This window comes from Pseudomonas sp. RP-B7, assembly GCF_059803535.1.
This window is the reverse complement of record NZ_JAPFHC010000008.1, coordinates 113,578-170,463: the sequence shown is the minus strand read 5'-3', so window position 1 is coordinate 170,463 and position 56,886 is coordinate 113,578. Positions and strand designations below refer to the sequence as shown.

51 protein-coding genes (2 of these 51 cut by a window edge) are annotated in these 56,886 nt (G+C 61.6%); 16 read left to right on the top strand and 35 right to left on the bottom strand.

Annotation, left to right across the window (positions count from 1 at the left end):
* From OPU96_RS10525 to betI, 9 genes are all read right to left on the bottom strand, one after another.
* Positions 1-522, bottom strand: the start of a protein-coding gene (locus tag OPU96_RS10525) for a BaiN/RdsA family NAD(P)/FAD-dependent oxidoreductase (RefSeq protein WP_192299905.1). The gene continues 657 nt to the left of window position 1, outside the view; only the first 522 of its 1,179 coding nucleotides appear in the window; the start codon lies at positions 520-522; its stop codon lies off the left edge, out of view.
* A gap of 159 nt (positions 523-681) precedes the next feature.
* A complete protein-coding gene (gene dbpA, locus OPU96_RS10520) occupies positions 682-2,019 on the bottom strand; it encodes an ATP-dependent RNA helicase DbpA (protein WP_230412671.1) in 1,338 nt (445 codons plus the stop codon).
* A 130-nt stretch (positions 2,020-2,149) separates the two neighbouring features.
* The gene (gene mdtD / locus OPU96_RS10515; RefSeq protein WP_226454525.1) at positions 2,150-3,577 is read right to left on the bottom strand and encodes a multidrug transporter subunit MdtD; all 1,428 of its coding nucleotides are present in this window, start codon (positions 3,575-3,577) and stop codon (positions 2,150-2,152) included.
* A gap of 37 nt (positions 3,578-3,614) precedes the next feature.
* A complete protein-coding gene (locus OPU96_RS10510) occupies positions 3,615-4,463 on the bottom strand; it encodes an alpha/beta fold hydrolase (RefSeq protein WP_192299902.1) in 849 nt (282 codons plus the stop codon).
* 290 nt (positions 4,464-4,753) lie between these two features.
* The gene (locus tag OPU96_RS10505) at positions 4,754-6,070 is read right to left on the bottom strand and encodes a TldD/PmbA family protein (RefSeq protein WP_498559060.1); all 1,317 of its coding nucleotides are present in this window, start codon (positions 6,068-6,070) and stop codon (positions 4,754-4,756) included.
* A complete protein-coding gene (locus tag OPU96_RS10500; RefSeq protein ID WP_498559059.1) occupies positions 6,070-7,512 on the bottom strand; it encodes a TldD/PmbA family protein in 1,443 nt (480 codons plus the stop codon). Before OPU96_RS10500 ends, OPU96_RS10505 begins: the two co-directional genes overlap by 1 nt.
* A 215-nt stretch (positions 7,513-7,727) precedes the next feature.
* The gene (betA, locus tag OPU96_RS10495; RefSeq protein WP_226454522.1) at positions 7,728-9,431 is read right to left on the bottom strand and encodes a choline dehydrogenase; all 1,704 of its coding nucleotides are present in this window, start codon (positions 9,429-9,431) and stop codon (positions 7,728-7,730) included.
* A 134-nt stretch (positions 9,432-9,565) separates the two neighbouring features.
* Entirely contained in the window at positions 9,566-11,038 is a 1,473-nt protein-coding gene (gene betB / locus OPU96_RS10490; RefSeq protein WP_226454521.1) for a betaine-aldehyde dehydrogenase, read from the bottom strand.
* Positions 11,039-11,129: 91 nt separating this feature from the next.
* The gene (betI, locus tag OPU96_RS10485; protein WP_015886274.1) at positions 11,130-11,723 is read right to left on the bottom strand and encodes a transcriptional regulator BetI; all 594 of its coding nucleotides are present in this window, start codon (positions 11,721-11,723) and stop codon (positions 11,130-11,132) included.
* A 380-nt stretch (positions 11,724-12,103) separates the two neighbouring features.
* Between betI and OPU96_RS10480 the strand changes: the two genes are divergently transcribed.
* Entirely contained in the window at positions 12,104-14,038 is a 1,935-nt protein-coding gene (locus OPU96_RS10480; RefSeq protein WP_226454820.1) for a BCCT family transporter, read from the top strand.
* 171 nt (positions 14,039-14,209) lie between these two features.
* Here the strand turns inward: OPU96_RS10480 and choV are convergent, their stop codons facing one another.
* The 3 genes from choV to OPU96_RS10465 all read right to left on the bottom strand — a co-directional run bounded on the left by choV (position 14,210) and on the right by OPU96_RS10465 (position 17,249).
* Positions 14,210-15,388, bottom strand: a complete 1,179-nt coding sequence (choV, locus tag OPU96_RS10475) for a choline ABC transporter ATP-binding protein (protein WP_192299896.1) — start codon at positions 15,386-15,388, stop codon at positions 14,210-14,212.
* Positions 15,385-16,230: a choline ABC transporter permease subunit gene (gene choW, locus OPU96_RS10470; protein ID WP_010207125.1), complete on the bottom strand. Its 846-nt coding sequence runs from the start codon at positions 16,228-16,230 to the stop codon at positions 15,385-15,387. Before choW ends, choV begins: the two co-directional genes overlap by 4 nt.
* A gap of 71 nt (positions 16,231-16,301) precedes the next feature.
* Complete coding sequence (locus OPU96_RS10465; RefSeq protein WP_498559058.1) at positions 16,302-17,249, bottom strand: choline ABC transporter substrate-binding protein; 948 nt, start codon at positions 17,247-17,249, stop codon at positions 16,302-16,304.
* A 415-nt stretch (positions 17,250-17,664) separates the two neighbouring features.
* On the opposite strand from OPU96_RS10465, the gene OPU96_RS10460 reads away from it, so the two are divergent.
* Positions 17,665-19,041, top strand: coding sequence for an L-serine ammonia-lyase (locus OPU96_RS10460; protein ID WP_305391667.1), 1,377 nt, complete (start codon positions 17,665-17,667; stop codon positions 19,039-19,041).
* 518 nt (positions 19,042-19,559) lie between these two features.
* Positions 19,560-20,663: a choline metabolism transcriptional regulator GbdR gene (gbdR, locus tag OPU96_RS10455; protein ID WP_498559057.1), complete on the top strand. Its 1,104-nt coding sequence runs from the start codon at positions 19,560-19,562 to the stop codon at positions 20,661-20,663.
* Between the two features lie 106 nt (positions 20,664-20,769).
* Here gbdR and OPU96_RS10450 read toward each other — a convergent pair whose 3' ends face one another.
* From OPU96_RS10450 to OPU96_RS10430, 5 genes are all read right to left on the bottom strand, one after another.
* Entirely contained in the window at positions 20,770-21,033 is a 264-nt protein-coding gene (locus OPU96_RS10450; RefSeq protein WP_192299892.1) for a hypothetical protein, read from the bottom strand.
* A gap of 223 nt (positions 21,034-21,256) precedes the next feature.
* Entirely contained in the window at positions 21,257-21,742 is a 486-nt protein-coding gene (locus OPU96_RS10445; protein ID WP_226454517.1) for a thioesterase family protein, read from the bottom strand.
* Between the two features lie 113 nt (positions 21,743-21,855).
* On the bottom strand, positions 21,856-22,821 hold the full coding sequence (locus OPU96_RS10440) for an L-carnitine dehydrogenase (RefSeq protein WP_498559056.1): 966 nt from the start codon (positions 22,819-22,821) through the stop codon (positions 21,856-21,858).
* A gap of 147 nt (positions 22,822-22,968) precedes the next feature.
* Positions 22,969-23,856 (bottom strand): 3-dehydrocarnitine:acetyl-CoA trimethylamine transferase CdhC, encoded by an 888-nt coding sequence (cdhC, locus tag OPU96_RS10435; RefSeq protein WP_192299889.1) that lies wholly within the window; start codon positions 23,854-23,856, stop codon positions 22,969-22,971.
* 73 nt (positions 23,857-23,929) lie between these two features.
* A complete protein-coding gene (locus OPU96_RS10430) occupies positions 23,930-24,862 on the bottom strand; it encodes a choline ABC transporter substrate-binding protein (protein ID WP_498559055.1) in 933 nt (310 codons plus the stop codon).
* Positions 24,863-25,055: 193 nt separating this feature from the next.
* Here OPU96_RS10430 and OPU96_RS10425 point away from each other — a divergent pair, with 193 nt between their 5' ends.
* Positions 25,056-26,000, top strand: coding sequence for a GlxA family transcriptional regulator (locus OPU96_RS10425; protein ID WP_192299887.1), 945 nt, complete (start codon positions 25,056-25,058; stop codon positions 25,998-26,000).
* A gap of 99 nt (positions 26,001-26,099) precedes the next feature.
* Here the strand turns inward: OPU96_RS10425 and OPU96_RS10420 are convergent, their stop codons facing one another.
* Both OPU96_RS10420 and OPU96_RS10415 read right to left on the bottom strand, forming a co-directional pair.
* The gene (locus OPU96_RS10420; RefSeq protein WP_226454514.1) at positions 26,100-26,516 is read right to left on the bottom strand and encodes a DUF3010 family protein; all 417 of its coding nucleotides are present in this window, start codon (positions 26,514-26,516) and stop codon (positions 26,100-26,102) included.
* A gap of 41 nt (positions 26,517-26,557) precedes the next feature.
* Positions 26,558-26,959 carry a lysozyme inhibitor LprI family protein gene (locus tag OPU96_RS10415; RefSeq protein WP_498559054.1) on the bottom strand — a complete coding sequence of 134 codons (402 nt, stop codon included), beginning with the start codon at positions 26,957-26,959 and terminating at the stop codon, positions 26,558-26,560.
* 218 nt (positions 26,960-27,177) lie between these two features.
* Here OPU96_RS10415 and OPU96_RS10410 point away from each other — a divergent pair, with 218 nt between their 5' ends.
* From OPU96_RS10410 to etfB, 6 genes are all read left to right on the top strand, one after another.
* Positions 27,178-28,155, top strand: a complete 978-nt coding sequence (locus tag OPU96_RS10410) for a dipeptidase (RefSeq protein ID WP_005792153.1) — start codon at positions 27,178-27,180, stop codon at positions 28,153-28,155.
* Between the two features lie 78 nt (positions 28,156-28,233).
* Entirely contained in the window at positions 28,234-28,764 is a 531-nt protein-coding gene (locus OPU96_RS10405) for a DUF5943 domain-containing protein (RefSeq protein ID WP_192299884.1), read from the top strand.
* Positions 28,765-28,779: 15 nt separating this feature from the next.
* Positions 28,780-30,840: a dimethylglycine demethylation protein DgcA gene (gene dgcA / locus OPU96_RS10400; RefSeq protein ID WP_192299883.1), complete on the top strand. Its 2,061-nt coding sequence runs from the start codon at positions 28,780-28,782 to the stop codon at positions 30,838-30,840.
* A 173-nt stretch (positions 30,841-31,013) separates the two neighbouring features.
* Positions 31,014-32,957, top strand: coding sequence for a dimethylglycine demethylation protein DgcB (gene dgcB / locus OPU96_RS10395; protein ID WP_498559053.1), 1,944 nt, complete (start codon positions 31,014-31,016; stop codon positions 32,955-32,957).
* Positions 32,957-34,177, top strand: a complete 1,221-nt coding sequence (gene etfA / locus OPU96_RS10390; protein ID WP_192299881.1) for an electron transfer flavoprotein subunit alpha — start codon at positions 32,957-32,959, stop codon at positions 34,175-34,177. Before dgcB ends, etfA begins: the two co-directional genes overlap by 1 nt.
* 10 nt (positions 34,178-34,187) lie before the next feature.
* Positions 34,188-34,958 carry an electron transfer flavoprotein subunit beta gene (etfB, locus tag OPU96_RS10385; RefSeq protein WP_498559052.1) on the top strand — a complete coding sequence of 257 codons (771 nt, stop codon included), beginning with the start codon at positions 34,188-34,190 and terminating at the stop codon, positions 34,956-34,958.
* A gap of 118 nt (positions 34,959-35,076) precedes the next feature.
* Here the strand turns inward: etfB and OPU96_RS10380 are convergent, their stop codons facing one another.
* From OPU96_RS10380 to gbca, 14 genes are all read right to left on the bottom strand, one after another.
* Positions 35,077-37,017 carry a secretin GspD/PilQ domain-containing protein gene (locus tag OPU96_RS10380; protein ID WP_498559051.1) on the bottom strand — a complete coding sequence of 647 codons (1,941 nt, stop codon included), beginning with the start codon at positions 37,015-37,017 and terminating at the stop codon, positions 35,077-35,079.
* Between the two features lie 15 nt (positions 37,018-37,032).
* Positions 37,033-37,521: a hypothetical protein gene (locus OPU96_RS10375; RefSeq protein WP_226454511.1), complete on the bottom strand. Its 489-nt coding sequence runs from the start codon at positions 37,519-37,521 to the stop codon at positions 37,033-37,035.
* Complete coding sequence (locus OPU96_RS10370) at positions 37,518-38,054, bottom strand: hypothetical protein (RefSeq protein WP_226454510.1); 537 nt, start codon at positions 38,052-38,054, stop codon at positions 37,518-37,520. Before OPU96_RS10370 ends, OPU96_RS10375 begins: the two co-directional genes overlap by 4 nt.
* Positions 38,055-38,060: 6 nt before the next feature.
* Positions 38,061-38,615, bottom strand: a complete 555-nt coding sequence (locus OPU96_RS10365; RefSeq protein WP_498559050.1) for a hypothetical protein — start codon at positions 38,613-38,615, stop codon at positions 38,061-38,063.
* Positions 38,612-39,337, bottom strand: a complete 726-nt coding sequence (locus OPU96_RS10360; protein WP_498559049.1) for a hypothetical protein — start codon at positions 39,335-39,337, stop codon at positions 38,612-38,614. The genes OPU96_RS10365 and OPU96_RS10360 overlap by 4 nt, the downstream gene beginning before the upstream one ends.
* Positions 39,318-40,958, bottom strand: a complete 1,641-nt coding sequence (locus OPU96_RS10355; protein ID WP_498559048.1) for a GspE/PulE family protein — start codon at positions 40,956-40,958, stop codon at positions 39,318-39,320. Before OPU96_RS10355 ends, OPU96_RS10360 begins: the two co-directional genes overlap by 20 nt.
* A 4-nt stretch (positions 40,959-40,962) precedes the next feature.
* Entirely contained in the window at positions 40,963-42,147 is a 1,185-nt protein-coding gene (locus OPU96_RS10350) for a type II secretion system F family protein (protein WP_498559047.1), read from the bottom strand.
* Positions 42,144-42,608 carry a transglycosylase SLT domain-containing protein gene (locus OPU96_RS10345; RefSeq protein WP_226454505.1) on the bottom strand — a complete coding sequence of 155 codons (465 nt, stop codon included), beginning with the start codon at positions 42,606-42,608 and terminating at the stop codon, positions 42,144-42,146. The genes OPU96_RS10350 and OPU96_RS10345 overlap by 4 nt, the downstream gene beginning before the upstream one ends.
* A gap of 1 nt (position 42,609) precedes the next feature.
* On the bottom strand, positions 42,610-43,041 hold the full coding sequence (gene gspG / locus OPU96_RS10340; RefSeq protein ID WP_226454504.1) for a type II secretion system major pseudopilin GspG: 432 nt from the start codon (positions 43,039-43,041) through the stop codon (positions 42,610-42,612).
* Between the two features lie 266 nt (positions 43,042-43,307).
* Positions 43,308-44,840: a lytic polysaccharide monooxygenase gene (locus OPU96_RS10335; protein ID WP_498559046.1), complete on the bottom strand. Its 1,533-nt coding sequence runs from the start codon at positions 44,838-44,840 to the stop codon at positions 43,308-43,310.
* 74 nt (positions 44,841-44,914) lie between these two features.
* Positions 44,915-45,421 carry a type II secretion system protein gene (locus OPU96_RS10330; protein ID WP_226454502.1) on the bottom strand — a complete coding sequence of 169 codons (507 nt, stop codon included), beginning with the start codon at positions 45,419-45,421 and terminating at the stop codon, positions 44,915-44,917.
* The gene (locus tag OPU96_RS10325; RefSeq protein ID WP_498559045.1) at positions 45,408-45,788 is read right to left on the bottom strand and encodes a type II secretion system protein; all 381 of its coding nucleotides are present in this window, start codon (positions 45,786-45,788) and stop codon (positions 45,408-45,410) included. The genes OPU96_RS10330 and OPU96_RS10325 overlap by 14 nt, the downstream gene beginning before the upstream one ends.
* Complete coding sequence (locus tag OPU96_RS10320; protein ID WP_305392804.1) at positions 45,763-46,257, bottom strand: prepilin-type N-terminal cleavage/methylation domain-containing protein; 495 nt, start codon at positions 46,255-46,257, stop codon at positions 45,763-45,765. The genes OPU96_RS10325 and OPU96_RS10320 overlap by 26 nt, the downstream gene beginning before the upstream one ends.
* A 906-nt stretch (positions 46,258-47,163) precedes the next feature.
* Positions 47,164-48,459, bottom strand: a complete 1,296-nt coding sequence (gene gbca / locus OPU96_RS10315) for a glycine betaine monooxygenase oxygenase subunit (RefSeq protein ID WP_192299868.1) — start codon at positions 48,457-48,459, stop codon at positions 47,164-47,166.
* Between the two features lie 284 nt (positions 48,460-48,743).
* On the opposite strand from gbca, the gene gbcB reads away from it, so the two are divergent.
* On the top strand, positions 48,744-49,844 hold the full coding sequence (gbcB, locus tag OPU96_RS10310) for a glycine betaine monooxygenase reductase subunit (RefSeq protein ID WP_192299867.1): 1,101 nt from the start codon (positions 48,744-48,746) through the stop codon (positions 49,842-49,844).
* Between the two features lie 146 nt (positions 49,845-49,990).
* On the opposite strand, the gene OPU96_RS10305 is transcribed toward gbcB, so the two are convergent.
* A complete protein-coding gene (locus OPU96_RS10305) occupies positions 49,991-50,191 on the bottom strand; it encodes a hypothetical protein (protein WP_226454500.1) in 201 nt (66 codons plus the stop codon).
* Between the two features lie 183 nt (positions 50,192-50,374).
* Positions 50,375-51,415: a threonine aldolase family protein gene (locus OPU96_RS10300; RefSeq protein WP_226454499.1), complete on the bottom strand. Its 1,041-nt coding sequence runs from the start codon at positions 51,413-51,415 to the stop codon at positions 50,375-50,377.
* A 90-nt stretch (positions 51,416-51,505) separates the two neighbouring features.
* Here OPU96_RS10300 and OPU96_RS10295 point away from each other — a divergent pair, with 90 nt between their 5' ends.
* The 5 genes from OPU96_RS10295 to OPU96_RS10275 all read left to right on the top strand — a co-directional run.
* On the top strand, positions 51,506-52,228 hold the full coding sequence (locus OPU96_RS10295; protein ID WP_498559044.1) for a TraX family protein: 723 nt from the start codon (positions 51,506-51,508) through the stop codon (positions 52,226-52,228).
* A 238-nt stretch (positions 52,229-52,466) separates the two neighbouring features.
* The gene (gene glyA / locus OPU96_RS10290; RefSeq protein ID WP_226454497.1) at positions 52,467-53,720 is read left to right on the top strand and encodes a serine hydroxymethyltransferase; all 1,254 of its coding nucleotides are present in this window, start codon (positions 52,467-52,469) and stop codon (positions 53,718-53,720) included.
* Positions 53,721-53,742: 22 nt separating this feature from the next.
* Positions 53,743-54,993, top strand: coding sequence for a sarcosine oxidase subunit beta (locus tag OPU96_RS10285; protein WP_034115307.1), 1,251 nt, complete (start codon positions 53,743-53,745; stop codon positions 54,991-54,993).
* Between the two features lie 14 nt (positions 54,994-55,007).
* Positions 55,008-55,310 (top strand): sarcosine oxidase subunit delta, encoded by a 303-nt coding sequence (locus OPU96_RS10280; protein WP_073525868.1) that lies wholly within the window; start codon positions 55,008-55,010, stop codon positions 55,308-55,310.
* Positions 55,307-56,886: the 5' portion of a sarcosine oxidase subunit alpha gene (locus OPU96_RS10275; protein ID WP_192299862.1), read on the top strand. 1,438 nt of this gene lie beyond the right edge of the window; 1,580 of the gene's 3,018 nt are visible here — the first part of the coding sequence; the start codon lies at positions 55,307-55,309; the stop codon falls past the right edge of the window. Before OPU96_RS10280 ends, OPU96_RS10275 begins: the two co-directional genes overlap by 4 nt.

The following is a 56,886-nucleotide window of genomic DNA, read 5'->3' as shown; positions in this document are numbered from 1 at the left end:
GTAGCCAAAGCCGGTGGCGCCCAAGGTTGGAATCGACAGGCCGCCGGTGGCGATCACCAGGGACTCGCAGCGCAGTTCGCCGAGGGTGGTCTGCAATTGGTAGCCGCTGTCGACTTTGGCGATCTCCTGGATGGAGGTGTCCAGGTGCAGGCTGACGCCGGTCTGGATGCATTCGTCGAGCAGCATGCCGAGGATGTCGCTGGACTTGTTATCGCAGAACAGCTGGCCGAGTTTTTTCTCGTGGTACGGCACGCCGTGCTTGGCCACCAGCCCGATGAAATCCCATTGGGTGTAGCGCGCCAGGGCGGATTTGCAGAAGTGCGCATTGTGCGAGAGGAAGTTGGCCGGCTCGGTGTACAGGTTGGTGAAATTGCAGCGGCCACCGCCGGACATCAGGATCTTCTTGCCGGCCTTGTTGGCATGGTCGATCAGCATCACCTTGCGCCCGCGCCCGGCGGCGGTCAGTGCGCACATCAAGCCTGCGGCGCCGGCGCCAATGATCACAACTTCGGTCGAGCGCAAAACGGTGTCCTCATACAAGTGCTGATTTGAAATACAGTCCAATGTGGGAGCGGGCTTGCTCGCGAATGCGGTGTGTCAGCCACTGAATAAGTTGACTGGTCCACCGCATTCGCGAGCAAGCCCGCTCCCACATTTTGATCTCTGTATGGCGTGAAAGCTTTACAGGATGCGCACGCGCAACGAACGGCCCTTGATCTTGCCGTCATTCAAACGCTGCAACGCCTGCTTGGCGATGCCGCGTTCCACGGCCACAAAGGCCTGGAAGTCGAAAATCGCGATCTTGCCGACCTGGGCCCCCGGAATCCCGGCTTCACCCGTCAGTGCACCGAGGATGTCACCCGGACGCACTTTGTCTTTACGGCCAGCGGCGATGCACAGGGTGCTCATGACTGGCAGCAACGGCCCACCACTTTGCGGCTTGAGGTTGTCCAGTTGGTCCCAGTTCAACGGCGACTTCTGCAACTGCTCGATAGCCTGGGCGCGGTGCGCTTCGGACGGCGCCACCAGGCTGATCGCAATCCCGGTCTCACCGGCACGGCCGGTACGGCCGACGCGGTGGATGTGGATTTCCGAGTCACGGGCCAGTTCGACGTTGATCACCATGTCCAGCGAGTCGATGTCCAGGCCACGGGCGGCGACGTCGGTCGCTACCAGCACCGAGGTGCTGCGGTTGGCGAACATCGCCAATACCTGGTCGCGGTCGCGCTGTTCCAGGTCGCCATGCAGGCCAACGGCGGAAATGCCCTTGGACGTCAGGTGATCCACGGTTTCCTGCACTTGCTGCTTGGTAAAGCAGAACGCCACGCACGAAGCCGGGCGGAAGTGCGCCAGGACTTTGGTCACCGCGTCCATGCGTTCTTCTGGGGAGATCTCGAAGAAACGCTGTTCGATCTGATCGTCGGAGTGGAACGCTTCGGCCTTCACTTGCTGCGGCGCGCGCATGAACTTGGAGGCCAACTGCTTGATGCTTACCGGGTAGGTGGCCGAGAACAGCAGGGTCTGGCGGCGTGCCGGGGTCTTGCTGATGATGTCTTCGATGGCATCGTAGAAGCCCATGTCGAGCATGCGGTCGGCTTCGTCGAGGATCAGCGTATTCAAGCCATCCAGCACCAGCGAACCCTTGCGCAGGTGCTGCTGGATCCGGCCCGGAGTGCCGACGATAACGTGGGCGCCGTGTTCCAGGGAGGCGATCTGCGGGCCGAGGGACACGCCACCGCACAGGGTCAGGACCTTGATATTGTCTTCGGCACGGGCCAGGCGACGGATTTCCTTGGCGACCTGGTCGGCCAGCTCACGGGTCGGGCACATCACCAGCGCCTGGCAGCCGAAGTAACGCGGGTTGATCGGGTTCAACAGGCCGATGCCGAAGGCGGCAGTCTTGCCGCTGCCGGTCTTGGCCTGTGCGATCAGGTCCAGCCCCTTGAGGATCACCGGCAAGCTTTGCGCCTGGATCTGCGTCATCTCGACATAACCCAGCGAGTCGAGGTTAGCCAGCATGGCGGCGGACAGCGGCAAAGTATTAAAAGCGGTGGCGATGGTAGTCACGGGACTGGCTCTGCAAAACAAAATGTCGCGCAGTGTACCAGCCCTGTGGGATTTTCCCCGCAAGTTCTAGACGAGACGCCACTTAATGCTCGATGTGCTGCTCCGGGCTGGCCAGCCGTTTGCCGTCTTTTGGCGATAATTGCAGGAAGATCGCCGCCGCCAGCATCGCCATGATGCCTACGGTGAGGAAGGTCAGCTGGAACGCGCCGAGCACGCTTTCCACGCCATCGTTACCGGTTTCTGCGGTGAACCCGCCGAGCAATGCACCGGCGCAGGCCACGCCAAGGCTGAGGGACAATTGCGCCACGACCGACAGCAAACTGTTGCCGCTGCTGGCCTGGGCGTCGTCGAGGTCGATCAGGGTGACGGTGTTCATCGCGGTGAATTGCAGCGAGTTGATTGCCCCCAGCACCGCCAGCATGCCCAGCAACAAAGGGTAGGGCGTGTGTTCCGTGACCAGCCCCATGCTCGCCAGCATGATGCCCAGCGCCAGGGTGTTGCCGGTCAGCACGATGCGGTAGCCCACACGCTCGATCAACGGCCGCGCGATGGACTTGGCAAACATCGCCGCCGCCGCCAGCGGCAACATGCTCATCCCGGCTTCCGACGGCGAATAGCCCAGCGCCACCTGCAACAGCAGCGGCACCAGGAACGGCAGCGCGCCGCTGCCCAGGCGCGCAAACAAGTTGCCGAGGATGCCCACCGCAAAGGTGCGCGTCTTGAACAGCACCGGCGAGAACAACGGGTTATCGATATGCCCGGCGCGCAGCCAGTACGCCGCCAGGCACGCCAGCCCGCTGAACAGCAGCAACATCACCCGCAGGTGCGGCAGGTGCAGTTCGCCCAGGCCTTCCATGGCGATGGTGATCAGCACCATTGCCGCGCCAAACAGCAAGAAACCCAGGCTATCAAAGCGAGTGCGCTCGCTGCCGCGCAGGTCGGGGATGAATTTCCACACGGCGTAGCAACCGATCATGCCCACCGGCAGGTTGATCAAAAAGATCCAGTGCCACGTCAGGTATTGCACCATCCAGCCGCCCATGGTCGGGCCGAGCAGCGGGCCAAGCAGGCCGGGGATGGTGATAAAGCCCATGATCCGCACCAGTTCGGAACGCGGGTAGGCGCGCAGTACCACCAGTCGCCCGACCGGCAGCATCAACGCACCGCCCAAGCCCTGGATGACCCGCGCGCCCACCAGCATGCTCAGGCTGCTGGACAACGCGCACAGCAGCGAACCGATGCTGAACAGCATGATCGCGCCAAAGAAGATTTTCTTGGTGCCGAAGCGGTCGGCGATCCAGCCCGAGGCCGGGATCAGCAAGGCGACGGTGAGCATGTAGGCGATCACCACGCCTTGCATGCGCAGTGGGTTTTCCGCCAGGTCCCGGGCCATGGCCGGCAGTGCCGTGTTCAGAATCGTCCCGTCCAGCGATTGCATGAAGAAGGCAATCGCCACCACCCAGGGGAGCCAGCGGGCGGTCTTGGCATCGAGCGGGACGCGATTCGGCATAGAAAACCCTTTTTGTTAGCAGGCTATGTGTCGGCGATTATGCGCCATCCGTCGTGCGTTTTCCCACCAGGAAATCCAGCAGTTCACGGTGCACCGCCGCGGCGGCCTCACTGGATTCGAGGTCGAGCAAGTGCCCGGTATGTTCGGCCACGGCAAAGCTGCTGCGCCCCACATACTGCTTGAATACCTGCGCCTCGGCGGCCGGCGTGTATTCATCCAGCGCGCCGTTGATGAAGTGCACCGGCGTTTCAATCTTCTTGAGTTCCGGCAGGTAATTGCCATCGCCCAGCGCCAGCACCTGATGAATATGAAAGCGCGCCTGGCGGTATTCGGTGGTGGCCATGGTCGACAGGTGCCGATGGTTATTGCGCTTGAGCCGGGGCGACAGGTATTTGCCCACCGTCTCGTTGAGCAGATGGCCGACGGCGGACTTGTCATCCGCCTCGATCAGCACGCGCACGCGCTCCACGTAATCGAGCATCGCCCTGTTGAGGTCTGGCGCCAGGGCCATCACCACCGAGCTTTTGATCGATGGCGGGTTGTGCGCCAGGGTCAGCAGCGTGGAGATGCCGCCCCAGGAGGCCGACACCAGATGGTTGACCTCGAAACGCTCCACCAGGGCGCGCAGCATCTGGACTTCATCGTCCTTGGTCACCAGATCCAGGTCGGTGTTGTGTTCGCGGGAATAGCCCGAGAAGGGCAGGTCGAACAACAACACATTGAAATGCTCGGCCAGGCACTTGCTGGTGCGGGCGAACGAGCGGGTGGTGGACAGCGCGCCATTGACCATCAATACGGTGTCTTTCTGCGGGTCGTTGCCCAGTTGCTCAACGTGAACGTTGTAGTGCTTGAACAGCTTGTTGATGACGAAACTTCCGTGGTCCATGTCAACGCTCACTTCCTGTGGGTGGCGGTATGCCACTAACCGTTATAGCGAGGTTTTTTGCAGGGGACAACAGAGCACGGGGGAACAAGTGCGAGATGGGATTTTGCGGTAGGACGGTGCGAAGCGAGGTATCAGAAACCTGCACAGTGCAATGTGAGAGTGGGCTTGTGTGGGAGCGGGCTTGCTCGCGAAAGCAGTGTGTCAGTCACTGAATGAGTTGACTGACCCACCGTATTCGCGAGCAAGCCCGCTCCCACACAAGCCCGCACCCCACAGGGGGGGTGTTGTGTTTAGAGGGTCAAGGTCAGGCGTTTGACCAAGGCGCCCGGGAGCAGGTTGGATGAGGTATTGCGCTGGCTGTAAGTGCTCGGCGACAGCAGCAACTCCCGCTCCGCCGTCAGCGCCTCCAACTGCGAACCGAGCAAGCTGTACACACTGTCATCAAAGCGCATGGTACTCACCGGCGCCTTGATCTCGCCGTCCTCTACCCAGAACGTCGCAAAGCGCGTCATGCCGGTCAGGCGCGCCGCCGGCAGGTCGGAGTAGTTCAAGTACCACAGGTTGCTGATGTACAAACCGGTGCCCAACCTCTTGAGGATGTCGGCCTGGGCCAGGTTGCCCGCCGCCATCTGCAAGGCGCTCGGCGCTTCGTCACGGCTTGCGCCGTTGGTGCTCAGGCCGTACTCGGCGGCGCTGCGCGAGTTGATCAGCTCGCCTGCGGCCTGGCCCGCGTTGATCAGCGTGACATCGCCCCGCGGATAGCCTTCGCTGGAAAACGCTTCGCTCAGGGAGCCGCTGATGCGCTCATCCACCGTCACCAGCGGGCTCAGGGATTGTTCCCCGGCATACAGTTTTTGCAGCGAACTGCTTTTGCTGGCGATGGCCTGGGCGGAAAAACCGCCCCAAGTGATGATGCTGATGATTTCTTCCATGGCCGCCGGAGCGAGGTAGGCGCGGTACTGCCCCGGTGTCAGTTTGTGCAGTGGGCGGCCAAGGAACTCGAGTTGCTCGCGGGCCTGTTGCAAGCGTGCGGCAAACGCTTTGCTGTCCCAGGTGTGCCCGGCGTAGCTGGCTTTCACCGCTTCGCCATTGGCGTGGAACAGGCTGAAGTCGAAGTTGAAGCTATTGGCCTGGTGCCAGCCGAACGCCCCCGAAGAGCTGGCAAAACCACGGCTGATCGGGCCGGCGGCGTAGAAGCCAACCAGGTCCACGCCGTCGGCGGCGCGGCTGATGTCGTCCAGCACCTGGGCCAGCGCTGGCAATGGCTGTGCCTGTTCGTTGCGGCTTTGCCAGGCGTTGTGGTTCAGCAGCAGGTACGGGTCTGGCGGCAGCAGCGGCAGGGTTTCGCGCAACTGTTGCAAGCCATCGGCGAGGCGCTGGCGGTCCAGTTGCGGTGCACCGGCGAGGGTGATGTTCAGGTCGGCGTGGCGGTCAGCGTTGATCAGCTTGAGCGTGACGCTGGCCTGCTGCACCTGCCCGGCCTGGCGCACCTTGGCGTGGTTGAAACGTACGAACTCGGACGCTTCGGCGGCGTAGCCCAAATGAAACTGTTCGTTGTCGGTGATGGCCTGCTTGAGCCATTCCACCAGTGCCTTGAAGTCGTTCATCAGGCATCTCCCCCAAATACATCGACATCACTGAACACACAGGCCGGCGACGCATGGCCGACGCGGATCACCTGGTTGGGTTCGCCTTTGCCGCAGTTCGGCGTACCCAACACCTTGAAGGTGCTGGCATCGCCGACGGCGCTGAGGTTGCGCCAGAACTGCGCGGAAATTGCCCGGTAGTTGGGGTTTTTCACCACGCCCTTGAGCTCGCCGTTTTCGATCAGTTGGCCCCATTCGCAGCCGAACTGGAATTTGTTGCGCGCATCGTCGATGGACCATGAACGGTTGGTCGACATCAGGATGCCGTTTTCGATGCCGCCAATCATCTGCGACAGGCTCTTGTCACCCGCCTCGATATTCAGGTTGGCCATGCGGTCGATGGGCGCGCGGTTCCAGCTGCTGGCGCGGCTGTTGGCCACGCCTTGCATGCCCGCACGGAATTGCGACAACGCACCGCCCAGCGGCTTGAGCAACAACCCTTCGCGGATCAGGAATTGCTTGCTGGCGGCGGTGCCGTCGTCGTCATGGCCGTAGCTGGCGAGTTGCTCGGGGATCTGCGGGTCGAAGGTCACGTTGAGCAGCGGTGAGCCGTATTGCAGATGGCCGAAGTCGCTGGCCTTCACAAAACTGGTGCCGGCGTAATTGCGCTCGTCGCCAAGGATGCGGTCCAGTTCCAGTGGGTGGCCGATGGATTCGTGGATTTGCAAAATCATCTGGTCAGGCATCAACAGCAGGTCGCGCGGGCCATTGGGCGTATTTGGCGCGAGCAGCAGTTGCAGGGCTTCATCGGCAATGCGCGGCGCGGCGCCGACCAGGCCGAAGCGGCTGATCACGCCAAAGCCGCCTTGCTGGCCGAAGTTGCTGCCGCCCAGGGTGCGGGTCTGGCTGTCGTGGCCGTCGTAGGCGGTGACGTTGACGCCGGGGAACACGAAGCGTTGGGCCAGGCGCAGTTCGGCGCCGGCAGTGTTGAGGTAGATCTGCTCGACGTGGGTCAGGCCCAGGCTGACTTCCCAGTTCACCAGGCGCTCGTCTTTGGGCACCGCAGCGGATTCATCGCCGAGCAGTTGGTAGCAGTCGCTCAGGGACGGGAAGGCTTGCTCGAGATCGGGCGACAGGTAGTCGGCCACGTCGCTGGACACCGGCTGGTCGCGCAGGTCGAGCAGGGCGTGGGCAGCGATCTGCCGGGCTTGCTGTTCGGCGCGCTCAAGGGCGGCTTGCAGGCCGGCGAGGGAAATGTCGTTGGTCGCGGCGTAGGCTTCCACACCGTTGACGCGCACGGTGAGCATGGCGCCCTCGTCGTGGTTCAGGTGCGGCGGTTCGGCGACGTTCTTGCGCACGGCCAGGTAGTGGCCGGATTCGCGCACGTAGCGCAGGGAGAAGAATTCGGCGCAGGAGCGCAGGGCACTGAAGTGCTGTTTGAGGATGGAGTGTTTATCGAACATGGGGCCTTCCTTGTGGGCGGCTCGTCGCGGGCAGGCGGACAGAGTAGGCCTGGGCTGGGAGCTGATCAAGGAAAGTGTAGGCGGGTGGTTTTGTGGTGTCTGGTCGGGCCTCATCGCGGGCAAGCCCGGCTCCCACAGGTGATCGAGTTATTTAGACGAACTCGGTCAACTGTGGGAGCTGGCTTGCCTGCGATACAGGCGACGCGGTGTCTCAGTTACTGCGCGGTAGGGCCCACTTCACGCAGCGGCTTGCCACGCACTGGCGCATCGCCGGCCACGTAGTAGTCGGCAGTGCTGCGTGGCAGCGGCTGGCGGCCACGGATCTTGTCGGCGATTTTCTCGGCGATCATGATCGTCGGCGCGTTCAGGTTGCCAGTGGTGATGATCGGCATGATCGACGCATCCACCACACGCAGACCTTGCATGCCGTGTACACGGCCTTCGCCGTCCACGACTGCCATCTCGTCGGTGCCCATCTTGCACGAGCAGGACGGGTGGAACGCAGTCTCGGCGTGCTCGCGGATGAACTTGTCGAGCTGTTCATCGGTTTGCACGTCGATGCCCGGGCTGATTTCGCGGCCACGGTACGGGTCCAGGGCCGGCTGTTGCATGATTTCACGGGTCAGGCGAATGCCGTCGCGAAATTCCTGCCAGTCCTGTTCGGTGGCCATGTAGTTGAAGAGGATGCTCGGGTAGTCGCGCGGGTTCTTCGACTTCAGCTGGATGCGCCCACGGCTCGGCGAACGCATGGACCCCATGTGCGCCTGGAAACCGTGTTCTTTCACACCGTTGCTGCCGTTGTAGTTAATCGCCACCGGTAGGAAGTGGTACTGGATGTTCGGCCACTCGAATTCTTCACGGGTACGGATAAACCCGCCCGCTTCGAACTGGTTGCTGGCGCCGATGCCGGTGCCGTTGAACAGCCACTCGGCACCGATCGCCGGCTGGTTGTACCAGAGCAGCGACGGGTACAGCGACACGGGTTGGGTGCACGCGTATTGCAGGTACAGCTCAAGGTGGTCCTGCAGGTTCTCGCCGACGCCGGGCAGGTCGTGGACCACCGGGATGTCGAGGCTTTCCAGCAGTTTGGCCGGGCCGACACCGGAGCGTTGCAGCAGTTGCGGCGAAGCGATCGCACCGCTGCATACCAGCACTTCCTTACGGGCGCGGGCTTCGACGCGTTCTTCGGCGGCACCGATCAGGTAACGCACGCCGACCGCACGCTTGCCTTCGAACAACACTTTGTCGGTGAGGGCGTGGGTGACGATGGTCAGCGTCGAACGCTTCTTGGCGGTGTCCAGGTAACCGCGTGCGGTGCTGGCGCGACGGCCTTTAGGCGTGACGGTACGGTCCATCGGGCCGAAGCCTTCTTGCTGGTAGCCGTTCAAGTCTTCGGTACGCGGGTAACCGGCCTGCACGCCGGCTTCGACCATGGCGTGGAACAGCGGGTTGTTGCCGGCCTTTGGCGTGGTCACGCTGACCGGGCCATCGCCGCCGTGCCAGTCGTTAGGACCGATGTCGCGGGTTTCGGCCTTGCGGAAATACGGCAGGCAGTCGAGGTAGGTCCAGTCTTCCAGGCCAGGCAGCTTCGACCAATTGTCGTAGTCCATGGCATTGCCACGGATGTAGCACATGCCGTTGATCAGGGAAGAACCACCCAGGCCCTTGCCGCGACCACATTCCATGCGGCGGCCATCCATGTGTGGCTCTGGATCGGTTTCGTAGGCCCAGTTGTAGCGGCGGCCTTGCAGTGGGAACGCCAGCGCGGCTGGCATTTGCGTACGGAAATCGAAACGGTAGTCCGGGCCGCCGGCTTCCAGCAGCAGGACGGTGACGCCTTCGTCTTCGGTCAGACGGGTCGCCAGGGTGTTACCGGCGGAGCCGGCACCCACGATGATGTAGTCGTATTCTTGGGACATAAATGCACCCTCTTTGGAGATGGTCAGGTCGGGCCTCATCGCGGGCAAGCCCGCTCCCACAGGGGAACGCATTCCAAGTGTGGGAGCTGGCTTGCCTGCGACAGGGCACTCACAGGCAATACAAGGCTCGGGTGTTAGAACACCGAGGCGTAATCGCCCAGCTCGACCTGTACCGATTTGATGCGGGTGAAGTTGTTCAGCGAGCTGATGCCGTTCTCACGGCCCACACCGGATTGCTTGTAGCCGCCCACCGGCATCTTCGCGTCGGACTCGCCCCAGGCGTTGATCCAGCAGATACCCGCTTCCAGCTGATGAATCACGCGGTGGGCGCGGTTCAGGTCCTTGGTCACCAGGCCGGCGGCCAGGCCGAAGTCGGTGTCGTTGGCGCGGCGGATCACTTCTTCTTCGGTTTCGTAGGTCAGGATCGCCATGACTGGACCGAAGATTTCTTCACGCACGATGACCATGTCGTCGGTGCAGTCGGTGAACACGGTCGGGGCCACGAAGGCGCCTTTGGCGAAGTCGCCGTCGGTCAGGCGCTCGCCGCCGCACAGCAGGCGTGCGCCTTGCTCTTTGCCCTTGGCGATGTAGCCCAGCACGCTTTCCATGTGGGCAAAGCTGACCAGTGGGCCGAAGTTGGTGTTTTCGTCTTCCGGGTTGCCCACGCGAATGCGCGCGACACGCTCGACGATCTTGGCTTCGAACGCCGCTTGCAGGTGCTTGGGCACGAACACGCGGGTGCCGTTGGTGCACACCTGACCGGAGCTGTAGAAGTTGGCCATCATCGCGGTGTCGGCGGCGCGGTCGAGGTCGGCGTCGTCAAAGATGATCAGCGGGGACTTGCCGCCCAGTTCCATGGTCACGTCTTTGAGCGAGGAGCTCGACGCGCTGGCCATGACTTTCTTGCCGGTGTCGGTGCCGCCGGTGAACGAGACTTTCTCGATGCGCGGGTGCTCGGTCAGCCAGGTGCCGACTTCACGGCCGCTGCCGGTCAATACGTTGAACACGCCCGCTGGAACGCCGGCTTCGGTGTAGATCTCGGCCAGTTTCAGGGTGGTCAGCGAGGTGACTTCGCTTGGCTTGAAGATCATCGCGTTACCGGCGGCCAGGGCCGGTGCGGATTTCCACAGGGCGATCTGGATCGGGTAGTTCCACGCGCCGATACCCGCCACCACGCCCAGCGGCTCGCGGCGGGTGTAGACGAAGGAAGTGTCGCGCAGCGGGATCTGCTCGCCTTCGATGGCGGGCACCAGGCCTGCGTAGTATTCCAGCACGTCGGCGCCGGTGACGATGTCGACGTACTTGGTTTCGGAGAATGCTTTACCAGTGTCCAGGGTTTCCAGGGCGGCCAGTTCGTCGTTGCGCTCGCGCAGGATGTCGACGGCACGACGCAGGATGCGCGAACGCTCCATGGCGGTCATCGCGGCCCAGATTTTCTGGCCTTTTTCGGCGCTGACCACGGCACGTTCAACGTCGTCTTTCGTCGCGCGTTGCACTTGGGCGAGAACTTCACCGTTAGCCGGGTTGATGGCTTCGAAGGTGGCATCGCTGCCAGCGTCGCTGTAGCCGCCGTCAATGTAGAGTTTTTGCAGTTCGAAACGGGCCATAAAGTCCTCGCAAGTGCATAAGTGGTTGGCGTTGACCACCGCACCGTAGGCCGGTGCGGCAGCGTTCAGGGGTTGAGCGTCTATGTGTGCTCTAACTCACCTGCTTGGCCAATTGGAAATCCATGTATTCGTAAGCGATCCGTTGCGCCTGCGCCGTGTCGAAAGCGTCTCCCGACAGGGCGCCGCGCAACCACAAACCGTCGATCAGGGCCGCCAGGCCTCGGGCTGCTTTGCGTGCGTGCGGCAGCGGCAGCACTCGGCGGAACTGGCAGCACAGGTTGGAATACAGACGTTGATCGTTGATCCGCTGCAACCTGTGCAATGACGGGTGGTGCATGCTGGTGGCCCAGAAGGCCAACCAGGTTTTCATTGCCGGGCCGTTGACCTGGCTGGCGTCGAAGTTGCCCTCGATGATCACCTGAAGGTGTGCCCGTGGGCTGTCGTCCGTCAGCGCGAGCCTGCGTTCGTGGACGTTGTCGATCAGCGCGTTCATCAAGTAGCGCATCGTCGCTGCAATAAGGCCGTTCTTGTCCTTGAAGTAGTGACTGATGATGCCGTTCGAGACGCCGGCCAAACGGGCGATCAGCGCAATGCTGGCATCTCCCATCCCGACCTGATCGATGGCCGTCAAGGTGGCTTCGATCAATTGCTGGCGGCGTATGGGTTGCATACCGACCTTGGGCATGTAGCACCTCTCCTTAGGCCTGCCGACTGGCGATAAACGTCCGTCGGCTTGATGGCCAGTCTATTTTGTTTTGATTGAACGTTCAATCAACAAAGAATAAGATCTGCGACAAATGGTCGCTGCCTACAGAAGTTTCCTGCCTGAGAGCCGCGACAAATGACACCTGCAAAAACCCTTGAAACGCCCTGTCTACCTGTCCGGTAGGGGGCCAAGGGTTTTCGGGGTGTCTTTATAACACCCGTCCGTCGCCTGCCCATAAAGCGATGTCCCGGGATAACCGCTGCCTTGTGTTTCTCTTTCGCACTGCCCGGAGCATCTGCGCCATGAGTTCTGCCTCTCTTATAAAGACCCCGCCGGAAAAGGTGCGGGTCAACGGTTGGGTGTTCTACACCTCCACCGCGTTGATTCTGTTGTTGACTGCCATCCTGATCATCGCCCCGCAGGAGGCCGGGCGCATGCTCGGCGTCGCACAAGCCTGGCTGTCGAAAAGCTTCGGCTGGTATTACATGGTGGTCATCGCCGCCTACCTGGTGTTTGTAGTGGGCCTGGCGTTTTCTTCCTACGGCAAATTGAAACTGGGCAGCAAGGACGACACCCCGGACTTCAGCTACGGCGCCTGGGCCGGCATGCTGTTCTCGTCGGGTATCGGCATCTCGCTGCTGTACTTCGGCGCCTCGGAGCCGCTGGACCACTACTTCAACCCGCCTGAAGGCGCGGCCGCCAGCAACATGGCTGCACGCCAGGCGCTGCAACTGACCTTCCTGCACTGGGGCTTGCACGGTTGGGCGATCTACGCCTTGGTCGGCCTGGCCGTGGCGTACTTCGCGTATCGCCATAACCAGCCGCTGGCCTTGCGTTCGGCGCTGTACCCGCTGGTCGGCGAGCGTTGGGTGAAGGGCGCGGCCGGTCACGCGGTGGACGGTTTCGGCATGTTCGTGACGCTGCTGGGCCTGGTGACCAACCTGGGGATTGGTGCGATGCAAGTGTCGTCCGGGTTGGAAAACCTGTTCGGCATGGCGCACAACAACACCAACCTGCTGATCGTGATCATCGTGATGAGCACCGTGGCGACCATCGCTGCCGTGTCGGGTGTGGAGAACGGCATTCGCCGCCTGTCCAACCTCAATATCGTGCTGTTCAGTGGCTTGCTGATCTTTGTGCTGCTGTTCGGCCCGACCCTGCACCTGCTCAACGGCTTCGTGCAGAACATCGGCGACTACATGAACGGCCTGGTGCTGAAAACCTTCGACCTCTACGTCTACGAAGGCGACGCCGACAAGACCGAACGCTGGATGGGCCTGTGGACCCTGTTCTACTGGGCCTGGTGGATTTCCTGGGCGCCGTTCGTAGGCATGTTCATCGCGCGCATTTCCCGTGGTCGCTCGGTGCGTGAACTGGTGGCGGGCGTGCTGTTGATCCCGCTGGGCTTCACCCTGGCGTGGCTGTCGATCTTTGGCAACTCGGCGCTGGACCTGGTGCTGAACCACGGTGCGGTGGAGTTGGGCAAGACGGCGCTGGAACAACCGTCGATGGCCATCTATCAACTGCTGGAGCATTACCCGGCGTCGAAAATCGTCATCGGTGTGTCGATCTTTGTGGGCTTTGTGCTGTTCCTGACCCCGGCGGATTCCGGCGCGGTGATGATGGCCAACCTGTCGTGCAAAGGCGGCAATGTGGATGAAGACGCGCCGCACTGGCTGCGGATCTTCTGGTCGGCGGTGATCACCCTGGTGACCATCGGCCTGTTGTTCGCGGGTAACTTCGAAGCCATGCAAACCATGGTGGTGCTGGCGGGGCTGCCGTTCTCGGTGGTGCTGGTGTTCTTTATGTTCGGTCTGCACAAGGCCATGCGCCAGGACGTGGCCATCGAACAGGAGCAGGCGCAATTGGCCGAGCGTGGCCGTCGTGGTTTCAGCGAGCGGTTGACCGCGCTGGACCTGCAACCGAGCCAGGGCACGGTGCAGCGTTTCATGGACAAGCACGTAACGCCGGCGTTGGAAGAAGCCGCCGTGGCATTGCGTGAGCAGGGCTTGCAAGTGCAGACCTTGCTTGGCAAATCCAAGCGCTGCATTGGTGTGCGCATCGAGATGGAAGAGGGCAACCCGTTTGTCTACGAAGTGAGCCTGGATGCTTACTCGTCGGCCTCGACCGACTTGCCTGAAGAAGAGCGCACCCGCTACTACCGCGCTGAGGTGTACCTGCACAACGGGCCTCAGGAATATGACCTGATGGGCTTTGCCCAGGAACAGATCACCCGGGACGTGCTCGATCAGTTTGAAAGCCATCGGCAGCTCCTTGGCCGGGTCTATAGCTGATAGTTGAAGCCTGGCAGTGTCCTCACTGACACTGCTGGGTCTGAATGTGGGAGCGGGCTTGCTCGCGAATGCGGTGCGTCAGTGACAGGTGTGCTGACTGATACACCGCATTCGCGAGCAAGCCCGCTCCCACATTGACCCCATTTCTTCGGTGGGGTTTGTGGGATTGGCCTAGCCCAGGTTCTTGCCTAGCAGGGCGTGGTACAGCTCGCTGTCCCCCAAGATCCCCACCACCTGGTTGTTGTCATGCAACACCAGCTTGTTCCCCGTGTGATACCGAATCTGCAACGCATCACGCATGCCGATATTCGAATCCACCAGCGTTGGCAACCGACTCAAACCTTCCACCGCTTGCCCCGGTGCCCAGTTCTGCAAATTCATCACCGCGCCATTCTGGCGAGCACCCTTGATGGTGTTGCCTTCGGCCAGGTCCAGCCACGAGTCGCCGCCCGGGTCCAGGCACACCGAACCGTTGACGCGCTTGCAGTTGTCCAGGGTGCGCATCAGGCTGCGGCCGCACAGGACGTTCAGTGGGTTGGTATGCGCGACGAAGGTGCGCACATAGTCATCCGCCGGGTTCAGCACGATCTCTTCCGGCACGCTGTACTGGATGATCTTGCCGTCTTTCATGATCGCGATACGGCTGCCCAATTTGAGCGCTTCGTCGAGGTCGTGGCTCACGAACACAATGGTCTTGCTCAGCTTGCGTTGCAGTTCCAGCAACTCGTCCTGCAAGCCCTGGCGGATCAGCGGGTCGAGGGCGGAGAAGGGTTCGTCCATCAGCAGGATGTCGGCGTCCATCGCCAACGCGCGGGCCAGGCCGACGCGCTGCTGCATGCCGCCGGAGAGTTCATCCGGCTTCTTGTTGCGCCATTGGGTCAGGCCTACCAGTTCGAGCTTTTCGTCCACCAGCTTGCGCCGGTCTTTTTCCGGACGGCCCTGCATCTCCAGGCCGAAGCTGATGTTTTCGCGCACGGTCAGCCACGGCATCAGGGCGAACTTCTGGAACACCATGGCGATGCGCTTGGTACGCATCATTTTCAGCTCGGCGGGGGTGCAGGAAGCGATGTCGATCTGGCGACCCTCATGCTCCACGAACAGCTGGCCGCGGCTCACGGTGTTGAGGCCGTTGATGCAGCGCAGCAAGCTGGATTTGCCCGAGCCCGACAGGCCCATCAGCACACAGATCTCGCCTTTCTCGATGTCCAGGCTGGCTTTTTCAACGCCGACAATCTGCCCGGTCTTTTTCAGGATCTCGTTACGGCTCATGCCCTGGTCCAGCAGCTTGAGCGCTTCGCGTGGGTCTTTGGAGAAGATCACGTCGACATTGTCGAATCGGATAATGCTCATGCATCACCCCCTACTTTGGCGTCGGGTTGTTTGCAGATGCGGTCGAGCATGATGGCCAGCAATACGATTGCCAGGCCGGCTTCAAAGCCCAGGGCGATGTCAGCGGTGTTGAGTGCGTTGACCACCGGTTTGCCGAGGCCATCGGCGCCCACCAGGGCGGCGATCACCACCATCGACAACGACAGCATGATGCATTGGGTAATGCCGGCAGCGATGCTCGGCATGGCGTGGGGCAGTTCAATGCGCGAGAGCAACTGACGGCGCGAGCAGCCAAAGGCCTTGCCGGCGTCCATCAACTCTTGCGGTACATCACGGATACCCAGGTAAGTCAGGCGGATCGGCGCGGCAATCGCGAACACCACCGTGGAAATCAGCCCAGGCACCACACCCAGCCCGAAGAGGGTCAGGGTAGGGATGAGGTAGACGAAGGTCGGTACGGTCTGCATCAGATCGAGTACCGGCCGCATCATGGTGTAGAACATCGGTTTGTGCGCGGCAACAATGCCCAGCGGCACACCGATGACCACGCAGACCAGGGTGGCGAACAGCACCTGCGCCAGGGTCTCCATGGTTTCCTGCCAGTACCCCAGGTTGAGGATCAGCAGGAAGGAGGCGATCACAAATACGGTCAGGCCCCATTTGCGTTGAATAAAATGAGCCAGCAGCGCAATCAGACCGATCAATGCCAGCGGATTGAACCAGGTCAGCGCGAACGTCACGCCGTGGATCATCGTTTCCAGCGTCGATGCGATTGCGTCGAAGTAGTTGGCACCGTGTTGGGTCAACCATTCAACGAAGGCAGCGATGTACTGGCCTAGTGGGATTTTCTGTTCAGTCAGCATGGTAGTGAATGTCCACATGCGAAGAGGGAAAACATCCCGGGGCAGCGCACCGCCCCGGGGACAACGGTGAATTACTTGGCGAGATAGGCTTTCACGGCGTCCAGTCCAGGTTTGCCATCAACGGTGGTGACCCCCGCGAGCCAGGTGTCGAGCACTTGCGGGTTTTTCTGCAGCCAGGCTTTCGCCGCGGCGTCGGGCTTCATCTTGTCGTCCAGCACGTTACCCATCAGGGTGCTTTCCATGTTCAAGGTGAACGACAGGTTTTTCAGGAGCTGGCCAACGTTGCTGCATTCCTGGGTGTAGCCCTTGCGCACGTTGGTGTAGATGGTGGCCCGGCCGTAGTTGGGGCCGAAGGAATCATCCCCGCCGGTCAGGTACTTCATCTTGAAACGGGTGTTCATCGGGTGCGGTTCCCAGCCGAGGAACACGATGGCCTGGTCACGCTTGGAGGCGCGCTCAACCTGGGAGAGCATCCCGGCTTCGCTGGATTCGACCACTTTGAAACCGGCGGTTTTCAGGCCGAAGGCGTCTTTGTCGATCAGTGTCTGGATGGTGCGGTTGCCATCGTTGCCCGGCTCGATGCCGTAGATCTTGCCGCCCAGCTCGTCCTTGAATTTGGCGATGTCGGCGAAGTCCTTCAGGCCTTTGTTGTACAGCGCTTCGGGGACCGCCAGGGTGTACTTGGCGTTCTCCAGGTTGGCGCGCACGGTTTCCACGGTGCCGGCATCACGGTACTGCTTGATGTCGTTTTCCATGGTCGGCATCCAGTTGCCGAGGAAGATGTCCATGTTCTTGCCGTCGGCCAGGGACTTGTAGGTCACTGGTACGGAAATCATCGTGGTGCGCGGCTTGTAGCCCAGGCCCTTGAGGATTTCGCTGGTGGTCGCCGTGGTGACGGTGATGTCGGTCCAGCCGACATCGGAGAAGTTGACGGTCTGACATTGTGCCGGCTCTGCCGCGTGCGCCAGGACTGGCAGACTCAGCATGGCGGCCAATAACAACTGGGGTGAACCTTTCATGGGGCTAGACTCCTGTGTTTTTTCTGGCGGCCTTCGCCGCGCTTTATAAGTGTTGCGTTTAGAGCGTGTGACAACTGCTCTGGCACGGCGCCTTGCAAACGAGTCGAGACTGATCATGTACCAGTGAAAATCTGACGCCTACAGGGGGCGTCGTATCCAGTACAGGGAGGGTCGTATCCAGTGTCGGTGACGTCGCTTACAGGTTTTTCCCAAGGCAAAACTGCAGTTTTTGCCCATCTGCACCGCAAAAAACGCCCAAAACAGGTGATCACACGCCAGCGACGCTAGTGAGCATGGGTGCGTCGGTGTGAGACGCCGTGACGGCGGATAAAAGCTTGATGATGCCGCCATCTGGGCGATCTGAGCGTAGCACCTCGTTCAAGCCTGGCCGTGCTTATCGAGGAGTTCTACCGCAATGGCTATCAGTGTTTTCGACCTGTTCAAGATCGGCATCGGGCCTTCGAGTTCTCACACCGTCGGCCCCATGCGCGCCGCGGCGTTGTTCGTCCAGGGCCTGCGTGGACGTGAGTTGTTGGAACAAGTGCGGCGCGTCGAAGTTCAGCTTTATGGCTCCCTGTCCGCCACCGGCATCGGCCACGGCAGCGACACCGCCACCATCATGGGGTTGATGGGCGAGTGGCCGGACGCAATCGACCCGTCGCAAATCGGCCTGCGCATTCACACCCTGCGCGAAACCGACACCCTGCTGCTGGACGGACACCTGCCGGTGCCCTTCGTGTGGGCCCGCGACATGCGCCTGCTCGACGAAAACCTGCCGTTTCACCCCAATGCCATGACCCTTGTGGTGTACGGCGACAGCGGCGAGTTGCATCGCGACACTTACTATTCGGTGGGCGGCGGTTTTGTGGTGGATGAAGCCCAGGCACAAAGCGGCGTGGCCGACATGGACCGCACCGAACTGCCCTACGATTTTTCCAGCGCCGCCGAGCTGTTGCAGCTGTGCAAGACCCACAACCTGCGCGTCGCCGAACTGATGCTGGCCAATGAAAAGGTCTGGCGCTCCGAAGAAGAAATCCGCAGTGGCCTGCTCAAGCTCTGGCACGCCATGCAAGATTGCGTGGAGCAGGGCCTCAAGCACGAAGGCATCCTGCCCGGCGGCCTGAACGTGCGCCGCCGCGCCGCCAAGTTGCACCGCAGCCTGCAGGAATTGAACAAGCCCAATGTAATCGGCTCGACGTTGAGCGCGATGGAGTGGGTCAACCTGTTCGCCCTCGCCGTCAACGAAGAAAACGCCGCCGGTGGGCGCATGGTCACCGCACCCACCAACGGCGCGGCGGGGATCATCCCGGCGGTGCTGCACTACTTCATGAAGTTCAGCGAAGAAGTCACCGAAGCCAATGTGGTCGACTACCTGCTCGGCGCCGCGGCGGTGGGCATCCTGTGCAAGAAAAACGCCTCGATCTCCGGTGCCGAAGTCGGCTGCCAGGGCGAGGTGGGTTCAGCCTGCGCGATGGCTGCCGCCGGCTTGGCGGAAATCCTCGGCGCCACGCCGGAGCAACTGTGCAACGCCGCCGAGATCGGCCTGGAGCACAACCTCGGCCTGACCTGCGACCCGGTGGGCGGGCTGGTGCAGGTGCCGTGCATCGAGCGCAACGCGATTGCGGCGGTGAAAGCGATCAACGCGGCGCAGATGGCGTTGCGTGGGGATGGCCAGCACTTTATCTCGCTGGACCGGGTGATCCGCACCATGCGCGATACCGGGGCGGACATGCACGACAAGTACAAAGAGACGTCGCGGGGTGGGTTGGCGGTGAGTGCTGTCGAGTGTTGAGTCAGTGACACCGCTATCGCAGGCAAGCCAGCTCCCACAGTTGACCGAGTTCCAGCATGAGGACGCGGTCGAATGTGGGAGCTGGCTTGCCTGCGATAGCGGAGGTCCAGACAACACTGCTCACAAAGTGCACACCCAAAGCAAAAGCGCCACCTTTTAGCGCGTCGCAAACAGATAAGTAGCTCACGAACGGTTTACCCCTCGACCACCCGTCCCCCGTGCCATGGGTGACAGACTTCTCCTACGCCCGCAAAGCGCCTTCCCACAAGTGCTACCGTTCTGCTCACCCGGTTTGTGAGGGCCCGTTCCTACGCCCATTTCAGGGCTTAACCATGCGTCTCGCGCGGGCTTATATAGACGCGTCAAAACGTCGTTTTTAGGAGTTATTGGACGGCCATTCAAATTTAGGCATGGCATTTGCTCTGTCAATTCAAAGCCTCTCTCCGTGAAGGATGAAGAGCGCAATAACAAGAGCCTCGCCTGAGGCCATCACCCGCTTTGTGTGAGGAGATACTGTGATGACGTCGTTCAACTCCGGGGCTCAACCCCAGAACCGTACGCCTCAATCCATCGGCTTTTTGCTGCTGGACAATTTCACGCTGATTTCCCTGGCATCCGCAGTCGAACCCCTGCGCATGGCCAACCAGCTGTCCGGTCGCGAGTTGTATCGCTGGACAACCCTGAGTGTCGACGGCAACCAAGTGTGGGCCAGCGACGGGCTGCAAATCACTCCCGATGCCTCCATGCACAAAGCCCCGGCCCTGGACACCGTGATCGTGTGCGGTGGTGTGGGTATCCAACGTACCGTCACCCGTGAACACGTGTCGTGGCTGCAGAGCCAGGCGCGCCAGTCGCGTCGCCTGGGCGCCGTGTGCACCGGCAGCTGGGCCCTGGCCTGCGCGGGTCTGCTCGATGGTTTCGATTGCAGCGTGCACTGGGAATGCCTGGCCTCGATGCAGGAAGCCTTCCCCCGCGTGGCCATGAGCACACGCCTGTTCACCCTCGACCGCAACCGCTTCACCAGCTCCGGCGGCACCGCGCCGCTGGACATGATGCTGCACCTGATCAGCCGCGATCACGGGCGTGAACTGTCGGCCGCGATCTCCGAGATGTTTGTGTACGAACGCATCCGCAACGAGCAGGATCACCAGCGCGTACCGCTCAAGCACATGCTCGGTACCAACCAGCCGAAGCTGCAGGAAATCGTCGCGTTGATGGAGGCCAATCTGGAAGAGCCGATCGACCTGGACGAACTGGCGGTGTACGTCGCCGTGTCGCGGCGCCAGTTGGAGCGGCTGTTCCAGAAGTATCTGCACTGCTCGCCGTCGCGTTATTACCTGAAGCTGCGCCTGATCCGTGCGCGGCAGCTGCTCAAGCAAACGCCGATGTCGATCATCGAAGTGGCATCGGTGTGCGGGTTTGTCTCCACGCCGCACTTCTCCAAGTGCTACCGCGAATACTTCGGCATTCCGCCGCGGGATGAGCGCGTGGGCTCCAACACTACCCAGCAGGTGGCGATGATGCCGATTCCGCAGGCACTGGTGTTGTCACCGTTGTCGGGGCCGCTGTCGGCGTTGAGCCAGGCGCGCAATGAGTCGACGTTTGCCAGCGTAAGGCTCTAGACCCAGGCGCCTGCATTCGCGAGCAAGCCCGCTCCCACATTCAACTGCATTCCAGGGTTGGAACTCGGTCGAATGTGGGAGCGGGCTTGCTCGCGAATGCGGTTCATCAGGCCCCGGAGTTCTGCTTGAACTGCATGAGGGCCGGGAGCAACTGCTTATCGATCGCCTGGCGCACCGCCGGCAAGATCGTCGCGCTGCCGGTGTACATCTGCTCCACCATCCCCTTCAGTGCCTTGGCCCGCGCCTCGCTCAAGCCACGCACCGCACACTCGCAGGCCTGCTCGGCGGTAGAGCCGCTGGAGACTTCAAAACCCAGTGAGCGCAACTGGCCCAGCAGGTCATCCTGGTCAATCAAATCCGCATGCATCATGACGTTTATCCTGGTGAAGGGAACGGGTTTGACCTCGATTCTGGTAGCCACTCAAGGGGTCGGCAAGGGCAGATTGCACGAATGGCTCAGATGGCTATGAGCATGTCGTTTTCGGGCCATTTGCCGACGGCACTAATGGGCACACTGGGTTCAAGCAAGCAGCTTGACGGTTTGGTCACCCTCGGGATGTACAGCTCACACAAAACCTTCTGCCTCGATCTCGTCACGGCTTGATCGGGGCTTTTTTTATGCCGATGACCCGGCCGAGCAGGGCAGGGCGCGGTAAGTCGGCCTGCTCCAGGCAGATCGCCGAAAGGCGTTGCAGCGTGGCCTCGCTAAACGCTGTCGCATGGGGCCCTTTGAGGTCGACGTGCAGCAGCATCTGTTCGTTGCCCGCCAGTTCCTTATCGCCGCCGACCGGATGCAGGCTGTGGTAGAGATGCAGGCGCTTGGTGTCATGGGCGATGAGTTGGGTATGCACCTCGACGTCGGCGCCGAGTTTCACTTCGTGCAGGTAGTTCAGGTGCAACTCCAGGGTGAACAGCGAGTGGCCGCTGGCTTCGCGGTGGGTGCTGTCCAGGCCGAGGCTGTCCATCAGCGCGTCGGTGGCGTAGCTGAAGATCAGCAGGTAGAACGCGTCGCGCAGGTGGCCGTTGTAGTCCACCCAGTCGGGGTGGATTTGCGTCGTATAAGTGGTTAATGCAGGCATGGCATGTACTCGGTCAAAAAATGTGGGAGCGGGCTTGCTCGCGAATGCGGTGAGTCAGAAAAATTTAAGTGACTGACACTCCGCTTTCGCGAGCAAGCCCGCTCCCACAGGGGTTATTCAGCGAAGCTCATGCCGTGTTTGGCCTTGGTGGTTTTTACCGCTTCCAGCACCGCCAACAGGCAATCATCACGATAGCGCTCCAGCGCCGAAATGCTGTGTGTGCCCAACTGATCGCGGGTGCCCTCCACCACATCGTCGATCAACTTGTCGGTCAGCTCCGGTGCCGGCAGGTAGGTCCACGGCAGCTGCAGCGCCGGTCCGAACTGCGCCATGAAATGCCGCATGCCGGCGTCGCCACCCGCGAGGGTGTAGGTGAGGAACGTGCCCATGAACGACCAACGCAGCCCCGCGCCAAAACGGATCGCATCGTCGATCTCGCCAGTGGTCGCCACGCCGTCGTTGACCAGGTGCAGCGCCTCACGCCAGAGCGCTTCAAGCAGGCGGTCGGCAATAAAGCCAGGGACTTCCTTGCGCACATGCAACGGGCGCATGCCGAGGGATTCATACACCTTGATCGCGGCCTGGATCGCTTGCGGCGCGGTGTTTTTGCCACCGACCACTTCCACCAGCGGCAGCAGATACACCGGGTTGAACGGATGGCCGACCACGCAGCGTTGCGGGTGTGTGGCGAGCTCGTAGAACTCACTCGGCAACAGACCGGACGTACTCGAACCGATCAGCGCATTGGGCTTGGCGGCGGCGCTGATCTTGCTGTGCAATTCGAGCTTCAACTCCAGGCGTTCGGGGGCGCTCTCCTGGATGAAATCGGCGTCTTTTACGCAGGCTTCGATGGTGTCGACAAAGCGCAGGCGATCCTGTGATGCACCGGGTGCCAGGCCTTGTTTCTCCAGGGCGCCCCAGGCGTTGGCGACGCGTTTGCGCAGGGCGGCTTCAGCGCCGGGCGCGGGGTCCCAGGCGACCACATCCAGGCCATGGGCGAGGGCGCGCGACACCCAGCCGCTGCCGATGACACCGCTGCCCAGGGCGGCGAAGGTTTTGATTTCGGTGATAAAGCTCATTGGCGACATTCCTGAAGAGTTCGGTGATCCATTGTGGGAGCGGGCTTGCTCGCGAATGCGCAGTGTCAGTCGCTCTATCCGGTACTGAGCCACCGCATTCGCGAGCAAGCCCGCTCCCACATTTTTGATTCGGTTTCGGGCAGGGGGTTAGCCGCGTCGGGTCAGGCCCATCTTCACGCGACCTTCCGCCGGGGTCAGAACCCGTGCACCAAGCCGGCTGAGAATTTCACTCGCCCGCTCCACCAACTGGCCGTTAGTGGCGAGCACGCCCTTGTCCAGCCACAGGTTGTCTTCCAACCCCACCCGCACATTGCCGCCCAGCAGCACCGCTTGCGCCGCCATCGGCATTTGCATGCGGCCGATGCCGAAGCCGGCCCACACGGCGTCGGCGGGCAGGTTGTCGACCATGGCTTTCATGGTGGTGGTGTCGGCCGGTGCGCCCCACGGGATGCCCAGGCACAGTTGGAACAACGGGTTGTCGAGCAGGCCTTCCTTGATCATCTGCTTGGCGAACCACAGGTGGCCGGTGTCGAAAATCTCCAACTCGGCCTTGACCCCCAGCTCCTGGATACGCTTGGCGCCCGCGCGCAGTTGCGCCGGGGTGGATACGTAAATGGTGTCGCCATCCCCAAAGTTCAGCGTGCCGCAGTCCAGGGTGCAGATTTCCGGCAGCAGTTCCTCCACATGCGCCAGGCGGGTCAACGGGCCGACCAGGTCGGTATTGGGGCCGAACGCCATCGGATTCTCGCCCGCACCGATCTCCAGGTCGCCGCCCATGCCGGCGGTGAGGTTGACGATGATGTCGATGTCGGCCTCGCGGATGCGCTCCATCACTTCGCGGTACAAGGCGACGTCGCGGCTGAACTTGCCGGTCTCGGGGTCGCGCACGTGGCAGTGCACAACGGTGGCGCCGGCCTTGGCGGCTTCCACGGCGGCGGCGGCGATCTGTTTGGGAGTGACCGGCACGTGGGGGCTGCGGCTGGTCGTGTCGCCAGCACCGGTGAGTGCGCAGGTGATGATGACGTCGTGGTTCATGAGGCGGTTCCTTACAGGCGTGGTGATGCCGTTCGCGGTCGGGAGTGACCGCGAAACGGTGGTTGGAAATGGCTTATTTGCTGGACAGTTGCAGGTTGGCCGCAGCCGGCTTGCCGTCGAAAGTGGTCACGCCTTCGAGCCAGCGCGCCTGGTCCTGGGGGTGATCCTTGAGCCACTGCCTGGCGGACTCGATGGCGTCCTTGTGATCCAGCAGGGGCTGCATCATCCGGCTCTCGTCGGCAGCGGTGAAGGTCAGGTTGGTCAGCAACTTGTGCACGTTGGGGCACTGTTCGGCGTAGGTCGGCGCGGTGACGGTCCATACCGTGGCCATGCCTTCGTTCGGGCCCAGGGCGTCGTCGCTGCCGGTGAGGTAGGTCATGGCGACGTTGACGTTCATGGGGTGCGGCGCCCAGCCGAAGAACACCACGGCTTCCTTGCGGCGCACCGCACGGTCGACGGCGGCGAGCATGCCGGCCTCGCTGGATTCGACCAGCTGGAACTTGCCCAGGCCGAACTGGTTCTTGGCGATCATTGCCTTGATCTGGGTATTGGCGCCCGAGCCTGGCTCAATGCCGTAGATCTTGCCGCCCAGTTCTTTCTCGAACCTGGCGATGTCGGCGAAGCTTTTCAAGCCCTTGTCCGCCAGGTAAGTCGGCACGGCGAGGGTGGCACGCGCATCTTCCAGGCTCGGCTTGTCGAGGACCTTGACTTGCTTGGCGTCGACGAACGGCGTGATGGTCTGGGTCATCAGCGGGTTCCAGTAGCCGAGGAACAGGTCCAGGCGCTGGTCGCGGATGCCGGCGAAGATGATTTGCTGGGAGGCGCTGGTCTGTTTGGTCTTGTAGCCGAGGCCGTCGAGCAACACTTGGGTCATGGCGCTGGTGGCGATGACGTCGGTCCAGTTCACCACGCCCATGCGCACGTTCTGGCAGGACGCCGCGTCGGCCGCCATCGCGTTGGTACTCAAGAGTGCGCTGGCGCTGAGTGCGAACATCAGTCGTTTCATGGTGGTTCCCTCGGCAGGTCGTTATTGTGGGGGCCGGTGTCTTTGTGCACCGTGCAGCCAAGGTACGCAGCTTGCGCGGCGGTAAAACGCACGGCGGCGACCGACTCTTGCACTGCAGCGACCTGCCCCCTTGAAACCACCCGCGAACGGGAGTATCACAGTGCCACGCTGGCCGTCCGACGAGAGCGCCACCATGTCCCAGGATGTCTATTTTTTGCTGATGCCGGGCTTCTCGGCCATCGGCTTTATCTCCGCGCTGGAACCGCTGCGGGTGGCCAATCGCTTTCGTGGCGAGCTGTACCGCTGGCACGTGCTGAGCGCCGACGGCGGCGCGGTATTGGCGAGCAATGGCATGTCGGTCAATGCCGACGCGGCGCTCGAGCCGCTGAAGAAAGGCGCGACATTATTGGTTGTCGCTGGCTTCGAGCCTTTGCAGTTCGCCACGCCCGCGCTGGAGCACTGGTTGCGCCGCCTCGACCACGAGGGCGTAACCCTTGGCGCCATCGACACCGGCGCTTGTGTGCTGGCTGAGGCGGGCCTGCTCGATGGGCACCGCCTGACCCTGCACTGGGAAGCCATCGATGCTTTCAAGGAATCGTATCCGCACCTGACCGTGACCCAGGAACTGTTCGAGATCGACCGTCGCCGCATCACCTGCGCCGGCGGCACCGCGTCCATCGACCTGATGCTCGACCTGATTGCCCAGGCCCATGGTCCCGACCTGGCGATCCAGGTTTCCGAGCAATTCGTGCTGGGCCGCATCCGCCCACGCAAAGACCACCAGCGCATGCAGATCGCCACGCGCTACGGCATCAACAACAAGAAACTGGTGCAAGTGATCGGCGAGATGGAACAGCACACCGAGCCACCGCTAAGCACATTGGCCCTGGCCGAGGCGATCAAGGTCACTCGGCGCCAGCTGGAGCGCCTGTTTCGTTTGCACCTGAATGACACCCCGAGCAATTTCTACCTCGGCCTGCGCCTGGAAAAGGCCCGGCAACTGCTGCGCCAGAGCGACATGAGCGTGCTGGAAGTGAGTATTGCGTGCGGGTTTGAATCGCCGTCGTATTTCACCCGCAGTTACCGCGCGCGGTTTGCCAAGTGCCCACGGGAGGATCGGCGACGGGAGGTGGTTTGATCATTTTTTAGCCAATTATAGTGGCGACTATAAATTATAGTTGCCGCCATAATTGGGTATAAAACTCAATTTCAGAGCTGCACCGAGTATCAGTGTGGCTTATTTCTTAAGCAGGGCCGAGCAGGCGGCTTTGTAGGCTTCGTGCTGGTACTTGTTGAGCGTCGCGGGCAGATCAAAATTGTGCTTCTTGTTCTGCGCATTAATAGTCTGTGGCGACAACAACGTCACCTCCACACCGTCGAGCAACTGAAACACCCCTTCAATCTTGAACGTGGTCGGCCCGCCGGCAAATTCACCCTTCTTGCTGCGCTTCTTGATCGCGATGCGCTCGATGCCATTGGCCTGCACAAACGCCTTCACTTGCGCGGCGAAGGCTTTGACGTTGGCGGCTTCGTCGTCGTCTTCCAGGGCGATCTTCTTGGTGGCCAGGGCGACGTGGCTCAGCACTTGGTTGTCCAGGGAGGCGACGGCGATGATGGCTTCGCTGCCTTTGATTTCGATGCCGCAAGTCTTCATGAATAGCCTTGTTTCAAACGGAAAGTGCCGGGGATTGTCGCTTATTCCTGCCCAATCGACTCCAAAAACTCCGACCGCTCGTCACTCATGCGCGCCAGGCAGTCATTCACTGCAATCGAATAGGCCTTGGTGCCCGTTACCGCCGGGAAGGTGTCCACGGCGCAATCGGCATCCCGCAGTTTTTCCCACTTCTGCTGGGCATCCTTCAGACGAGCGGTAATGTCTGCCAGCTTGGTTTTGTCGCTGCCGTAGGTCGCCGCCATGCGTTCCAGCAGGCCCTGGTAGTTATCCTTGAGCAGTTGCTCGGCGGTGGTTTTGTTGTAGGTAGCGCATTCCAGGGTTTGTTTGTCGTTTTCGATGCCATCGCACGGGGTGCTGTCGGTGTCTTCGGCCGCGTGGACGCCGGTTGCGATGAGTGCCAAAGCCAGGAAAATCGATTTCATTGCGCCGTCTCATATCAGGTGTGCGGGAATTCTGGCCCAAGAGTAGGACAAAGAACAGTCGTCAGTCAGGCCTCTGTTCTTAGCCTTTGTCGTGGATTGACGCTTTCGGCAATTCCCCTGTCGTTTTTGCACCCGGCTCTGTCGGCCCCTGGGCATATGCTGGCCCCAAAGCGCCGGCAGACGATTCGGCGCATGAATCGCCAATAAGGGGACGCCTGATGAGCCCAGCCGAATTGCACGCCGACAGCATCGTTATCGACGGGCTGATTATTGCCAAGTGGAACCGCGACCTGTTCGAGGACATGCGCAAAGGCGGCCTCACCGCCGCCAACTGCACCGTGTCGGTGTGGGAAGGGTTCCAGGCCACCATCAATAACATCGTGGCCAGCCAGACCCTGATCCGTGAAAACAGCGACCTGGTGATCCCGGTGAAAACCACCGCCGACATCCGCCGCGCCAAGGAGCAGGGCAAGACCGGCATTATCTTCGGCTTCCAGAATGCCCACGCGTTTGAAGACCAGCTCGGCTACGTCGAGATCTTCAAGCAGCTCGGCGTTGGCGTGGTGCAGATGTGCTACAACACCCAGAACCTCGTCGGCACCGGCTGCTACGAGCGTGATGGCGGCCTGTCGGGTTTTGGTCGTGAGATCGTCGCCGAGATGAACCGCGTCGGCATCATGTGCGACCTGTCCCACGTCGGCTCCAAGACCAGCGAAGAAGTCATCCTCGAATCGAAAAAACCGGTGTGCTACTCCCACTGCCTGCCGTCCGGGCTCAAAGAGCACCCGCGCAACAAGTCCGATGAAGAACTCAAGTTCATTGCCGACCACGGCGGGTTTGTCGGCGTGACCATGTTTGCGCCGTTCCTGGCCAAGGGCATCGATTCGACCATCGACGACTACGCCGAAGCCATCGAATACACCATGAATATCGTCGGCGAAGACGCCATTGGCATCGGCACCGACTTCACCCAGGGCCATGGCCAGGATTTCTTCGAAATGCTGACCCATGACAAGGGCTACGCCCGCCGCCTGACCAGCTTCGGCAAGATCATCAACCCGCTGGGCATCCGCACCGTGGGCGAGTTCCCCAACCTCACCGAAACCCTGCTCAAGCGCGGCCACCCCGAGCGCGTGGTCCGCAAGATCATGGGCGAAAACTGGGTCAACGTCCTCAAGGACGTCTGGGGCGAATAAGCCACCGCCAACACATCTTCTCCCCCGGCCGTCCGCGCCCGGGGGCATTAACAAGAATTTTTCTGGAGTTAAGTTTCCATGGCCAAGATCGCCCCGCAATTGCCAATCGAAGTCGACAGCGAGACCGGTGTCTGGACCTCCGACGCCCTGCCAATGCTGTACGTGCCGCGCCATTTCTTCGTCAACAACCACATCGGTATCGAAGAAGTGCTGGGCGCCGAGGCCTATGCCGAGATCCTCTACAAAGCCGGCTACAAATCCGCCTGGCACTGGTGTGAAAAAGAAGCCGAATGCCACGGCCTGGAAGGCGTCGCGGTGTTCGAGCACTACATGAAGCGCCTGTCGCAACGCGGCTGGGGCCTGTTCAAGATCCAGGACATCGACCTCGACAAAGGCACCGCCAGCGTCAAGCTGGAACACTCGGCCTTCGTCTACGTGTACGGCAAGGTCGGGCGCAAAGTCGACTACATGTTCACCGGCTGGTTTGCCGGTGCCATGGACCAGATCCTGCAAGCGCGTGGCAGCAAGATCCGCACAGTCGCCGAACAAGTCTACGGAGGCTCCGAAGAGGGCCACGATGATGGCTTGTTCACCGTCAAGCCGTTGTAAGCCGAGGACCGTGCCATGGCTTTCGAAGCAATGTTTGCGCCGATCCAGATCGGCAAACTGACCATCCGCAACCGCGTGCTCAGTACTGCCCACGCCGAGGTGTATGCCACCGACGGCGGGATGACCACCGACCGCTATGTGAAGTATTACGAAGAGAAAGCCAAGGGCGGTATCGGCCTGGCGATCTGCGGCGGCTCCTCCGTGGTGGCGATCGACAGCCCCCAGGAATGGTGGAGCTCGGTGAACCTGTCCACCGACCGTATCATCCCGCACTTCCAGAACCTGGCTGACGCCATGCACAAGCATGGCGCCAAGATCATGATCCAGATTACCCACATGGGCCGTCGCTCGCGTTGGGACGGTTTCAACTGGCCGACCCTGATGTCGCCGTCCGGCGTACGTGAGCCGGTGCACCGTGCCACCTGCAAGACCATCGAGCCGGAAGAAATCTGGCGCGTGATCGGCAACTATGCCCAGGCCGCACGCCGCGCCAAGGCCGGTGGCCTGGACGGTGTGGAACTGTCCGCCGTGCACCAGCACATGATCGACCAGTTCTGGAGCCCGCGCGTCAACAAGCGTACCGACGAATGGGGCGGCACCTTTGAAGGCCGTATGAAGTTCGGCCTGGAAGTGCTGAAGGCCGTGCGCGCCGAGGTCGGTGACGACTTCTGCGTAGGCATGCGCCTGTGCGGTGACGAGTTCCACCCGGACGGCTTGTCCCACGAGGACATGAAGCAGATCGCCAAGTATTACGACGACACCGGCATGCTCGATTTCATCGGCGTGGTGGGTTCGGGCTGCGACACCCACAACACCCTGGCCAACGTGATCCCCAACATGAGCTACCCGCCGGAGCCGTTCCTGCACCTGGCGGCCGGGATCAAGGAAGTGGTGAAGGTCCCGGTGCTGCACGCGCAGAACATCAAGGACCCGAACCAGGCCACCCGCATCCTGGAAGGCGGTTATGTGGACATGGTCGGCATGACCCGTGCACACATCGCCGACCCGCACTTGATCGCCAAGATCAAGATGGGCCAGATCGACCAGATCAAGCAGTGTGTGGGCGCCAACTACTGCATCGACCGCCAGTATCAGGGGCTGGACGTGCTGTGCATCCAGAACGCCGCGACCTCCCGTGAATACATGGGCGTGCCGCACATCATCGAAAAAACCACCGGCGTCAAACGCAAGGTCGTGGTGGTCGGTGCCGGTCCTGCCGGGATGGAAGCCGCGCGCGTGGCGGCCGAACGTGGCCACGACGTGACCCTGCTGGAAAAGAAAGAATTCATCGGCGGGCAAATCACCACCGCGTCCAAAGCCCCGCAACGCGACCAGATCGCCGGCATCACCCGCTGGTATCAGCTGGAGCTGGCGCGTTTGAAAGTCGACCTGCGCCTGGGCGTCGCGGCCGACGCCGACACCATCATGGACCTGCGTCCAGACGTGGTAGTGCTGGCGGTCGGTGGCCATCCGAACGTGGAACAGAACGAACACTGGGGCGCGGCTGAAGGCCTGGTGGTCAGCAGCTGGGACGTGCTCGACGGCAAGGTTGCACCGGGCAAGAACGTGCTGGTCTACGACACTATTTGCGAGTTCACCGGCATGTCGGTGGCGGACTTCCTCGCGGACAAAGGCAGCCAGGTCGAGATCGTCACCGACGACATCAAGCCGGGCGTGGCCATCGGCGGTACGTCGTTCCCGACCTACTACCGCAGCATGTACCCCAAGGAAGTGATCATGACCGGCGACATGATGCTGGAAAAGGTCTACCGCGAGGGCGACAAGCTGGTGGCGGTGCTGGAGAACGAATACACCGGCGCCAAAGAGGAGCGGGTGGTCGATCAGGTCGTCGTCGAGAACGGCGTGCGTCCGGATGAAGCCATCTACTACGCCCTCAAGGAAGGCTCGCGCAACAAGGGCCAGATCGACGTCGAAGCGCTGTTCGCGATCAAACCGCAACCGTGCCTGAGCGAGACGGGCGATGGGTACTTGCTGTTCCGCATCGGTGACTGTGTGGCGCAGCGCAATACCCACGCTGCGATCTACGACGCCCTGCGCCTGTGCAAGGATTTCTGACCCAGCCTTGAACCAATGTGTACTCGGTCAAAAATGTGGGAGCGGGCTTGCTCGCGAATGCGGTGAATCAGCCACCGAATGCGTCAGCTGACACACCGCATTCGCGAGCAAGCCCGCTCCCACATTTGGGGCCAGTTTCACAGTAGACCTGTGTGGTCTTTGGGAGCTTCACCATGTTGAACACCCTGCTTCCCATTTTATTGTTTGCCGCCCTGGGCCTCGCCGTCCTCGGCGCCCTGCGCCGGGTAAACATGTGGCGCCGTGGCCGCGCGTCCAAAGTCGACCTGCTGGGCGGCCTGCTGGCCATGCCCAAGCGCTACATGGTCGATTTGCACCACGTGGTCGCCCGCGACAAATACATCGCCAACACCCACGTCGCCACGGCGCTGGGCTTTGTGCTGTCGGCGTTGCTGGCGATCCTGGTGCACGGTTTCGGCCTGCACAACCGCATCCTTGGCTATGCCTTGCTGCTCGCCTCGGTACTGATGTTTGTCGGCGCCACCTTTGTCTACCTGCGTCGGCGCAACCCGCCGGCACGCCTGTCGAAAGGCCCGTGGATGCGCCTGCCGAAAAGCCTGATGGCGTTCTCGGTGAGCTTCTTCCTGGTGACCCTGCCAGTGGCCGGGATTCTGCCGGCGGACTTCGGCGGCTGGCTGCTCGCCGCGCTGCTCAGCGTAGGTGTGTTGTGGGGCGTGTCCGAAATGTTCTTCGGCATGACCTGGGGCGGCCCGATGAAACACGCCTTCGCCGGTGCCCTGCACCTGGCCTGGCACCGTCGCGCCGAACGTTTCGGCGGCGGCCGTTCCACCGGCCTGAAGCCGCTGGACCTGAGCGACAAAACCGCGCCCCTGGGCGTGGAAAAACCCAAGGATTTCACCTGGAACCAACTGCTCGGTTTCGACGCCTGCGTGCAGTGCGGCAAGTGCGAAGCCGCGTGCCCGGCATTCGCCGCCGGGCAGCCACTGAACCCGAAAAAACTGATCCAGGACATGGTGGTCGGCCTGGCCGGTGGCACCGATGCCAAGTTCGCCGGGAGCCCGTACCCAGGCAAAGCCATCGGTGAACACAGCGGCAACCCACATCAGCCGATCGTCAATGGCCTGGTGGACGCCGAGACCCTATGGTCGTGCACCACCTGCCGCGCCTGCGTGGAAGAGTGCCCGATGATGATCGAGCACGTGGACGCCATCGTCGACATGCGCCGCCACCTCACCCTGGAAAAGGGCGCCACGCCGAACAAGGGCGCCGAAGTCCTCGAAAACCTGATCGCCACCGACAACCCTGGCGGCTTCGCACCGGGGGGGCGCTTGAATTGGGCGGCGGATCTGAACCTGCCGTTGCTCAGCGACAAAGGCAGTGCCGACGTGCTGTTCTGGGTCGGCGACGGTGCTTTCGACATGCGCAACCAACGCACCCTGCGTGCGTTCGTCAAAGTGCTCAAGGCCGCCAATGTCGACTTCGCCGTACTTGGCCTCGAAGAGCGCGACAGCGGTGATGTGGCCCGACGCCTGGGCGATGAAGCCACCTTCCAACTGCTGGCCTCGCGCAATATCCAGACCCTGGCCAAGTACAGCTTCAAGCGCATCGTTACTTGCGATCCGCACAGTTTCCACGTGCTGAAAAACGAGTACGGCTCCTTCAACGGCCACTACCTCGTGCAGCACCACAGCACCTTCATGGCCGAGCTGATCGGCGAAGGCGCGCTGAACCTGGGCCAGCACAAAGGCAACAGCGTGACCTATCACGACCCGTGCTACCTGGGCCGCTACAACGGCGAGTACGAGGCACCGCGCCAAGTGCTGCGTGCGCTGGGCATCGAGGTCAAGGAGATGCAACGCTCGGGCTTCCGTTCCCGCTGCTGCGGCGGTGGTGGCGGCGCGCCGATCACCGACATTCCCGGCAAGCAACGTATCCCCGATATGCGCATGGAAGACATCCGCGAAACCGGCGCCGAACTGGTGGCCGTGGGTTGTCCACAGTGCACGGCGATGCTCGAAGGCGTGGTTGAACCGCGGCCGTTGATCAAGGACATCGCCGAGCTGGTGGCCGACGCATTGCTTGAAGACGCCGCACCGAGCAAAGCCCCTTTAAAGCGTGAACCTGCGGAGGTGCACTGATGAGCGACATTATCCGCCGCGACCCCCGTGCCGAATGGATCGCCCGCAACCGTCTGCACCCGCTGCACGCAGCGATGCAGCCCGTACAACATAGCTGGATGGGGCCTAACGGCATCGTCCGCAAGAACGTGCATGGCGTCGGTTTTATCGGCCCCAACGGCATCAAGCGCATCGACCGCAGCGGCGCCCAGCAGGGCGGCGCGGCCAAACGCACGGCGGCAGTGCAAGTGCAGTTGCCGCTGCATCAGGTGGCGGCGCCGGCGTTCTACATCAACGTGGTGCCGGACATGGTCGGTGGCCGCCTGAGCAGCCACGACCGCGACCTGCTCGGCCTCGCCCGGCAACTCGCCGGCAGCGACGGCGCAGTGCTGGCGGTGGTGTTTGGCGAGCATAAGGAAAACACGTTTGCCACTGCGGGCGTGGATCGCCTGCTGGTGCTGGAAGGCCACGAGTTCGACGGTTATTCACCGGAGCAACGCGTGCAAGGTTTGCGGGCTGTGGATAACCAGTTCAACCCGCGTCACTGGCTGCTGCCGGACAGCCGCAGTGGCGGTGGGGAACTGGGACGACGGTTTGCCGCCAGCCTCAAGGAGCGTCCGGCCACGCGGGTGTGGCAGATCAAGGGCGACGAGTGCATCGGCCGTGCCGGCGCGGGCCAGGAAGACCTGGCCCGGCCACTGCCGCGCCTGATCCTGGCTGCCGTGGAATGCGCTGAACCCGTCAGCGAAACCCGGCACGAAGTGCTGCCCGTGGAGTTATCCACAACCCTGGCGCGCAGCCTGCCGCGTATCGAGGACCTCGGCGCGGTGGCCGTGGACCCGGCAGCGATTCCGATGGCCGAGGCGGAGTTCATTTTCTCTGGCGGCAACGGCGTGAAGGACTGGGCGCTGTTCCACCAGACTGCCGCCGCACTGGGTGCCACCGAAGGCGCTTCGCGGGTGGCAGTGGACGATGGCTTCATGGGCCGTGATCGCCAGGTCGGCGCCAGCGGCACCTGGGTCACCGCCCGGGTCTACGTGGCCGTGGGGATTTCCGGGGCGATCCAGCACCTGCAAGGCATCGGCGCCTGCGACAAGGTGGTGGCGATCAACCTCGATCCGAGCTGCGACATGATCAAGCGTGCCGACCTGTCGGTGATCGGCGAAAGTGCCGCGATCCTGCAAGCCTTGATCGCTGCAGTCGAGACCTACCGCAACGGCGCCAAGCGCGATGCCGCTTAAGGACATGACCATGACCACGAATGTAATCAGCCTGGTGTCCATCGGCGCCCACCCAACCTCCGGGCGCCCGCGCCGCGCCGAGCAGGACGCGCGCGCGGTGGAGCTGGGCCTGCAACTGGCTGGGGATACATTGCAGGTGCTGCATGCCGGCAACATCGCCGAGCCGACCTTGCGCAGTTATTTGGGCATGGGCTTGCCGCAACTGCATGTGCTGGAACAACCGGCGGGCAGCGATGCCTTGCCGGTGCTCAGTGAATACTTGCGCGATGCCGGTGCCCACGTGGTGCTCGCCGGCAGCCAGGCGGAAACCGGCGAAGGTTCGGGCATGTTGCCGTTCCTGCTCGCCGAGCAACTGGGCTGGCCGTTGATTGTCGGGTTGGCGCAAGTGGAGTCCATCGACGGCGGCGTGGCCCATGTGCTGCAAGCCTTGCCTCGCGGCCAGCGGCGGCGCTTGAAGGTGCGCCTGCCGTTTTTGGCCACGGTGGACAACGCCGCGCCCAAGCCCCGGCAAAGTGCCTACGGCCCGGCGCAACGTGGTGATTTGGCGGCGCATGAGGTTGAGGTGGCAGAAGATGAACTGTTCAACGCCGCAGTGCTGCAACCGGCCAAGCCACGGCCCAAGCGTTTGAAGGTGATCAAGGCCAAGAGCGGTGCCGACCGGATGAAAGCCGCGACGGCCAAGGCCAGTGGCGGTGGTGGGCAAGTGCTCAAGGGTGTGAGCGCGGAGGAGGGCGCCCAGGCGATCCTCAAGTTGTTGGTGGAAGAGGGTGTAGTCCGCTAACTAGAGAACCCTGCAAAAGCATGTGGGAGCTGGCTCGCCTGCGATAGCGGTCCATCAGCTAAGGCTGTGCAAGCTGACCCGCCGCCATCGCAGGCAAGCCAGCCCCTACAATTGATTTTCATTGTGCCTGTGGGGCTTGAGGTGTCGGCACCGGCGCTGGCTTGGGCAGCAATTCCGGCAACGGCGGCGGCAGCGGTGCCCAGTTGGCATTCGGTTGCTGCATCGGTGGCGGTATCGAGGGCGTCGGATCGCCACCGGTAGGCTTGAGAGTCATCTTCTCGGTGGTGTCGCGCAGAATCATGCCCTCCGTCGAACTGCGCGCCTCGGTGCCGCTGTGGAAGGTGCTGATCTGGGAAATCGGCAGGTCGAGGTTGCGTTCGATCCTGGGAGTCAGCAGCAGGATGATCTCGGTTTTCTGCTGGGTACTCTGATTGGTGCCAAACAGCTTTTTGCCGATCCATGGGATCTGGCTCAACCACGGCAAGCCCGAGCCGTCATCGACGTCGGCGGTGCGGATCAGCCCTGAGACCACCTGGGTTTCATTGTTGCGCGCCGTGAGCAAGGTTCTGGTCGAGCGCGAACCCAATTCAAAAGTGGCAGGCACATTTTCCGAGCCGGCAATGCGCTTGGTGATATGGCTCATCTCCACATCCACTTCCAGGTTCACCTCATCGCTGAGGCTGATATTGGGCTTGACCCTGATCTGTAGTCCCACGTCCTGGTACGCCACGGATGAGGTGGTGACCAGGTTGGCCGTCGTGGTGGTGACCACGGGGATCTTGTCGCCGATATTGACCTGGGCCTCTTCGCGATTGCGCACCCGTACCCGAGGGTTGGCCAGGGTCACGGTGTTGCCGCTGCGTTGCAGCATATTGATGCGGGCCGAGGTGCTGCCTGAGTCCAGCAGGATGTTATCGCCATTGATCCCGCGCAGCGCACTCAGCGGCACACCCGCGAGCCCCGCAGGTACGTTGGCCAGGTTGCCCACCGACAAGCCGAGACTCTCCGGGTACTGGATGCCCAGATTCAGTTCATCCGTCAGGCTGACCTCCAGCACCTGAATGTCGATAGTGACCTCCGATTGCGCAATATCGATGGCCTCGACCATCTTCTCCACCGCACTCAACGTATCCAGCCCATCGCGCACAATCACCGCATTCAGGCGCTCGTCCACCAGCACTTCCTTGGGTTTGAGCACTTGCTTGATCTCGGCGGCGACGATCTTTGCGTCACCATGGCTGAGGTAAAAGGTGCGCACGGCCAGCTCACGGTATTCACGCTCTTTGTCGGGGCGCTTGGGGTACACGAGGATCGTATTGTTGTTGAGGATTTTCTTGTCCAGGCCCTGGGTGGTGAGTAGCAGGTTCAGCGCATCTTCGGCGGTAGTGCGGCTGGCGGACATGCTCGCCGAGGCGCTGGGATTGACGTCTTTGTCGATGACGAAATTGACCCCCGACAGCCGCGCTATCGTCTCGAAGATCGTGCTCAGGCTCTGGGCGCTGAACTCCAGGCTCAGGGGTTTGCGCATGGCTTCGGACAGGTCGGCGCTCAGGTAGTCGGCACTCACCAACTCGCGGGTCAGGGCGTTGCGAAAATCCAGGGCCTCTCGGTAGTTGGGTTTTTGCGCAATGATCTGGCGCACCAGATTGAGCGCTTCGACCGGGTTGGCGCGTTTCATTTCATAGGCCCGCGCCAGTTGCGGGCGCAGTTGTTTCATCGCCTCGATGCTCTGGATTTCCTGGCGGGCGCCGAGGTTGCCGGGGTCGTACTTGAGGATGATTTGCAGCGCGCGAATGGCGGCCGCGTCGTCGCCGCGCACCAGTGCGGCGCTGGCTTCGCGGCTGTATTGGGCGACCAGCAACTCCAGCTTGCTGAATTGGGCGGTGCGCAATTTCACATCGTCGGGCGCCTGTTTGGCTTCGGCTTGCAGCACTTCGACCGAGCGCACGATGTCGCCTTGCTGGCGCAGTTCGTCACTGTGCTTGATCGCTCGATCGGTCTCGCAGCCGGTAAGCAATATCAGCACCAGGCCCAGGGGAATCGATGTACGCATCCACATGATCATTCCCCTTCATCAGTGAGTATCCAGGCGCAAGGTGCTGACATGCTTGAGCGGCATGTAGGTCAGCACCACGAGCGTGTCGGTGAGTTTGTCCAGCCGGTAGTGCGCGTCGAGCATCTTGCCGGGCACGATACGTCCCGGTACGGAGCAGCGGTTGCACAGGGTGTATTGGCTGCCGTTGCCTTGCAGCACGACGATTTTCGCTTGGTTCTCGTAGCGCCATTGCGCACTGACAGTGAATGGCAGCGGCGGCGGTTTGGGCGGCGAGTTATCCACAGGTATCGGCGGTGGCGGCGGGGGTGTCCAGGTTTGCGCGGGGAACAGCTCGACCATGGCCGCCGGTGCGTGCACGGGCTGGGGTGCCGGTGCGGCGGCCACCGGCTTGGCGGCCACTGCCGTGGGAGCGCTGACCGGGCTGTCCGGCGTGTCCTGCCAGAACAGCCAGGCGCAGCCGATGACGGTGAGCAGCAACAGCACGCGTAGATAGAGAGGCAGCTTCATTGCGTCACCCCCAGCAGGCTGATCTTGAGGTTGATGTTCAGCCGGCTGCTGATGATCTCCTTGCGTTCCAGCATGAGGTTTTCAATGCGCACTGCCGGCTGTTGCGCGATGTCCACCAACGCCTCGCGCAGTAGGCTGTAGGGCCCGACCAACGGGATTTCCACGTCCAGGCGTTGCAGCCCGGTGTCGCCGGGGGCGGAGTAGGCCAGGGTGGTTTGCTCGATCACGAAGCCGCGTTGGGTGAGGGAGCCCAGCAGCTGTTCCAGGCGCAGCGCAAAGTCGTCGGCACTGGGCATTTTTTCGACGGCCGCAGGCTCTGTGACTTGCACGTCCTGGGGCCGTTCGGCGATGCCGGCCTCCAGTTCCTGGCGGCGCTGGCGGTCGACGATGCCCGCCGGTTGAATCACCGTGACTTCGACCACCAGTGCAGTCGCCATCACGGCCAATGCCAGCAGCCCCCAGGAGCCCAGGCGCCGTTGCCATTGCATGAGGTGCCAGCGCACGCGCGGCAGGTGACGAGTCAACGCGTCCATGGGCGATTACCCCGCGCCCACGGCGATCTTGACCTGCACCGGGTGTTGCGGGTCATTGGTCTTGAGGGTGCTTTGTTGCAGGTTCACATGCAGCCGCGGCTGGGCCTTGAGCCGTTCGACAAATCGGAACGCATCGCCCAGCCGCCTGGCCTCCAGTTCCATGTGCAACAGCTGGGCCTGGGTGTTGACCTCGACCCGGGTCAGGGCCACGTCGGGGGACCAGGCTTGCGCCACGGCGTCGATCAGCGCGAAGGGTGTCGCCGCTTGCTTGGATAGCGCTGCCAGCTGTTGTTTCTGCCGGGGCGACAGGCGACTCGCAGCCTGGATCAATTGCTCCTGGCGTCGCGTCAGCTCGATGAACTGCTGCTCCCGTGCATCGGTCTGGCGTTGCTGCTGGTCCATGCGCTGCCAGTGCAACCAGGTGTTGAGCAGCACTCCCAGCGTGAGCAGCCACAGCACGGCGACCAGCGGCCGATTGACGCCGTCGGGGCGTTGCAAGTCCACCGCTGGCGCCTGGGGCGTGCGCAGGGTGTGCCAGGCGCTGGCGAGCCGGGATTTCATGTGGACGATTCCTCCAGCCACGGATGCAAGGGCCCCAGCCAGGGCGAGACAGGGCGATTGGCGACGATCAGCGTCGCCGTCGCCTGTTGCTGTGCCAGCAGGTCGGCGGTGAACAGGTTGTCGCTCAAGTGGCTGTCGGGGCGGGTGGGCAGCACGCACACCTGGGACGGCGCGCCGCTGTGTCGATACAGGCAACTGAGGCCGCTGGCTTCGGGGACGGCCAGCACGCAGTCTTCGGGCAGGTATCGCCAGTAACGCTGGGCCACGGCCGTGAGCAGCGGTGTGCAGCTCACCAGGGGCAGGTGCGCCAGCTTGAACAGCTCGCGGATGTCTTGCAGCAGGTCCCGTGGCAGGGCCACCGCCAGGCGATCGCGGCCGAAGCTACTGTTGGCGACCTGGACCTGCCAGTGTTCGCTGTCGATACCGGCCTGTTGGCTGAACGTGGCTTCGGCGAAGCCCTGCCAGTCAGTGTGGCGATGCAGGTCGTCTTGCCACGGCAGCATCAGGTAATGCACGTGGGGAAACCCCAGCAGCACGCTGGCCCGGTCCAGAAAGCGCACGCGACCGCGCGGCGCCTGTGCGAGCAGTTCGGCGCAGGCGGCCAAGGGTTCGCCGGCCTGTTCCGCGCGCCATACCGTTGCACCGCGCCAGCGCGGGCGCGCAGCCCAGACGGCGCCGCTGCTGTGCAGCCACACCACATGCTCAATGAAAGGGAAGGACACGGAGGATCTCCTTGATCGTGGTGTGGCCCTGGGCGGCATGGGCCAGGCCGATCTCACGCATGAACACATGGCCAGTCTCACGCGCCAGCTCGCGCAAGGTGGCTGCCGAGCTGCGGTTGAGCAGGCCCTCCTTGATGCTGTCGTTCAGCGTGAGCACTTCCGCCAGGGCGAGCCGTCCGCGATAACCCGTGTGACGACAGGCGTCGCAGCCTTTGCCCGCGCGGTAGTGGCCGTGTTTGAGTTGGTCATCGGCAAGCTGGACGAGGCGGGCGCTGTCGGCGTCGGGTTCGGCATTCACCGCACAATCCGGACACACCCGCCGCACCAGCCGCTGCGCGACCACACCGTTGAGGGCTTCGACGAAGCTGGCCGGGTCCACGTCCATGTAGGTAAAGCGTTCAAGCACGCTGAACGCGCTGTTGGCGTGCACCGAGGACATCACCAGATGCCCGGTGAGTGCCGCTTGCACCGCGATGCCGGCGGTTTCGCCATCGCGGATTTCCCCGACCAGAATGGTGTCGGGGTCATGGCGCAGGATAGAGCGCAGACCGCGGGCGAAGGTCAGCCCCTTTTTGTCATTCACCGGAATCTGCAGCACACCGGGTAGTTCGTATTCCACCGGATCTTCGATGGTGATGATTTTTTTCTCGCCGGTGTTGATCTCCGACAGGGTCGCGTACAGCGTGGTGGATTTGCCGCTGCCGGTGGGCCCGGTCACCAGCAGCATGCCGTAGGGCTCGCTGGCCAGCAGGCGGATGCGGGCGATGGTGTCGGCGGCGAGGCCGAGGCTTTCCAGGCTCAGGGATTCACCGCGCTGGGACTTGTCGAGAATCCGCAGCACCGCGCCTTCGCCATGGATGCTGGGCATGATCGACGCACGAAAATCCACCTCACGGCCTTGGATCTTCATCTTGAATCGCCCGTCCTGGGGCACCCGGCGCTCGCCGATGTCCAGTTCCGACAGGACCTTGATCCGCGACAGCGCCTGCTCGGCCATGTCCAGGCCGTTGGCCTTGCCCATCGCTTGCAGCACACCGTCGATGCGGTATTTGATGTCCAGGCCTTCGGGGTTGGTCTCCAGGTGGATGTCGCTGGCGCGGCTTTGCAGCGCATCAAACAACATGGAGTTGATCAGGCGCACCACGGGGTTGTCGTCGCGGGCGATGCTGCTCAGGGAGATTTCCTGGGCGGCCTGGCCGACGCGGGCGTCTTCATTGTCCTCGCCAAAGGGCTGCATCACGCGCTGGCTGGTTTCGGCGAGCGCCAACTGGGCCTTGACCGCGCCCGGCAGGCTCATCGCCAGGGGCAGTGAATGCAGGTTGGGAGTGGACTGGATCCAGTGCCGATTGGCCAGGGTGAACGGGTCGCCGAGCACCAGGCAGGGGTGGCCCTGGTAGTCCAGGGGCAGCACGTTGTGCATCAGCGATTGGGGCAGTGGCAGCAGGTCGAAACGCCAATGGCTTTCCGTCAGGTGCTTGGGTTTGATCGGCGTCAGGCCCAGGGGGGTGGCGATGGTTGCGAGTTGATCGGGTGCCTTGTCCAGCACTTCCAGCAGGTAGTTGGCCAGGGACATCGAGCGTTGTTGCGCCAATGCTTGCCATTGCCGTGTCTGTTCGCTCATGGCGCTACCCTTGAATGGAACCTGCCAGTTCGAAGATCGGCATGTACAACATGAACACGATCAGGCCGATCAAGCCGCCCACCACCAGCATCAACAGAGGCTCGAAAACTTTGCTGAAGAGTTCGATGGCGCGTTCCAGCGCTTCATCGTGAAATTGCGCAATGCGCTCGCACATCGCCGCCAGTTCACCGCTCTGTTCACCGACCCGTAACAGGCGTTCGGCGACGGCGGTGGTCAGTTGATGGCGGGCCAGGGACGTGGACAGCGGCTGCCCGGCCTGGATGTCGGTCATGGCCTGGCGCAGCGCGCCCTGACGCTCGGCGGGCAGTAGTGCGCCGGACATGTGCACCGCCGTGACCACGGGCATCCCGCCCATCAGCAACATGCCGGCGGTGCGGTAGAACCGCGCGAGGATAAACAGCGTGCGCTGGGCGCCGAGGCTGGGGATCTTCCAGAACAGGTCGGCGACGCGCCGCTTGAACGCGGCGCTGCGCAACAGCAGCACCAGGCCGACAATTGCCAGCGCCACGCCGATCAATAGTTCGCTGCCACGGGTCTCCACCAGCGCGCCCCACCACACCATGAAACGTGCGGTGGCGGGCAGGTCGGTGACCGAGTCGAACACCGAGGCGAAGCGCGGGATCACGAAAAACAGCAGGAACAACAGGATCAAGGCGCCGACGCTGAGCACCACCAAGGGGTACATCAGCGCACCGCTGACGCGTTTTTTCACTGTCTCCAAGTGCGCCTCGAAATGGTGATAACGACGCAGCGCCACCGCCAATTGGCCGCTGTGTTCCGAGGACGCCACGGTGGCGATCAGCAACTCGGGAAAGGTCTGTGGCTTGAGCTGCATGGCCTTGGACAGTGAGTTGCCCTCGTACATCGATGCCAGCAAGTCGCTCATCACCTGGCGGTTGATCCCCGGCGGCGCCTTGTCGCGCAGGGTCTCCACGGCTTCCACCAGCACCAGGCCGGCGTCGAGCAACACCACCAACTCCTGGATAAACAGGCCCAGGGCGAACTTGGCGCGGCGGCTGGGCAACTTGAGCTGGCGACGGGTTTTCAGTGAGACAACCTGGGCGCCATCGGCTTGCAGTTGCTGGCGCGCCTGGGCGAGGTCGCTGGCTTGCAGGCGCAGGGTCTGCAAATGGCCGTCACGGATGATGCGGGCGTCGATGTCGATCATGGTGCCGGCCTCGCCAGTTGCTCGCGCTGTTGCAGCAACGCGCCGTAGTAGCGCCATACCGCCAGCGCATAGCTGGAACGGCGCGCCTCACGATCCGGCCGGCCCCCCGCGTTGTAGGCCCCGACCGCCTGCCAGCCATAGCCGGTCTGTTGGATAAACCCGGCGAGGATCCATGCGCCGACCATCACGCTGGTGCAGGGCTGGCTGATCAATTGTTGTTCGGTAATGCCCCAGCGGGCGAGGGCGGGCAAGTGGCGGCTGTTGATCTGCATCAGGCCCAGGTCCTGGCTGCCGTCGCCGTTGAGATTGCGTGCGTTGGGGTTGAGGTTGGATTCGACCTTGGCGATGGCGTACAGCAACAGCGGATCGACGTGATAACGGCTGGCCGCCAACTGCCAACAGTCGGCCTGGGCGGTGCCCACGAGGCACAGCAAGGTCAGGGCGATCCGCAGCGTGTGCATGTCAGAGTCCGTAGACGATGTCGGCGTAGGTGTTTACACCGCCGGCCTTGCCATCGCGGCCCAGCGAGATGATCTCGGCATCGTTGGGCGGGGTGCCGGGGTTCTTGAAAATGTACGGGTTGCCCCAGGGGTCTGGCGGCAGCGTTTTCAGATACGGCCCCTGCCAGTTCGCTGCGTTGGCGGGGCGGGTAGTGAGGGCGTTGAGGCCCAGGGTTTCGTCGGGGTAGTTGCCGTTGTCCAGGCGGTACTGGTTCAAGGCATCCGCGATGGACTTCATCTGGCCCTGGGCGGTTTGGACTTTGGCCAGCTCGAGCCGGTCGAACATTTTGGGACCAACGTAGCCGGCGAGGAGCGCGATGATCAGCAGGACGACGAGCAGCTCCAGCAGGGTGAAGCCGTGTTGGGGGTTGTGGATAAGCGTGCGTGTGCGCATGGCGATACCCGACGGTTGTGTGTAACTCTTCCGGCCCGCGTTTTTGAAGCGGGCACCGCCGGTAGGACTGCGTCAGTTAAGAAATGAACATCTGTTGTTGGAGACATAATTCCAAGTGATAGGTGAAATATAGCGTTACTTGATATGCAGTATGAGCGAGGCACATATAACGTTTAGCACTCAGAAATAGTGAATTATTGAATAACGTTTCAAACAACGCCGTACATTGTGTACGGCGTTGTTTTACCCGTGTTCACCTCTGGTCGTTATTGTTTCTCCCACGCTTGGCTCCACGCGAGCCCTTTACCGGGTTCATAGTAGAGAGGCGAGCCGTCGCACCATGGTTTTTGCAGGCACTTATAGTTCTCTCCATTATGGGAGTAGATTTTACCGGCTTCATGCGATCCGCTTGGTACATACGGACCGTCGGGCTGTTGTCCGCCGGTTGCTGGCGTAACGGTAACGTCCTGTTCAGCCTGGGCTGTTTTATTGTTCTGAGCGTCCAGTACGTTCAAACGCACCTTGTGCACCGTTGTCTGAGGGACGCCTACGGTCACACCGTTCAACGTGACTTGGTCGTACGGTGCAGCCATACCGATGAAGCCCCAGCTGTATTTCAATTGACCGTTGTATCCAACTGACTGGCTGGCGCTGAAGGTAAACGGCTTGCCGGACTGGAGGGTAGTGGGGCCGGAAATCCGCGCGATCGGAGCGGTAGGGTTGACAGGGTTTTGACCTCCTCCCGGGATGATTGCCATCGCCTGTGCATACCCTTGCACGGTGGCGTAAACGGAGTTGGCGCTGGGGTCAACAGTATTAAATACAATATTGCCGTTTTGTTTTTCCCCTACTTTTGCGATGGCTGGATTTATTTTATTAGCCAGCTGTTGCCCCCAGACTTTTGGGTCCAGATTACTTCCAGTAATGGGCAGGGTAATGTCAACGATCTCTTTGGCTGCGGGTGTGTTGTCCAGAATACGGAAGTGAACGGAATCACCCGGTTTTAGCCCACCCATGATGGCATCTATGAACTGCCCCATATCGAACCATTGCCCTGGAGTCACCGCATTGACAATATTGATGTCGCTGCAGTTATAGAAACCCTCGCCCGCCGGGTCAATACGCTGCCACTGTACGAATAGGGTGGCATTGCCACTTTGTCCTGAAGGTACAGGGACCAAGAACTCGAAATATCCAGAGGCGCCTGGGATAGCGGGCGGAGAATTACCCCAGTTGGTTTTCGCGACGGTCAGTTGCTCGGTGTGGATAAGAACCAGGTCCCTCCAGGTCAAGGGCGATTTGGTCGGGTCAAAGCCAGGTTTAGTGAGGAACACCTTTGCAAAGCTGGGCACGTGTGGCGCGGTCCCGATGATTCGGACCGTCATCATGCCATTGACCGGTGTCACATCGGTTCGGAACCAGTCCGCCGATACCCGGTTCAACCCCGCTTTCTTATCATCGCCAGCCGAACACAATTTACCGTCTGGAACCTGCTGCTCGACGATGGCTGGATCGTTATAGCCGGGCGCCGCAATCAAGTGGGCGACTTCGTTCCATTGTTGAAATTGATACGCCCATTCGGCGGGAGTGGAAAAGACTAAGGCGGCTCCTCTACAGCCTTTGTCTTTGATCGACGACCCGTCTTGCGAGGCCCAATAACCTCCGTCTTTCTGACACTTCACTTGCCTGGCAATCGGAGTGTCTACTGCCCCATGTGCCCATCCCAAGGCGGGCACCAGCAAGGCCGCAGCCAACACCCACTTGATCAAATACTGCGTATACCTCTGTAAGTTGTTCATGCTCTATTCCACCTTCAATTCAGATAAACAAGTTCCGAACTGCTGGAACGACCAGTTGTGTAAATGCATTCACGTCATCGATTCAGCTGATCTCCCATGGGAGCGGTGCGGGTTGGAGGGCTACTCTGTACAGAGCCATACAGAAACACCCACCCTTGATAACTGCCTTGCCCTGTAAAACTCTGATTGATCACTGCAAAGTTGCCTTGCTTGAACGGTGTGCCGTGGGCTTTGCTGAATACGCCCATGATGGTGTCACCCGGCCCAGCGACTACGCCCCAGTCTGTGGTGCCGCTCAGGGGGTCGTTGTAGAGCTTGCGCAGGTAGCGTTTGACGGTGGGTTGGCGGCGGTCCTGGACCAAGTCTTCGAGGGACTGGGGAAAGGTGTTGCCCTCGCGGTAATACAGGCCGATCGCCCGACGAATCTCGTTGCCCCGCGCGAGCAATTCCAGCTCACGCTCGCGCTGCAACACGCTGGACCACAGCGTGCCCACTTGCATCAACATCACGGCGACCACCGCCACCGTCACCAGCATGCCCATGAACACCGAGCCATGTTGGCGCTGCTCACCAGTTGGCATAGGCGCTCCCGTCGTTGGCAGTGCCGGGCGCGCCGCTGCGCACGTCGCCCAGGCCTTGTTCGTCGGAGGGTTGCAGTTGCCAGGTGTCGCGGCTGCCGGTCACCGGGTCCCGGGGGATCTCACGCAAGTAGCGCTTATCCACCAAGGCTTGCAGGCTGTCGGGGTTGGCGCCGTGGTCTTCGCGGTATTGGTCCAGGGCCTGGCGGATCGACGACAGGTTGTGGCGCAGCACGGTTTCCTGGGCCTTGGCGTGCTGGCGGAAATACTGGGGTGTCACGAGGGTCATGAGGGTCGCGATGATGGCCATGACCACCAGCAACTCGATAAGGGTAAAACCCCGATTACCAGGTGTTGTAGGGCGTTCCATTCAAACTCTCCCGAGTGTTGCGCGATGAAACGTCGAAGACATCTTCCCCCTCTTGCGGGCTGTCGGCGCTGCTCTTGTAACTGCGCAGTTGCCAGGTTTTTTCAGGCGCAAGTTCCGCACACTCGCAGACTGGATCGCGAGGAATGCGCCGCAGGAAATAGAGTTTTTGGCCTTGCAGGTTGGTTTTGTCCGTCACGCCTTCCACCAATGCGTGCAAGGTGGGCGGGTAGCCGCTGTCGGTGACGCTCTTTTCAATGCGTCCGTCGTCGCTGGCTTCCTTGTAGGAATCGATGGCGCGCCGGATCTCCCGCAACGAGCGCTGCAAGTCGAGTTCACGATCACGTTTTCCCATCAGTGCTGTCAGCGGATATGCCACTGTCGCAAGCGTGGCCAGCAGGGCCAGCGTCAGTAGTAACTCAATCAGCGTAAAACCTTTGGCGCAGTGATGGCTGGTTTGACCCTGCCAGATCACCGTGGTCTCTCCTGTTGTTGCGCCAAGGACGTCCGCGTTAACCCAGGCTTGTGAGGTTGGATGCAACAGTCAGTGTAGATGCCGTATGTTTTTTGTACAGTTGCGCTGGTTACCCACAATCGCTGTGAGCGTAGCTGTGGATAAGGTGTTGGTGCTTGTCCACAGCCCACGCCAATCAACGACTCCAGGCCCTTGTATAAAAACTGACCAGGCTAAGTCACGGTTTTTAAGGCAGTTTTCGTGTGGATAAGGCACCCGCGGGTTCTGGAGTTGCCCCCAAAGTCTGTTGGCGCTTCTGTGGATAAGATGTTTGCTATCGGCTACAGGCCAGGTGGATAGGGCGTTTCACGCATGTGATCATATTTTGATCAATTGCCGGTAATTGTGCGCCCAATTCCCTCAAAGCCTCGATTTATGAAGCTTTGAGGTGGTTTTCCACAGCGCTTTCAAAGTTGCCCCCAAAGTCTGTTGGCGCTTCTGTGGATAAGGTGTTTGCGTACTGCTGCATGCCACGGATTACGTGGCCTGTAGAGTTATGATCAAAAAATGATCAGCGCGTGCTCAAAACCGTCTGACTGAATAAGTCACGGATTTTCTTCGGTTATTTTTGGCTGGGAGGCACAGTTGCCCACAATTGCTGTGGGTGGCTTTGTGGATAAGTTGTTGGGCAAAGGCTGGAGGGCCTATTGCTCGCGGCCTGTAGGCTGTATGGCTAAATTTTGAACAGTGTGCGGATCAAACTGTGGGAGATTCCATGGTTGAGGGGCAGCCTATCTGCCAGCGGCGCCGATCAACTGTGGGAGCGGGCTTGCCCGCGAAAGCGGTGTATCAGTCAACTTCATCCGTGACTGACACTGCGCCTTCGCGAGCAAGCCCGCTCCCATATCAAGCCCGCATGTTTGTTTATTCGTGTGCGGCCACGCCCTTGAGGTAAGGCGCCGGCGCCGCCCCCAGGTTGTTGAGCATGCGCTCGCTGTACCAATCCACGAAGTTCACCACGCCGAACTCATAGGTCTTGGAGTACGGGCCCGGTTGGTAGGCGGTGGAGTTGATACCGCGCTGGTTCTCTTCGGCCAGGCGACGGTCCTGGTCGTTGGTGGCGTCCCACACCTGGCGCATGCGCTCCACGTCGTAGTCCACGCCTTCGACGGCGTCTTTGTGCACCAGCCACTTGGTGGTGACCATGGTTTCCTGGGCGCTGATCGGCCACACGGTGAACACGATGATGTGGTCGCCCATGCAGTGGTTCCACGAGTGCGGCAGGTGCAGGATGCGCATCGAGCCCAGGTCCGGGTTCTTGATGCGGCCCATCAGCTTGGCGCAGCCCTGCTTGCCGTCCAGGGTCATCGACACGGTGCCCTTGAGCAGCGGCATGCGCACGATGCGGTTACGCAGGCCGAAGCTGGCGTGGGCGTACGGAATCTTCTCGGCGTCCCAGGCGGCGGCCGATGCGGCGACGTGATCCTTGAAGGCCTGGTCGGCGCGAGGGTCGGTGACGTCGTCCCATTCCAGCAGGGTCTTCAACAGTTCCGGGTGCGACGCGTTGCAGTGGTAGCACTCGCGGTTGTTTTCCAGCACCAGCTTCCAGTTGGCCTTCTCCATCAAGGTGGTTTGCACCGCCACCTTGGTGTTTTCCATGTCGTACGGTTCCATGTAATGGTTCAGCGTCGACAGGAAGTCATCGATGGCTGGCGGGTTCTCGGCCAGGCTGATGAAGATGTAGCCGCCAGCGGTCTTCACGTTCACCGGCTTCAAGCCATACTGCTTCATGTCGAAGTCGGCACCCATCTCGGTGCCGGCGAACAGCAGGCGGCCGTCCAGCTCGTAGGTCCACTGGTGGTAGTGGCAGACCAGCTTGGCGACCTTGCCCTTGTCGCTGGTGCACAAGCGCGAGCCACGGTGACGGCACACGTTGTGGAACGCATGCACCACGCCTTCGGCACCGCGGATCACGATGATCGGGTTCTTGCCCACTTGCAGGGTCAGGTAGTTGCCCTTGGCGGGGATCTCGCAGGTCATGCCGGCGATCAACCACTCTTTCTGGAAGATTTCCTGCATGTCGATATCAAACAGTCGCTCATCAGAGTAGAACGGCTGTGGCAGCGAGAAAGTGCGCTCGCGCTCTTGCAGCATTTGCGCGGTGGCCTTGCGTGCGGGTTCCAGCGGATCGCCCAAGCTTAAGGTTGCGGTGACGTCCATCGTGTGTGTCCTCATGGCCATTCTGTGTGGCCGGCGAATAGTGGCTACGGTTGGTGCAGTGCAAGGCGTAAAGAAAGCGTCGTTGTTGGGAGCGAGTGTGGGGCCGCCGATGGGTTGAACCTTATCCATGGGCGACATGGCCCAATCTGTTCCCGACGCGCAAGCCTAGGTAGTTGGGGGCTGGTCGCGATAAGTATGTGAATGTCGCAGATAGGTAAATGGGCGGTTGCGACGTTACGCAGAATCGCCACCATAAAGCCGAACATCGGCAGTGGAGAATCAGCATGTCCAACAGCTTCCTGAATCCGGTAACCACCCAGACCTGGGCCAATGGTCGACACATTGTCCGTTGCGTCAAAGTCATCCAGGAAACCTGGGACGTGCGCACCTTCTGTTTCATGGCCGACCAGCCGATCCTGTTCTTTTTCAAGCCGGGGCAGTTCGTCACCCTGGAGCTGGAAATCGAAGGCCAGCCGATCATGCGCTCCTACACCATTTCCAGCTCGCCGTCGGTGCCTTACAGCTTCTCGGTGACGATCAAGCGCGTGCCGGGCGGCAAGGTGTCCAACTGGCTGCACGATACCTTGCACGAAGGCCAGGAGCTGGCGGTGCACGGGCCGGTCGGCCTGTTCAACGCCATCGATTTCCCCAGCCCGAAAGTGCTGTACCTCAGCGGTGGTGTCGGGATCACCCCGGTAATGTCCATGGCGCGCTGGTTCTACGACACCAACGCCAACGTCGACATGACGTTTATCCACAGCGCCCGCTCGCCCAAAGACATCATCTACCACCGCGAGCTGGAACACATGGCCTCGCGGATCGACAACTTCAGCCTGCACCTGATCTGCGAAAAGCACGGCCTGGGCGAACCATGGGCGGGTTATCGCGGCTACCTCAATCACAAGATGCTCGAGCTGATGGTGCCGGACTTCCTTGAGCGCGAAGTGTTCTGCTGCGGCCCGACGCCGTACATGAACGCGGTGAAACGCCTGCTGGAAGTCGCCGGGTTCGATATGGCGCGTTATCACGAGGAATCCTTCGGTGCCACGCCGGCGGAAGCGCGTGCCGATGCGGTAGAGCAAGCTGAACAAGCGGCGGATGCGCCGGAGATCGACCTGGCGGATCTGCATCAAGTGGAGTTCATTGCTTCGGGCAAAAGCATCCGCGTGGCGCCGGGCGAAACCGTGCACGCGGCAGCGGCCAAGCTCGGCCTGTTGATCCCGAAAGCCTGTGGCATGGGGATCTGCGGCACGTGCAAGGTGATGAAGCTGGGTGGCGAGGTGGAGATGGAGCACAACGGCGGGATCACCGAGGAAGACGAGGCCGAGGGTTACATCCTGTCGTGCTGCAGCGTACCGAAGGGTGACGTGCGCATCGAGTTCTGACGGCGGGCGCAGTTCAGAGTAGGAGCGGGCTTGTGTGGGAGCGGGCTTGCTCGCGAAAGCGGTGTGTCAGATCACTGATCTGGTGACTGATACTGCGTATTCGCGAGCAAGCCCGCTCCCACACAAGCCCGCTCCCACATCAGTGGTTACTGGGCGTAGATATGCACGACGAAGTGCTGACCTGATGCTGTCAATTCATAGACTTTATCGTAGATCCTCAACGTCCTTGATGGCTCGCGGATGGTGTCGCCGACTCTGGCGGATTTCCTGAACTCATCCCAGTCGATGACTGTGGTGTTGACGCCGTCGTCGCTTTGCAGGGTGGTAACGTTGCTTTGATATTCCATGGTTTGGTTCTCTGCTGGATTTCCATTTCCGGCCGATGATTCGGCAGGCAGTTGTACCCGAAAGGTGGCCGCTGCAGCGGCCTTTTCCTTGCGGGTTCCAAGAGGCTAGTCAATGAAAATACAGTGTGCTGCTGTCAGAAATATCAAATAACAGACTCGGCATAGCGCCAGTATCCGCCTGGATCAGGCGCCCATCACTTTCCGAATATCCTCAGCCAATTCCCTTACACGTTCCTCTTCTGTGTCCCACGCACACATGAAGCGCGCGCCGCCTTTGCCGATGAAGGTGTAGAAGCGCCAGCCCTTGGCTGTCAGCGCCGCAATCGCCGGCTCCGAGAGTTGCAGGAACACGCCGTTGGCCTGCACCGGGAACATCAACTCCACGCCGGGAATATCCGCCACCAGGCTGCTCAACAGTTGCGCGCAATGGTTGGCGTGGCGTGCGTGTTTGAGCCAGGCGTCGTTTTCCAGCAGGCCTACCCACGGGGCAGACAGGAAGCGCATTTTCGACGCCAACTGGCCGGCCTGTTTGCAGCGGTAGTCGAAGTCTTCGGCCAGCTTGTGGTTGAAGAACAGGATCGCTTCACCCACGGCCATGCCGTTTTTGGTGCCGCCAAAGCACAGCACGTCGACGCCGGCCTTCCAGGTCAGGTCGGCCGGCGAGCAGCCCAGGAATGCGCAAGCGTTGGAGAAGCGTGCGCCGTCCATATGCAGGTTCAGTCCGAGTTCCTTGCAGGTGGCGCTGATGGCGCGGATTTCGTCCGGGGTGTACACGCTGCCGACTTCGGTGGCCTGGGTCAGGGTGACCACGCGGGGCTTGGGGTAGTGGATGTCCTGGCGCTTGAGGGCGATCTCGCGGATCGATTCCGGGGTCAGCTTGCCGTTTTCGGTACGGGCGGTGAGCAGCTTGGAGCCGTTGGAGAAAAACTCCGGCGCGCCGCATTCGTCGGTCTCGACGTGGGCAGTTTCCGAGCAAATCACGCTATGGTAGCTCTGGCACAGCGAGGACAGCGCCAGGGAGTTGGCGGCGGTGCCGTTGAAGGCGAAGAACACTTCACAGTCGGTTTCGAACAGGTTGCGGAAACCGTCGGCGGCGCGGTGGGTCCATTCATCATCGCCGTAGGCACGTTGATGGCCGTGGTTGGCTTGTTCCATGGCGGCCCAGGCTTCCGGGCAAATGCCGGAATAGTTGTCGCTGGCGAATTGTTGGCTCTTGTCAGTCATGGCCCATTCCTGTGGTCGATGTTGGTGCGCACTGTAACCAAGATTGTCGCGGGTGCGCACGCTCTGTAAATGCAAAGTCACTGGGGAATTATGCACGGCACTCACACCTTGCCTGTCGGACCTGTCCGAGATGGCGCTTTGGACTTGCTCAAGTGGCTGGCGCTGCTGTGCATGGTGCTCGATCACCTGCGCTATGTCGGGTTGAGCCTGGATGGTTTGTATGTGCCGGGGCGCCTGGCGTTCCCATGGTTTTGCCTGGCGATTGCGGCGAATCTGCACCGGGTGAAAGGGGCGCCGGTCAGCGGGCGCTACCTGGGCTGGCTGCTGCTGTTCAGTGTGATCAGCGAGGTACCGTATCGGTTGTTTATCGAGGATGCCGATACGTTGAATGTGTTGCCGACCTTGGCGCTGGGAATGCTGGTTGCGCGAGGATGGCAGCAGAAGACGCTTTTTGATCGAGGATTGGCGCTGATTGCCCTCACGATAGCCGGCGTGTTTTCCCCGTACCTGATGTTCGGATTTTTTGGCGTGCTGCTGCCGTTGGCGATGCTGCTGGTGTTTAGCCGTGCCTGGTATTTCAGTGTATTGCCGGGGTTGGTCTGCGTGGCGGCCAATCAATGGCAGGTATTGCTCGATAGCGGCACGCTGTTGGCTTATTTGGGGCTCGCCACATGCCTGATCGCGCCATTGGCTGGCCTTGTCTTGTTGCGACATGGCAAAAACGCCTCGCCACCGGCCATGCGCCGCTGGGCCTACACCCTCTACCCTCTGCATTTTCTGCTGCTGTTAACCGTCCGCAAAATCATTGCGTAACCCCCTGTGGGAGCGGGCTTGCTCGCGAATGCGGTGGGTCAGTCAACACATGTATTGGCTGGCCCACCGCATTCGCGAGCAAGCCCGCTCCCACATTTTTTCTGCGGCGCTCAATGAATGTCGTAAACGCACCTTTGCGTGGCGTGCGTAGGCATTTGATCTACAGGCGCCAGCCCTACCATCGCATCAAAGGGCCCTGCACCGGGCCTCAACAATACGAAAGGCTGGGAGAGACGCGATGTTCAGCAAACAAGACCAGATCCAGGGATATGACGATGCACTGCTGGCGGCGATGAATGCCGAGGAGCAGCGCCAGGAAGATCATATCGAGCTGATCGCGTCAGAGAACTACACCAGCAAGCGCGTGATGGAAGCTCAAGGCAGCGGCCTCACCAACAAATACGCCGAAGGCTACCCAGGCAAGCGTTACTACGGTGGCTGCGAGCATGTGGATAAAGTGGAAGCCCTGGCCATCGAACGCGCCAAGCAGCTGTTCGGCGCCGATTACGCCAACGTGCAGCCGCACTCCGGTTCGTCCGCCAACAGCGCCGTGTACCTGGCCCTGCTGCAAGCCGGCGACACCATCCTGGGCATGAGCCTGGCCCATGGCGGCCACTTGACCCACGGCGCCAAAGTGTCGTCCTCGGGCAAGCTGTACAACGCAGTGCAATACGGCATCAACACCGACACCGGCCTGATCGACTACGACGAAGTCGAGCGCCTGGCGGTCGAGCACAAGCCGAAAATGGTCGTGGCCGGTTTCTCTGCCTACTCCAAGACTCTGGATTTCCCACGCTTCCGTCAGATCGCCGACAAGGTTGGCGCGCTGTTGTTCGTTGACATGGCCCACGTCGCCGGCCTGGTTGCCGCTGGCCTGTACCCGAACCCGCTGCCGTACGCCGATGTGGTCACCACCACCACCCACAAGACCCTGCGCGGTCCACGTGGTGGTTTGATCCTGGCCAAGTCCAACGAAGAGATCGAAAAGAAACTCAACGCCGCCGTATTCCCCGGCGCCCAGGGCGGCCCGCTGATGCACGTCATCGCCGGCAAGGCCGTGTGCTTCAAGGAAGCGCTGGAGCCAGGCTTCAAGGCCTACCAGCAACAAGTGATCGACAATGCCCAGGCGATGGCCAGCGTGTTTATCAAACGCGGCTACGATGTAGTGTCCGGCGGCACCGATAACCACCTGTTCCTGGTCAGCCTGATCCGTCAGGGCCTCACCGGCAAGGAGGCGGATGCCGCCCTCGGTCGCGCCCACATCACCGTCAACAAAAACGCCGTGCCGAATGACCCGCAGTCGCCGTTCGTGACCTCGGGCCTGCGTATCGGCACCCCGGCGGTGACCACGCGTGGTTTCAAAGTGGCGCAGTGCATCGAACTGGCCGGCTGGATCTGCGACATCCTCGACAACCTCGGCGACGCCGATGTCGAGGCCAACGTGGCCAAGCACGTGTCTGCCCTGTGCGCTGATTTCCCGGTTTATCGCTGAGCGCGGTTTTGGAGTAATGACTATGCAACGCTACTCGGGCTTCGGCCTCTTCAAGCACTCCCTCAGCCACCACGAAAACTGGCAGAAGATGTGGCGCACGCCCACCCCTAAAAAGGTCTATGACGTGGTCATCGTCGGCGGCGGCGGGCATGGTCTGGCGACCGCCTACTACCTGGCAAAAGAACACGGCATCACCAACGTGGCCGTGGTCGAGAAAGGCTGGCTGGGCGGCGGTAACACCGCGCGCAACACCACCATCGTGCGTTCCAACTACCTGTGGGACGAGTCGGCGCACCTGTACGAACATGCGATGAAACTGTGGGAAGGCCTGTCCCAGGACCTGAACTACAACGTGATGTTCTCCCAGCGCGGCGTGTACAACCTGTGCCACACCCTGCAAGACATCCGTGATTCCGAGCGCCGCGTGAGCGCCAACCGCCTCAACGGCGTGGACGGCGAGCTGCTCAACGCCAAGCAAGTGGCCGACGAGATCCCGTACCTCGATTGCTCGAAAAACACCCGCTACCCGGTACTCGGTGCCACCGTGCAACGGCGTGGCGGCGTGGCCCGTCACGATGCCGTGGCCTGGGGCTTTGCCCGTGCGGCCGACGCCCTTGGCGTGGACCTGATCCAGCAGACCGAAGTGATCGGTTTCCGCAAGGAAAACGGCGTGTGCATCGGCGTGGAAACCACCAAGGGCTTTATCGGCGCCAAGCGCGTCGGTGTGGTCACGGCCGGTAACTCCGGGCACATGGCTTCGCTCGCCGGCTTCCGCCTGCCGATCGAATCCCATCCGCTGCAAGCGTTGGTGTCGGAGCCGATCAAGCCGATTATCGACAGCGTGATCATGTCCAACGCCGTGCACGGTTACATCAGCCAGTCCGACAAGGGCGACCTGGTGATCGGCGCCGGTATCGACGGCTACAACGGCTATGGCCAGCGTGGTTCATACCCGGTGATCGAGCACACCATCCAGGCCATCGTCGAGATGTTCCCGGTGTTGTCGCGCGTACGCATGAACCGCCAGTGGGGCGGCATCGTCGACACCACGCCGGACGCCTGCCCGATCATCTCCAAGACGCCAGTGCCGAACATGTTCTTCAACTGCGGTTGGGGCACCGGTGGCTTCAAGGCCACTCCAGGCTCAGGCAACGTGTTTGCCGCCAGCCTCGCCAAGGGTGAAATGCACCCGTTGGCCGCACCTTTCTCCATCGACCGTTTCCACAACGGTGCGTTGATCGACGAACACGGCGCTGCGGCCGTCGCCCACTAACAGGAGAAATTCCTATGTTGCATATCTTCTGTCCTCACTGTGGCGAACTGCGCTCCGAAGAGGAATTCCACGCGTCCGGCCAAGCGCATATCCCGCGCCCGCTGGACCCGAATGCCTGCACCGATGAGCAGTGGGGCGACTACATGTTCTTCCGCGACAACCCCCGTGGCCTGCACCACGAGTTGTGGATTCACGCCGCCGGTTGCCGCCAGTATTTCAACGCGACGCGCGACACCCTGACCTACGAAATTCTTGAAACCTACAAGATCGGTGAGAAGCCCCAATTCACCGCCAAGGCCTCTGGAGAGAAGGTATGAGCCAGACCAATCGCCTGTCCAACGGTGGCCGGATCGACCGTAATAAAGTCCTGACGTTTACCTTCAACGGCCAGACCTACAAGGGCTTTGAAGGCGACACCCTGGCCGCCGCCCTGTTGGCCAACGGCGTCGACATCATCGGCCGCAGCTTCAAGTACTCGCGTCCTCGCGGCATCTTCGCCGCCGGTGCCGAAGAGCCGAACGCGGTGTTGCAGATCGGTGCGACCGAAGCCACCCAGATTCCCAACGTGCGCGCCACGCAACAGGCGCTGTACCAAGGCCTGGTCGCCACCAGCACCAACGGCTGGCCGAACGTCAACAATGACGTGATGGGCATTCTCGGCAAGGTCGGCGGCAAGCTGATGCCGCCGGGTTTCTACTACAAAACCTTCATGTACCCGCAATCGTTCTGGATGACCTACGAGAAGTACATTCGTAAGGCTGCCGGTCTTGGCCGCTCGCCGACCGAGAACGATCCGGACACCTACGACAACTTCAACCGTCACTGCGACGTGCTGGTGGTCGGCGCAGGCCCTGCCGGCCTGGCCGCCGCACTGGCTGCCGCACGCAGCGGCGCGCGCGTGATCATTGCCGACGAGCAGGAGGAGTTCGGCGGTTCGCTGCTCGATTCCCGCGAAAGCCTCGACGGCAAGCCGGCTACCGAATGGGTCGCCAGCGTCATCGCTGAACTCAAGGCCCTGCCGGACGTGGTGCTGCTGCCGCGCGCCACCGTCAACGGCTACCACGACCATAACTTCCTGACCATTCACGAGCGCCTCACCGATCACCTCGGTGACCGTGCGCCGATTGGCGTGGTGCGCCAGCGTATCCACCGTGTGCGCGCCAAACGCGTGGTGTTGGCGACGGGCGCGTGCGAGCGTCCACTGGTGTACGGCAACAACGACGTGCCGGGCAACATGCTCGCCGGTGCGGTCTCTACCTACGTGCGTCGCTACGGCGTGGCGCCGGGTAAAAAACTGGTGCTGTCGACCAACAACGACCACGCCTACCGCGTTGCGCTGGACTGGCTCGACGCCGGCCTGCAAGTGGTCGCCGTCGCCGATGTGCGCCACAACCCACGTGGTGCGCTGGTGGAAGAGGCCCGCGCCAAAGGTATTCGCATCCTCACCGGCAGTGCCGTGATCGAAGCCCGTGGCAGCAAGCACGTCACCGCTGCCCGTGTGGCCGCGATCGATGTGAAAGCGCACAAAGTCACCAGCCCAGGCGAATGGCTGGACTGTGACCTGGTGGCCAGTTCCGGCGGCTACAGCCCGGTGGTTCACCTGGCGTCGCACCTGGGCGGCAAGCCGACCTGGCGTGAAGACATCCTTGGTTTTGTCCCGGGTGAAGCGCCGCAGAAGCGCGTGTGTGTCGGTGGCATCAATGGCGTCTACGGCCTCGGCGATTCCCTGGCCGATGGTTTTGAAGGCGGCGTGCGCGCGGCCAGCGAGGCCGGTTTTGCGCCGGTCGAAGGCACCCTGCCAAAAGCCCTGAGCCGCTTGGAAGAGCCAACGCTGGCGGTATACCAGGTGCCCCACGACAAGCCGACCGCACGGGCGCCGAAGCAATTCGTCGA

What these genes read in the sequence shown, in the direction of transcription:
- dbpA (WP_230412671.1), bottom strand. Translation starts at nt 2,019, where the DNA reads ATGCTGGCTAACCTCGACTCGCTGGGTTATGTCGAGATGACGCAGATC.
- mdtD (WP_226454525.1), bottom strand. Translation starts at nt 3,577, where the DNA reads ATGCCGAATCGCGTCCCGCTCGATGCCAAGACCGCCCGCTGGCTCCCC.
- OPU96_RS10510 (WP_192299902.1), bottom strand. Translation starts at nt 4,463, where the DNA reads ATGGACCACGGAAGTTTCGTCATCAACAAGCTGTTCAAGCACTACAAC.
- OPU96_RS10505 (WP_498559060.1), bottom strand. Translation starts at nt 6,070, where the DNA reads ATGAACGACTTCAAGGCACTGGTGGAATGGCTCAAGCAGGCCATCACC.
- OPU96_RS10500 (WP_498559059.1), bottom strand. Translation starts at nt 7,512, where the DNA reads ATGTTCGATAAACACTCCATCCTCAAACAGCACTTCAGTGCCCTGCGC.
- betA (WP_226454522.1), bottom strand. Translation starts at nt 9,431, where the DNA reads ATGTCCCAAGAATACGACTACATCATCGTGGGTGCCGGCTCCGCCGGT.
- betB (WP_226454521.1), bottom strand. Translation starts at nt 11,038, where the DNA reads ATGGCCCGTTTCGAACTGCAAAAACTCTACATTGACGGCGGCTACAGC.
- betI (WP_015886274.1), bottom strand. Translation starts at nt 11,723, where the DNA reads ATGCCCAAGGTCGGTATGCAACCCATACGCCGCCAGCAATTGATCGAA.
- choV (WP_192299896.1), bottom strand. Translation starts at nt 15,388, where the DNA reads ATGAGCATTATCCGATTCGACAATGTCGACGTGATCTTCTCCAAAGAC.
- choW (WP_010207125.1), bottom strand. Translation starts at nt 16,230, where the DNA reads ATGCTGACTGAACAGAAAATCCCACTAGGCCAGTACATCGCTGCCTTC.
- OPU96_RS10465 (WP_498559058.1), bottom strand. Translation starts at nt 17,249, where the DNA reads ATGAAAGGTTCACCCCAGTTGTTATTGGCCGCCATGCTGAGTCTGCCA.
- OPU96_RS10460 (WP_305391667.1), top strand. Translation starts at nt 17,665, where the DNA reads ATGGCTATCAGTGTTTTCGACCTGTTCAAGATCGGCATCGGGCCTTCG.
- gbdR (WP_498559057.1), top strand. Translation starts at nt 19,560, where the DNA reads ATGACGTCGTTCAACTCCGGGGCTCAACCCCAGAACCGTACGCCTCAA.
- OPU96_RS10450 (WP_192299892.1), bottom strand. Translation starts at nt 21,033, where the DNA reads ATGATGCATGCGGATTTGATTGACCAGGATGACCTGCTGGGCCAGTTG.
- OPU96_RS10445 (WP_226454517.1), bottom strand. Translation starts at nt 21,742, where the DNA reads ATGCCTGCATTAACCACTTATACGACGCAAATCCACCCCGACTGGGTG.
- OPU96_RS10440 (WP_498559056.1), bottom strand. Translation starts at nt 22,821, where the DNA reads ATGAGCTTTATCACCGAAATCAAAACCTTCGCCGCCCTGGGCAGCGGT.
- cdhC (WP_192299889.1), bottom strand. Translation starts at nt 23,856, where the DNA reads ATGAACCACGACGTCATCATCACCTGCGCACTCACCGGTGCTGGCGAC.
- OPU96_RS10430 (WP_498559055.1), bottom strand. Translation starts at nt 24,862, where the DNA reads ATGAAACGACTGATGTTCGCACTCAGCGCCAGCGCACTCTTGAGTACC.
- OPU96_RS10425 (WP_192299887.1), top strand. Translation starts at nt 25,056, where the DNA reads ATGTCCCAGGATGTCTATTTTTTGCTGATGCCGGGCTTCTCGGCCATC.
- OPU96_RS10420 (WP_226454514.1), bottom strand. Translation starts at nt 26,516, where the DNA reads ATGAAGACTTGCGGCATCGAAATCAAAGGCAGCGAAGCCATCATCGCC.
- OPU96_RS10415 (WP_498559054.1), bottom strand. Translation starts at nt 26,959, where the DNA reads ATGAAATCGATTTTCCTGGCTTTGGCACTCATCGCAACCGGCGTCCAC.
- OPU96_RS10410 (WP_005792153.1), top strand. Translation starts at nt 27,178, where the DNA reads ATGAGCCCAGCCGAATTGCACGCCGACAGCATCGTTATCGACGGGCTG.
- OPU96_RS10405 (WP_192299884.1), top strand. Translation starts at nt 28,234, where the DNA reads ATGGCCAAGATCGCCCCGCAATTGCCAATCGAAGTCGACAGCGAGACC.
- dgcA (WP_192299883.1), top strand. Translation starts at nt 28,780, where the DNA reads ATGGCTTTCGAAGCAATGTTTGCGCCGATCCAGATCGGCAAACTGACC.
- dgcB (WP_498559053.1), top strand. Translation starts at nt 31,014, where the DNA reads ATGTTGAACACCCTGCTTCCCATTTTATTGTTTGCCGCCCTGGGCCTC.
- etfA (WP_192299881.1), top strand. Translation starts at nt 32,957, where the DNA reads ATGAGCGACATTATCCGCCGCGACCCCCGTGCCGAATGGATCGCCCGC.
- etfB (WP_498559052.1), top strand. Translation starts at nt 34,188, where the DNA reads ATGACCACGAATGTAATCAGCCTGGTGTCCATCGGCGCCCACCCAACC.
- OPU96_RS10380 (WP_498559051.1), bottom strand. Translation starts at nt 37,017, where the DNA reads ATGTGGATGCGTACATCGATTCCCCTGGGCCTGGTGCTGATATTGCTT.
- OPU96_RS10375 (WP_226454511.1), bottom strand. Translation starts at nt 37,521, where the DNA reads ATGAAGCTGCCTCTCTATCTACGCGTGCTGTTGCTGCTCACCGTCATC.
- OPU96_RS10370 (WP_226454510.1), bottom strand. Translation starts at nt 38,054, where the DNA reads ATGGACGCGTTGACTCGTCACCTGCCGCGCGTGCGCTGGCACCTCATG.
- OPU96_RS10365 (WP_498559050.1), bottom strand. Translation starts at nt 38,615, where the DNA reads ATGAAATCCCGGCTCGCCAGCGCCTGGCACACCCTGCGCACGCCCCAG.
- OPU96_RS10355 (WP_498559048.1), bottom strand. Translation starts at nt 40,958, where the DNA reads ATGAGCGAACAGACACGGCAATGGCAAGCATTGGCGCAACAACGCTCG.
- OPU96_RS10350 (WP_498559047.1), bottom strand. Translation starts at nt 42,147, where the DNA reads ATGATCGACATCGACGCCCGCATCATCCGTGACGGCCATTTGCAGACC.
- OPU96_RS10345 (WP_226454505.1), bottom strand. Translation starts at nt 42,608, where the DNA reads ATGCACACGCTGCGGATCGCCCTGACCTTGCTGTGCCTCGTGGGCACC.
- gspG (WP_226454504.1), bottom strand. Translation starts at nt 43,041, where the DNA reads ATGCGCACACGCACGCTTATCCACAACCCCCAACACGGCTTCACCCTG.
- OPU96_RS10335 (WP_498559046.1), bottom strand. Translation starts at nt 44,840, where the DNA reads ATGAACAACTTACAGAGGTATACGCAGTATTTGATCAAGTGGGTGTTG.
- OPU96_RS10330 (WP_226454502.1), bottom strand. Translation starts at nt 45,421, where the DNA reads ATGCCAACTGGTGAGCAGCGCCAACATGGCTCGGTGTTCATGGGCATG.
- OPU96_RS10325 (WP_498559045.1), bottom strand. Translation starts at nt 45,788, where the DNA reads ATGGAACGCCCTACAACACCTGGTAATCGGGGTTTTACCCTTATCGAG.
- gbca (WP_192299868.1), bottom strand. Translation starts at nt 48,459, where the DNA reads ATGGACGTCACCGCAACCTTAAGCTTGGGCGATCCGCTGGAACCCGCA.
- gbcB (WP_192299867.1), top strand. Translation starts at nt 48,744, where the DNA reads ATGTCCAACAGCTTCCTGAATCCGGTAACCACCCAGACCTGGGCCAAT.
- OPU96_RS10305 (WP_226454500.1), bottom strand. Translation starts at nt 50,191, where the DNA reads ATGGAATATCAAAGCAACGTTACCACCCTGCAAAGCGACGACGGCGTC.
- OPU96_RS10300 (WP_226454499.1), bottom strand. Translation starts at nt 51,415, where the DNA reads ATGACTGACAAGAGCCAACAATTCGCCAGCGACAACTATTCCGGCATT.
- OPU96_RS10295 (WP_498559044.1), top strand. Translation starts at nt 51,506, where the DNA reads ATGCACGGCACTCACACCTTGCCTGTCGGACCTGTCCGAGATGGCGCT.
- glyA (WP_226454497.1), top strand. Translation starts at nt 52,467, where the DNA reads ATGTTCAGCAAACAAGACCAGATCCAGGGATATGACGATGCACTGCTG.
- OPU96_RS10285 (WP_034115307.1), top strand. Translation starts at nt 53,743, where the DNA reads ATGCAACGCTACTCGGGCTTCGGCCTCTTCAAGCACTCCCTCAGCCAC.
- OPU96_RS10280 (WP_073525868.1), top strand. Translation starts at nt 55,008, where the DNA reads ATGTTGCATATCTTCTGTCCTCACTGTGGCGAACTGCGCTCCGAAGAG.